The organism is Bacteroidales bacterium (assembly GCA_012517825.1).
Taxonomy (GTDB): Bacteria; Bacteroidota; Bacteroidia; order Bacteroidales; family JAAYUG01; genus JAAYUG01.
This window is the reverse complement of record JAAYUG010000137.1, coordinates 1-57,671: the sequence shown is the minus strand read 5'-3', so window position 1 is coordinate 57,671 and position 57,671 is coordinate 1. Positions and strand designations below refer to the sequence as shown.

Here is a 57,671-nt window from a genome sequence, read left to right as displayed (position 1 = left end):
GCTGTCGTAAAAAGTTTTTACAATAATGGCAATCAGAGCAAACGGTATTACATATACGCTCAGCTGTGAATAGCTGATTACCAGCCTGGTGAGAGCACTCATGAAAAGAATAATGAAAAGGATGAACAGGGTTTTCAGCTGATTGCCGAATACCTCTTTACGGAAACTCTGCAGAAACAAAAAAATCATCAGAACCGAAAGGATGCTTAAAATAAACTGTCCGAGAAGCAGCAATATCTTGTGTCCGGTAATTCCTACCCTTTGGTTGTATTCTATGCGCAAAGACTCAAGAATTTTGAATTTTTCATCGCTAACTATTTCTCCTTTTGATATAATCCGTTCTCCTTCGAGCACCATTCCTTCGGTTAGGGAGATGTTAGACACCAGGCTTTTTCTTTCCAGTTCCGTCTTTCTTGCATCATAAAACAGGTTGCCGGTAATATATTCATTAAGGTTCATGAAGTGCAGCAGTTGCTCGGTCTGGTCGGCACTATATGCTTTCAGCCCGGGTTGCTCCCTTACATTACCAATAAGGTATCGGTAGGCCGAAACTTCAGTATAAAGAGAATTGAAAGCTACCTGTGAAGAAACGTTGTTGCGGATTATCTGTATGGTTTTGCTTTGTTTGAATTGATTCTTATTCCATTCGACACTGGAAACAATTCCCTGATTATAAATTGATCTGAGCGAATGAAGCACTGCTGTCCGAAAATCGTTTTCCTGCATAAGAAGTTCTTGTTTCAGGTAGCTTGGAACCAGTTTCTCCTCAACCATTTTTGTAACTGCCTGAGAAAATATTTTTGTGAACGACGAATCCAGACGGGCAGATTGCTGGTATGCTATGCTTGTATCTAACTGAAAATAAGGAGAAAATAATTGCAAAATGCTGTCCCTCTCCTGTTCAATTTCCTGCTGTGTTTTATAAATGGGAAAATCGAAGGGTGCAATCAGTGTTTCATGCATCCATGGCCTTCCTTTCTGGTATTCATACTTGAATTTTCCTGCCGAAGGGAAAAGGAAAAACAAAATAACCGCAGCAGCCAGGTAAAGCAAAATGCGCTTCAGCGATTCTTTTTGTTTTTCATTCATCTTCTTCACTCGGCACAGGTATGGTAAGATCCCCGGGATTTTTGTATCATTGTTATTACAAAAATACAATAAAAGTTGACTGGTGAGAGAAAATATGGAGTCTGTGCGGTAAGCTGTCTTCCCTTGCGTGCTTTTCCCGATGAGAAGTCAGAGATGGTCAGTATGTTTCTTTTTGGAGAACTCTACCATGTGTTGGGCTCAGAGCAGGGATGGTATCAGGTTTCTGCTGAATATGACGATTACATAGGATGGATTTCCGGTTCAGCAGTGCATTTAATTACCGGGAAAGAATACCGGTATCTTGCGGAGGGGAGCAAAACGCTGACCAGACCTGCCTTCCTTGTTCCGGAAGAATATTCTGATCATCCGTTCATGATTTTGCCCGGAAGTTCCTTGCCGGCTTTTAGGGACAATTCCTTTGTGCTGGGGGGCAAGACCTTTCAATCAGCCGGACCATTGGTTACCAATGACGGAACGTTGAATCCGCTTGCTCAGGTTCCACTCACTGCCATGCTGTTTCTCAATGCACCCTATTTGTGGGGTGGAAGATCGCTTTTTGGAGTTGATTGCTCAGGTTTTGTCCAGGTTGTTTTCAAAACGGCAGGAATCAGGCTTCCGCGTGATGCCAGTCAGCAGGCTCAGATCGGAAAAACCATTTCGCTGAGGGAGGCCAGGACCGGCGACATTGCCTTTTTCGGACCCGCTCCGGGAAAGATTACCCACACCGGAATTTTTCTGGATAACGGCCGGTTTATCCATGCCTCAGGAAAGGTACGGATCGATACCATTGACGAAAGAGGGATTTTTTCTGCTGAAAGGAAGCAAATTACCCACGCGCTGCAGTTGGTTAAACGAGTGATCCTTTGAGTTTTTAGGAAGAATAAATTAAGTGATTGCATGAATAAATATGTTGTTTCATCCTTTCTGAGACGATTGGGGTTAATTCAAATTGCTGATTTTGTTCGTTTTTTGATCCACTATGCCGGAACATTCCGCTCGCGACGGGCATTTCGCAGGAAGTATCCAGGGGTTGTATTGCCTCCGGCCTATTACGTTTACGAAACGTTTAATCTGAATTACGAGAGCTTCTACTCGAAAAGCCGGGATACTGCGCAATGGCTTATATCAAACATTGCCGCATTTGAACCGTTTGACAACAAGAAGATACTGGAGTGGGGGTGCGGTCCCGGGCGTGTTATACGTCATTTACCAGCTCTTTTGCCCTCTTCCTGTCAGTTTTATGCTACCGACTATAACCCGAAATATATTGCATGGTGCAGGAAGAATCTGAATAACATTAACTTCCAGACAAATGATCTGGAACCTCCCTTACCCTTTCCTGAAGGATTCTTTGATATAATTTATTCCATTTCGGTATTTACCCATCTGTCGCTGCGAAGTCATTATGCATGGTTTGCTGAACTGGAGAGAGTGGCAAAGAATGGTGGCATTCTTTTTTTTACTGTTCACGGAGAAGTATTTAAAAAGAGAAGCTCACTGAGAGTGAGAAAAAGTTGTTTGACAGGGGAGAGCTTGTAATGAAAGCCGGAACGAAGGAAGGTCATCGCACCTTTGCAGCTTTCCAGCCCCCTTCATTTGTCAGGCAACTGGTCAAAGATCATCAGGTTCTTGCCCATTATCCCGGCATCAGGGAGAATGGTATTCCACGCCAGGATGTTTGGATTGTAAGGATTGTTAAGAAAAACGGATAAAATTTCCCCGGATCCTGTATTTTTGTCCGCCGGATTTTTTGTTCATGGAAGATTACCTGCCCGATATAACAGCAGAAGAAATTAAGAAGCTGCCTCTGGAGATGTTCAGGGGGGATGTATTTGTTGTGTCGGACTACGCTGATTTTCAGAGAGCAATCGCTATGGTCAGACGGGAATCTGTCCTGGGGTTTGATACCGAAACAAAACCCTCCTTCAAAAAGGGCCGACGCAATAAAGTATCTCTCCTGCAGCTTGCCACCGACAAGCAGGCATGGCTTTTTCGCCTTTCACGTATTGGCCTTCCCCGGGAACTGGTTGCTGTTCTGGAAAATCCTGAAATTGTAAAAATAGGCCTGGCATTGCGCGATGATCTTCATTCACTGCATGCCCTGCAACCTTTTGAGCCCCGCAACATGATTGACCTGCAGAAAATTGTTTCGCAATATGGTATTACGGCACAGGGACTCAGGAAGCTGGCGGCTATTGTTTTGGGTGTCAGGATTTCCAAGTCGCAGCAGGTAACCAACTGGGAAAATCCGGTTCTTACGGAATCGCAGGTTCTTTATGCAGCAACTGATGCGTGGGTTTGTTATGCCATCTGGAAAAAATTGAACAGCCACGGGACAAAATACTAATCACCATCTTCCATGACACCACATCCCAGAATCATTCTGAAATCAGGCAAGGACGCTTCTCTGCTCAGGTATCATCCCTGGGTATTTTCGGGGGCAATCAAGAAAGTAACCGGTACGGTGGCTGAGGGTCAGATTGTTGAGGTTTATGATAACAAGGATCATTTCCTGGGCATAGGGCATTATCAGACGGGAACAATTGCCGTCAGAATACTGTCATTCACCCCTGCCGAATTAGATAAAAGCTTCTTTGCTGATAAAATTGAACGTGCCTGGAAAATCCGGAAAGATCTTGGCCTGGCCGATAATGATCATACCACCATGTACCGGCTTGTGCACGGGGAAGGAGATGGCCTGCCCGGATTAATTGCTGATGTATATGGCCGTACGCTTGTATTGCAGATGCATTCTGCCGGAATGTACCTGATTCGCAGGTTGCTTGCAGATGCATTCACAGAAGTGCTTGGAAGCCGTATTTCGGCCATTTACGATAAAAGTGAATCGGCGCTTCCCTATCATTTCCCGCTGAAAGAGAAAGACGGATTCATGGAAGGTTCATCGGACGAATGCATTACCCTGGAATCAGATAATAAATTTCTGGTGGATATTCCGGGCGGTCAGAAAACAGGATTTTTTCTCGACCAGCGGGAAAACAGACAACTGGCAGGTAGCCTTTCCAGAGGGAAAAATGTTCTGAATTTGTTTGGCTATACCGGTGGTTTTTCTGTGTATGCCATGAGAGGCGGAGCGAAACTGGTTCATACAGTTGACAGCTCACGTCAGGCTATTGAACTGGCCAACAGAAATGTGGAGTTAAATTTCGGGAAAGATCCGCGGCATGCAGGGATCGTGGCTGATGCTTTTGAATACTTAGGGTCGGCCGGCAACAAATATGATATGATCATTCTTGACCCTCCGGCTTTTGCAAAACACAACGAAGTGCTTCACAATGCCCTTCAGGGGTATAAGCGCCTGAATGCCAAAGCATTTTCTGTTATTCAGCCGGGAGGTATTCTGTTTACCTTTTCCTGTTCTCAGGTTGTGAGCAGGGATGCTTTCCGGAAAACAGTGTTTACGGCAGCGGCCATAAGTAAGCGACAGGTGCGTATATTATACCAGTTAAGCCAGCCTCCCGATCACCCGGTTAATATCTATCACCCTGAAGGAGAATATCTTAAGGGGCTTGTACTTTCTGTGGAATAGACCCGGATTGCGTATATCAGGAGAGCAAGCGTGCTAATGCGCAGTGGGTTGGCCTTTAACGGAGGTATCCGGGTTAACCCCGCTGAAACGCAGTGAAAGAGGTTCCTGAGGTATATTGCGCAGTTTTTGATGCTCAATGTGGATTAATTGGATGCACGTGAACCAACTGAATTTTTGTTTGTTTAAGATTAAATTTACCGTATGATAATATCGGCAAAATAAGCCACCTTTGCACCGGATCATTTAGCGCATTTTTTTCAATGGACAATTCTTCCAAATTAGCATATCTCGACGGCAAGGGGCTGTACTATTCTTTCCTTGCTGGAGCGCGAAGCCTTCTGGACGGGCAGGGAGAACTCAATAAAATCAATGTTTTTCCCGTTCCGGATGCTGATACAGGCAGCAATATGGCCTCTACAATCAGAACCATTATTGAAAGTATTTCTCCTGCTTCGTCATACAAACAAACAGCCGACGCAATAGCAGCCGCTGCATTGATAGGGGCCAGAGGCAACTCCGGAGTTATCTTCGCTCAGTTTCTCTATGGGTTAAGCAACGAAACAAGGGATGTTGAGAAGATTTCGTTGCAGGCTTTTGCCGAATCAGTCAACCGCTCGGTGCAGTACATGTACGAGGCAGTTGCCAATCCGGTGGAAGGCACCATGCTGAGTGTGATAAGAGACTGGGCTGATTATATTTACAGCAACCATAGTTACTTTGATGATTTCAAAAAGCTGATCGCATCTTCCATGGATGCGGCGCATGAATCGCTGGTGGCTACCGCACAGCGGATGCGTCAGTTAACCCATGTGAATGTTGTGGATGCAGGAGCAAAGGGGTTCGTTCTGTTTCTGGAAGGAATTCTGGAATTTATCAAAACCGGAAATGTCAGAGCATTGCGTTCTTTGCTGGAAAGTGATCCGGTTGTCCTGCCGGTTGGTTCTGACGATCATGGTTCGCTGACCTATCGCTTTTGTACGGAGGCCCTCATCAAAGGAGAATCACTCGATAAAGACAAACTGAGAGAGATTGTCAGAGGCTTTGGCGACAGCATGGTGATTGCCGGTTCTTCAAAAACCCTCCGGTTGCATATCCATACCGACGATCCTCAGAAGCTTTTTGAGGAACTCCGTTCCTTTGGCACCTTAATATTTCAGAAAGCGGATGATATGCAGAAACAATATGAAATTGCCCATCACCGCAAATGGAAAATTGCCCTGGTTGCCGATTCCTCCTGTGACCTGCCGCAGGACCTGATCGATTTCTACCAGATCCATCTTGTTCCTATCAACCTCTTTTTTGGCGAAAACCATTATCTGGATAAAGTTACCATTCATCCGGAACAATTTTATCGTATGCTGGACCTGGAGGAACATTTCCCCAGGTCGGCTCAGCCCAATGACAAAGCTTTTGAGAACCTTTATTCCCATCTTGCCAGCCATTATGACAGCATTATTGCTGTTCATGTGGTCGGAAAACTGAGCGGAACATTGCACAGTTCACTAATGGCAGCTGAAAGAATAAGCCGGGAAACCGGGAAGAAAATTTCTGTGTTTGATTCAAGAAATGTTTCCGGTGGCCTTGGTCTGACTGTTCTGAAGATTGCCAGATCCATTGAAGAAGGAAAAGAACATGATGAAATTGCTGCTCATATACCGCAGTGGGTTGATAAAACACGTCTTCTGGTCAGCGTCAGAACCCTTAAATATCTGGTCAGAGGCGGAAGAGTGACCAAAATGAAAGGATTTCTGGCAAACCTTCTGCACATGCACCCTATTATATCTTTCGACAAGGAAGGGAAAATCTATATGCTGGAAAAAACCTTTACCATGAAAAGCAACATGCAGAGGGTAATTCAACTGGCAAAGGATGAGCTTTCACGGCAGGAACTTGACGAATACATGATTCTGCATGCACATTGTGAAACGGATGCACGGTGGATGGCTGACCAGATGGTTGAAGTAACCGGAAGGGATCCTCTGGCTGTTATGGATATTTCTCCTGTTATTGGTGTTCATGCAGGACCCGGTTCACTTGCGGTTGCCTTCATGGTAAAATAATACCCTCCTGTCAAAGGAATTATTTGCTCTGTCAATCAACATTACACCGGAATATCTTTTTTTATAACTTTATTCGGGATTCGAACCCCGGTTTATGCATAAAACCTTCCATTTTTTTCTGGTATTGGTCAATTTTGCTTCCGTTTTGCTGGTTTCCTCATGCCGGCACAGTTCGATGCAGCCACCGGTAGCGCAGAAAAAGCCTGTAGTCTTTCATGAACATGGCTATACCAGAACGGATGAATATTTCTGGCTAAAAGAAAGGGACAATCCCGAGGTGATAGCGTATCTTGAAGCTGAAAATGCCTATACCGGATTCTGGTTTAAACCCCTCGAGAAACTGAAGATGAAGCTATACGGAGAAATAGTTTCAAGGGTGCCCCGGAACGATACAAGTGTACCGTATCTGCTTCACGGGTATATGTATTATCAGCGCTTTATGGGTGATGATGAATATCCGGTCTATTGCCGGAAAAAAAACACAGAAGGAGCACGTGAGGAGATCATTCTGGATGTAAACGAACTTGCCCGCGGCCATAAATTTTATTCCGTAGCAGGACTGACAGTAAGCCCTGATGCGCGTTTGCTGGCTTACGCGGCTGATACACTGGGCGGGCGCAGTTACATTCTCTATGTTAAAGATTTGTTCAGCGGTAAAAACCTTTCTGAAGAAATACCAGGAACCAATGGTTTTGCTGCCTGGGCTTCGGACAATAAAACCCTTTTTTACGGAGCCGTTGATCCGGTTACGGTCCGCTCCAACCGGATTATGCGCCACACTCTGGGCACTCCGGCTTCCTCTGACAAACTGGTATTTGAAGAGAAGGATCCGACCTTTAACACCTTTGTATTTAATTCAAAATCAGAAGAATATTTAATTATTGGATCTGTTTCAAAAACTACCAGCGAATACCGGTTGCTTCCTTCGAATCGTCCGCAGGGAGATTTCCATTTATTTTCTCCGCGCATCCAGGGGCTGGAATACGACATAGAGCCGGTTGGGAATACCTGTTTTATCCGCACAAATTATAAGGCTGAGAATTTTTGCCTCATGCAATCAGCCCTGCCTGGTAACCCTCCTGAGAGATGGAAGGAACTGGTGCCGGGAAATGATTCTGTTTTGCTTGAAGGATTTGAAGTTTTCGACAATTACCTGGTGTTGCAGGAAAGAAACAAAGGTCTGGTCAGGTTTCGTTTTACTCCGTTGAATACCATGGAGTTTCGTGAAATTCCCCTTGATGATGAAGCTTATTCCGCTTCCCTTTCTTCGAACTTTCGGCTTGATACAAAGCGGGTGCGGTATACGTATTCTTCCCTGGCAACACCTGCAACGGTATATGAATTTGACATGGAAACCGGCCAGAGGTTCATGCTCAAGCAGGACAAAGTGTATGGAGCATTTGATCCTTCGCATTACACTGTGGAGCGTTTTTATGTTCCGGCGCCTGACAGCCGCATGATTCCTCTTTCTCTTGTTTACAGGACAGATAAAAAGAAAGAAAACATGCCCCTCCTGCTATACGGCTATGGTGCTTATGGTATTTCAACAGAGCCTGATTTTCAGTACCAGCGGCTGAGTTTGCTCGACAGAGGGTTTGTGTATGCCATTGCTCATGTGCGGGGTGGAGAAGAAATGGGGCGAAGCTGGTACGAGGAAGGGAAACTGCTCCAAAAACAAAACACTTTCCGTGATTTCATTCGTTGTGCCGAATTTCTGATTGAAAAAGGATATACAAGCTCTGACCGACTTTTTGCTCAGGGGCGAAGTGCCGGCGGATTGCTGATGGGAGTGGTGGTCAATACACGACCTGATTTGTTCAAGGGGGTTCTTGCAGGGGTTCCTTTTGTAGATGTTCTTACCGATATGCTTGATGAGTCATTGCCGCTTACCACTTCTGAATATGAAGAATGGGGCGATCCGCGCATAAAGGAATATTACGATTATATTCGTTCGTATTCTCCTTATGACAATGTCACAGCCGGAAAGTATCCCGCGATGTTTGTAACCGCCGGATTGTATGATACCCAGGTGCCTTACTGGGAACCGGCCAAATGGGTGGCACGTCTGCGATCCCTGAAAAAAGATTCCAATCCGATCCTGTTTTACTGCAATCTGGATGCAGGCCATTCCGGCAGTTCCGGACGATATGAAAAATACAAGCTGACGGCTATGGAATATACCTTCCTTCTGAAACTGGCAGGGATGGAAAAGTAATGATCGGGTACCCCTGTATTCTGCAGATTGCCTGGTTATTTCCGGGCGGAAACAAGGGCAGAAACAAGCAGCATAACAATTCCTGCACCAAAGATAATCCATGGGAACTGCGAGGGAATGTACTGCAAGCTCAAATCATACAGTGCCTTGCGGGAAGGTACTGACCACAATTCTTTCAGACTGTAATGTTCCAGAATGAACCTGGAATAGTCGGTTATGAAGGAGATGAACACGATCCCTGCACCGGTGAACATAAGTGTTTTTGCCTGCAAGGAGAACCGGTAGCTTTCCCTGTCACGCGATTTTTTCAATATTATCGCAGCATGAAGGATCATCAGAAGCGAAACAAGAACCGGAGCAATTACAGGTCCTGTCCATGTTACAGGAATCAGGAAAAGAATATCCCAGGTTAAAAACGAATCAGGCCAGTTCAGCAGGAATTTGAGGAATACATAATAGAAAATATCCCACAGGGCAAAACTGTACAGAAACCATGCAAACCGCTCAATAAGGTTTTTCCCGGCAAGAAATCCAATGCCGGCGAGCATAATAAGTGTGGCGGCCTCCCTGAAGAGTTCTGTTACCGCCAGTTTTTCAGGTATCGGAGCCAGCGGAAAAGCAAATCCGCCGGGGTACAGAATTTCGCGCATATAGACAACCACAGCGCTTTCGAGGTACCCCATGGCTATTGAAAAGATGCCGATAACGATGAATTTTTTGTTCAGCGACATATACCTGTATGTTGGTTAGGATATCTTTCCCGAATCAAAGGTAATATACCCTGGTCAATGTTTCTGTATGCTTTTCATTGCCATGTATTACCCGGATTAGCATCTGATGTATAACGAAACCTGTGTACATTGAACCTGGCTGTGGGTATTAACCCTGCCGGAATGAAGTTAATGCTTCTCCTGGAGTGCGCACCATGGTGGAAAATACCCTATGCAGAAGTTGTCTGCAGGCCTGATAAGTTTGAAATGCATTGTTATTGGGTTAACTTTGCCTTTGTTATGCTGTATCCGGAACACATAGAACAGAAACTTGGCTTTGATCAGATTCGCACAATGCTTGCAGAGCAATGTATAGCCAATCCCGGACGGGAGCTGGTTGATGCCATGGCATTTATGACAGAACTGCAAGGTGTGAACGAAGCCCTGCAGCAAACGGGCGAAATGATGGAGATTCTGCAATTTCATGATGCATTTCCTGATCCCGGTTACGATGATGTGCGCCCTGCATTGAAACGAACAGCAATCAGCGGAACATTTCTGGAGCCTTCTGAGATGGGAAAAATCAGGCGATTGCTGACAACAATGGCTTCGGTTCAGGATTTTTTCAAAACAAAGGGATCAGATAAATTCCCTGCTCTGAAGGCCCTTACCGGAGATGTGAAGAAGATGCCCGAGGTGGTCAGACGCGCCGATTCGATTCTGGATGAGAAGGGTGAAATCAGGGATACAGCATCGCCGGAGCTCAGCAGGATCAGAAAGACAATGCATCAGAAGCAGGCTCAGATAGCGAAAGTGATGCAGGGAATTCTTCGTAAAGCCCAGGAAGAAGGGTGGATTGATGAGGGCGAAGGCATAACGTTCCGTGATGGCAGAATGGTACTTCCGGTTCGTGCTACCCATAAGCGTAGCCTGCGCGGTATTGTGCTTGATGCCTCCTCTACCGGAAAAACAGTTTTCATTGAACCTGCCGAAATAGTTGACCGGAATAATGAACTCAGGGAACTGGAATACGAGGAGAAACGGGAAATCATAAGGATTCTCTCGGAATTTACCGATTTCATCCGGCCTCATGCACCGGAGCTGATTTTAATAAATGAACGCCTGGGGTATTTTGATTTTATCCGAAGCAAGGCTCAACTGGCCATCAGACTGAAAGCCGGGATTCCCGTGGTTCGTGATGAACCGATAATAGAATGGAAGGATGCTGTTCACCCCCTGTTATATCTTATCAATCTGCGGGAAAACAGGGAGACGGTTCCTCTTTCTATCAGGCTTGGCGACAAATACCGTATTCTTGTTGTATCAGGACCCAATGCAGGAGGCAAGTCAGTATGCCTTAAAACAACAGGATTACTTCAGTACATGCTGCAATGCGGAATGCCGGTTCCCGCTTCACCAAATTCAGTTTTTGGAATCTTCCGGGATATTTTTATTGATATAGGCGATGAACAAAGTATTGAAAATGATCTGAGTACCTACAGTTCTCATTTATTGCACATGAAATACTTTATTCGGCATGCCGGCACAAGAAGCCTTGTGCTGATCGATGAACTAGGTGCCGGTACCGAACCTTCGCTCGGAGGCGCCATTGCTGAAGCCATTCTGGAAAAACTGAGGCAGACGGGTTGTATTTGTATTGCTACCACGCATTACACCAGTCTGAAGCATTATGCTGCATCAGCTGAAGGCGTGATTAACGGAGCCATGCAGTTCGACAGCGGGCGTATGGTACCGCTGTACAAGCTCGAAATTGGTAAGCCGGGGAGTTCATATGCTTTTGAGATTGCCCGCAGGATAGGACTTCCTGAGGAGATTCTTTCCATGGCCCGCCAGCGGGTCGGAAGCAGTCAGGTCGATTATGATAAGCACCTCCGGGAGGTATTGCGCGATAAGCGCTACTGGGAACAAAAAAGGGAAAAAATCAGACAAACTGAGAAGAAAATCGAGGAAACACTGGAAAAATACACCAAGGAACTGGAGGAAACCAACCGGATGCGCAGGGAATTGCTGGCAAATGCGCGAAAGGAAGCGGCCGCACTGGTGGAAGGACTGAACAAACGGATTGAGAATGCTATCCGCGAAATCAGAGAGGCTCAGGCTGAGAAGGAAAAAACAAAGATGATTCGTCAGGAACTTCAATCGTATGTTTCTGAATCGCTACGAAGACTGGAGGGAGAAAATGCCGTAACCAATGAAACCCCTCGGAACAGGAGCCAGAAAGATAGTACCGGCAGGGAAGAAGATGGAAGGAGTGAACCGGCCTTTGAAAAGGGAGATATGGTTCGACTGACTGATCAGGACATTACCGGTGAAGTACTTGATGTTAACGGACCGAGTGTGCTGGTTGCCTTTGGAAATATGGTAACAACCGTCCCTTTTAATCGGCTGGAGAAAACGGAGGGCGGGCGAAGAAAATCTTTGGATCAGCCTGCCACCGGCAAAACAAGTTCTGCCTGGAATGAACGTTTTCTGAGTTTTGTCCCGCAGACAGACGTTCGGGGCATGCGCGGAGAGGAGGCTTTGCAGGAGGTAGCCCGCCTGCTTGATGAAGCCCTGGTGGTGGGGGTGAGCGAAGTACGCATCCTCCATGGAAAAGGGAATGGCATCCTTCGGTCACTGATACGGGATTATCTGCAGAAGCAACATTTTGTCAGGTCTTTCCGTGATGAACATGTGGAACGGGGTGGCAGCGGAATAACTGTGGTGACTATAGCATCCTGACGGACTTTTCATTCCTCATCCGAAAACCTCGCACCCTGCCGAATGTAAATATACTTTCTGATTAAAAAGTCAGCTTCGTCATTTGTCAGTGGGTTCAGAAAATATTCGGTTGTTCCCGAGGCAAAGACAGCCTTTTTGAAATCTTCGTCATGCCTGTCGGCAACTACTATTACGGGAAAATGCCTGAATTCTCTGCGAAGTCTGAAAAGGATAGCTGGTAATTTATGCAGGTCAGGAAAAGAATAAAGAAACAGTATGTCAGGTTCGGGATGTCTTTTCAATTCCATAAAAAGATCCTTTTCATTGCCGATATATTCGGTCATGACCATCTTGCTGGTACGGAAAGGTTCCGGTACGTTAATCTCTTTATTTTCCTCAAGATTGGCAATCAAAACGCGGGAAAGTTTCTTCTCAACCAATCTTGGCCAGGTATTTTTGACAATATATCCGGGAATGCGGAACATGAAACACGTCCCCTGATAGGGTTTTGAAGAAAGCCATATTTCTCCTTCCAGCATTTTTACCAGCTCCTTTGCAATACTCAATCCCAAACCTGTTCCTCTGTACAACTGGTCATCAACGGCTTTTCCCTTGCGAAAACGCTCAAAAATCGTATGTTGTTCTTTTGGATGAATTCCTATACCTGAATCCTGAACGAAGAAAAGGACCGAATTACTGTTTTCGGGATAGTAACCAAATTCAATGAATCCTGTTTCAGTGAACTTTACGGCATTGTTCAGAAGATTGGAAAGGATCTGCATAAGACGTGATTTCTCGCTGAACAGGACAATATTCGATACGGAAGGTTTCTAGTACCTGACTTCAACTTTTTTACCCGCCCGCACAAACTGAAGTTTATAATATTCAGAAAGTCTTTCCAGCATATCGTCAAGTTCAAATTCGCTTTTATGAAGATGAACTACTCCTCTCTGGATGTCAGACAAATGGAGAAGGTTGTCAATCATTGCAATCAGGTGATTTCCCGATTCCCTGATGTATTCGTAGTACTTTTCTTTCCTGCCGGATGGTATATCGGGGTCGCAGATCAATTCTGAAAACCCGAAAATGGCATTCATCGGGGTGCGAATTTCATGTGAAATATTTTCGATGAATTCAGTCTTGAGTTTTTCTGATTCTTCGGCTTTTCTCAAGGCTTCCTGCAGATTTCTGAAGTTCAGTTTTTGCTGGGTAATGTTGATCAGTGCCCCGGCAACAAACCTCGGTTTTCCTGAAATTTCAGGAACAGGAGAGGCACGCAGTTCAAACCAGTTGTCGTGCGACTGTATTTCTGTAAAAACTTTTTCTCCCGAAAATGCTTGTTCAAGGTAAGCTGTTATTATCTGGCGGGCAGCAATATCAAAGGAAAGTTCATGCAATGATTTTCCCAGTGCCCGTTCCGGAACAAGCCCCAGCTTCGTTGATTCATTACCCTGCAGAAGGATAAAATTCAGCTTTTCATCAACAAGAAAAACCGTAGTATTCGGAAGATGGGATGCCAGAGCATTGTACCATTGTTTATTTTCGTTTATAGTTTTAATAATCAGATCTTTTTTGCGAATTTCCAGCCATACCAGATAGAAGATGACCAATGAGCTTATCGTGACAAAAAACCATCCCTTAATTGTCTGAAGCAGGGTAATGGTATGCGGGTCGGCAACAAAATGTTCCAGCAGCTTGTCTGTTGACAAGATCCAGATAACACTGAGCAGGAAATAAATGACCGCTACCCTGACAGCTGGTCTGAATTTCCCGATTGGGGTCGCTAACAGATCGGTATGATTTGAAAGTTTCATTCAGGGTTCATTTCAAGAGCCTGTTTCAGGTCATGAATAATATCGGTTGCATCTTCAATTCCTGTGGAAAGACGGAGCACTTTGTCTGTAATACCTTCTTTATCAAGTTCTTCCCTGGTGAGGTTGCGATGAGATGTCAATACGGGGGAGCAAATGATTGAATCCACTCCGCCGAGGCTCATAGAAGGCCGGATCAGTTTCAGGCTTTTCTGAAATTTCACCGGGTCGGCCGATCGGAGCTCAAAACTGAGCATCCCGCTGAATCCTTTCATTTGTTTCCTGGCAATCAAATGGCCGGGATGGGAGGGAAGACCGGGATAGAAGACCCTGCTGATGCCCGGATGCTGGGCGAGGAATAGTGCCACCTCCATTGCGTTTTTATTTTGTTTTTCAACACGGATGGCAAGGGTTTTCATGGAACGTTCCAGCAGGTAGCATGTTTCGGGATTTAGGCTTCCTCCCAAATTGAGAGCCATTTTGTACAAGGGTTGTGCAATTTCCTTCGGGGCTATTATTGCTCCGGCACAGATATCGCTGTGTCCGCCAAGGTATTTTGTGGCGCTGTGAATAACAACGTCAATTCCCAGAAGCCGTGGATTCTGGTTGACCGGCGAGGCAAAGGTGTTATCGATTACTGAAATAAGTCCGTGCTTTTTTGCAATTCTGGCGATGCCTTCTATATCGGTTATGCCAAGGAGGGGATTGGACGGAGTTTCGATATAAACCATCCGTGTGGAAGGGCGAATAGCCTGTTCAAATGCTTCCGGTTCGCCGGAGGCGGGGTATGACCATTCAATACCGTACCTTTCCAGCCATCCGTTTATAAAGTGGGTAGTTCCTCCGTACAATCCCCTTTGAAAAATGGCATGGTCGCCTGATTTCAGCAATCCAAAAAGAGTGGTCGAGATAGCGGCCATACCCGAACTGAACAGGATGCCGTCCGTAGTGTCCGGATCGCATCCTTCGAGAAAGATCAGCTTTTCAATTACTGCTTTCTGGTTGGGTAGGTTAAAATAACGGGGATAGGGCCTTACGTCCGTATCAAGGTAAGGGTAGGAAGTGGAAGTATAAACAGGAGTATTGACTCCTCCGGTCATGGGATCAATACGGGTCCCGGCGTGCACGCAGAGTGTATGAAATGACAGATTCCCCATGGTGAACAGATTAATAAGTAAATATAGTAAAAAAAAAAAAGAGGGTGTCAGTGGAGACACCCTCTTTATCTGTTCAATGGGACAATCTTACATCATTCCTCCCATTCCTCCCATGTTGGGATTGCCTGCGCCGTGTTTATCTTCTTCTTCCTTTTCGGCGAGCACGCACTCGGTTGTGAGGAGCATTCCGGCAATGGATGCAGCATTTTCGAGTGCAACACGGGCTACTTTGGTAGGATCAATAACACCGGCCTGGATCAGGTTTTCAAATACTTCGGTACGGGCATTGAATCCGAAATCATCTTTGCCTTCACGCACTTTCTGCACCACAACGGATCCGTCATGACCTGCATTTTCGGCAATGATGCGGATGGGTTCTTCCAGAGCCCTCTTAATAATTGAAATACCGGTATTTTCGTCTTCGTTGTCACCCTTCAGTCCGTCGAGGTCTTTGATTGCTCTCAGGTAGGCAACACCGCCACCCGGAATAATGCCTTCTTCAACGGCAGCGCGGGTAGCATTCAGAGCGTCGTTCACACGGTCTTTCTTTTCCTTCATTTCCACTTCGGTAGCGGCGCCAACGTAGAGTACGGCAACTCCGCCTGACAGTTTGGCAAGACGTTCCTGCAGTTTTTCCTTGTCGTAATCCGAGGTGGTTGTTTCAATCTGGGCCTTGATCTGGGCAATGCGGGCATTGATGCTCTTCTTGTCACCAGCGCCGTTTACGATTGTTGTGTTTTCCTTGTCGATAACCACTTTCTCGGCACGGCCAAGGTCATTCAGTGTGGTGCTTTCGAGTTTCATACCTTTTTCTTCGCTGATCACAACTCCACCGGTAAGCACGGCAATGTCTTCGAGCATTTCTTTTCTTCTGTCACCAAATCCGGGAGCTTTCACAGCGGCTACGCGCAATGCACCACGAAGTTTATTGACAACCAGAGTAGCAAGAGCTTCTCCATCAACGTCTTCAGCAACAATCAGCAAGGGTTTGCCGTTCTGGGCAATGGCTTCCAGAACCGGAAGCAGATCTTTCATCGAGGATATCTTCTTGTCGTGCAGCAGAATGTAAGGATTTTCGAGCACGGCTTCCATCTTTTCCGGATCGGTAATGAAGTAGGCTGAAATGTAGCCGCGGTCAAACTGCATACCTTCAACTACTTCAACATGAGTTTCAGTAGTCTTGGATTCTTCCACGGTTATTACGCCTTCCTTCCTCACTTTCTTCATTGCTTCAGCAATGAGTTTACCGATTTCGATATCATTATTGGCTGAAATGCTGGCAACCTGTTCAATTTTGCTGAAATCGTCGCCAATAACTTTGCTCTGCTTTTTCAGGCTTTCAATTACGTGGGCAACAGCCTTGTCAATGCCTCTCTTCAGATCCATAGGATTGGCACCGGCTGTAACGTTTTTCAGACCCACGTTGATAATTGACTGAGCCAGGACTGTGGCGGTGGTTGTTCCGTCACCGGCATTATCATTGGTTTTGGAGGCAACTTCCTTCAGCATCTGGGCGCCGATGTTCTCAAAATGGTTCTTCAGTTCTACTTCCTTGGCAACGGTAACACCGTCTTTTGTAACCTGCGGGGAACCGAATTTCTTGTCAATAACCACATTGCGTCCTTTCGGACCCAGAGTTACCTTTACCGCATTGGCAAGAGCATCAACACCTTTTTTCAGCTGATCTCTTGCATCAATATCAAATTTGATTTCTTTTGCCATGTTTGTATTGTTTTAAAGGTTAATACTCAGATAATAGCCAGTATGTCACTCTGGCGCATGATCAAATAATCCTTGCCATTATAGCTGATTTCCGTACCGGCATATTTTCCGTAAAGAACAACATCACCGGCTTTTACTTCCATTTTTTCATCCTTTGTTCCCGGACCAACGGCTACTACAATGCCGCGTTGCGGCTTTTCCTTTGCGGTGTCGGGGATGATAATTCCGCTGGCAGTTTTTTGTTCAGCTTCCTGAGGTTCCACAAGAACCCTGTCGGCTAAAGGCTTGATTTTCACTTCTGACATATTGGTATCGTTTTAGGTTAAACAAAATTTTCTACCGCCTTTTAATGGCACATACTGTGCCAAAAAATTCCATAGCCATTATTGTGTTTTCATCAGTAATGGATAATTTTGGGGAGCAGTTGCGTCTATTTAATTAATAATCAATTTTTTGTGAATGAACATTTGGTAATGGTTTATGAAATGGCTGATGGCAGAAGAACAAAAAAAATGTCAGCATGTTCTGACATACTGACATTTTATCAGATTTTTATCAAATAACCCTGTCAGGGGTTTTTCTTTTCCTGTGCTGGTTGTTCCTGATTTTGCTGTTGTGTTGGCTGGGCAGGTGTGCCAAAATTGGGCATGGCATTGGGATCAATGGCATTTTCAATCTGGTCTTTCATAAGGGATTCACGGTTGGCTGTCTTGCGCGGCATGGTGGCTGCAGCAGCAAGAGAAAGTACCAGCAGGGCAACCGCCAATGTCCATGTTGCCTTTTCAAGAAAATCAGCAGTTTTCTTAACCCCCATTATCTGATTGGTTGCGGCAAAACTGGAAACAAGCCCTCCTCCTTTTGAGTTCTGAACGAGAACAACGAGAATAAGGAGCACACAAACGAGCAGGATAATTGCTGAAATTACGTAATACATGGCAGATTTTCTTTAAATTTTATTGAATCAGTTTTTTTATTTCTTCAATTTGCGCTGCAAAGTAAGCGTTTTTTTCCGGATATTTCAATGCCAGTTTTTCATATGCCTGAATGGCCTTTGTGTAAAGCCCCTGGCGAAGATAGATGCGTGCCAGGGTATCTGTTATGAAACTGTCATTTTCCTTGACGCTGTGTTCAGAAATATCGCCCTGGGGAATATTCTCAATACCGGAAGTGTCAATCCGCGGATTGCTTTTCAGAAAATTTTCAATCAGGATATCTTCCTTTCGTTTTGTGAGCGTTTCTCTGGCTTCAGGTTCTGCAGGAGGCAGCTGACTAACGGCCTCGAGCCATTCGGAGAAGGAGTATTCCTGTTCAAAGTATGGTGGTATGGATGCATCACTGGTATTTTCCCGGTCAGGTTCAACGGAAGGCTCTCTGGTATTATCTTCTTCGGGAGGTGACGGAAGCGGAAAATCGGCTGCGGTTGGTTCAGCAGTTACGTTGTTTGTGGCTTCTCTCCCGGCAAGGGTTTCTATAGTTGTAAGATCAGCCGGTATAGGTTCTTCGGGTGGAATATTTTCTGTGGGTGAACTATTTCCTCCTTCCAGGGTAAGAAGTTCAGCCGTAGAATCCTGACTTTTTTCAGCGGAGGGAAGATCTTCAAGCAAAACGTTTTCCGGAGTAATAATTCCAATCACCGGTTCAAATTCGAGTTCAAAATCTTCCGGTTCATCCGACAGGGCTTTTGCCTGACGTGACAGGACCTCCGAGATCTGGCTGCGAAGGGTGATTTCTTTATCAGGAGGTTCCCTGACGGGTTCCAAAGGTTCATGAGCAGTTTCGGAAACAGCAGATTTTTGAACACTTGCGGTTTCTTCTGTTACACTTTCAGGTTCTTTTTCGGGCAGGGTTTCGGGTGGTGCTTCGGTAGGAATTTCTTCCTGATGGTTGGTGTCGGTTGGTTTTTCTTCTGTTTTTTCGCACGGTGTCTGCAGGGCTTCTTCAGCCGGTTGTGTTATTTCTCCGGTACTTTCCTGGAAACAGGCAGTTTCAGTATGCAGAGCCATTTTAACGGGTGCCGTTACCAGCATGATGTCGTGGCCGGAAAGGAAAGAACGCCAGGCCTCAAATTCATGGGTAAAAGCCGGATTTTTAGTATGGCGCCAATGCCGGAGCAATACTATACGAGGGGTAGAAAACCATGGGAACCTGTCGATAAGTTCACGAAGTTCAATAACAATTTCCTCGTGCAGGGCATGATCATCTTTAAGGATGCTGTATAATTTTTCAGGCTCCATTTCTCACTACCAGTTAACGAAGGCTTTATTGAAAATATCTTCGGTAAGAAGTTCCAGAATGTCTTTGATAAGGTCCTGTTCCACGGCTGCCAGGCTCTGGTTGGCGTCATAGTCTTTGTAGCGGGAGAAGGTTGACTCGAAACTTTCTTTGGGATTCACCGAATTGGTATAGCGTACTCTTACGTCGATGGTCAGACGGTTCTGGGCAGGCCGGTCGTTGCCGGTAATGGCCGTTGCCCGGGTTTCATACCGCGTAATTTCACCCGAAAAATCAGCATCGCCCACACCGGTTACCAGACGGAGTTTTGTCTGGGAACGGATTTTTTCGCGAAGGGCTTCGGTCAATTGCTGGCTCAGAGTTGGCACAACAATGGGTGCCCGGTTGGCGAAATACTGCACGGAATAGGTCTTCATCTTCGGGTCGATGCTGGCTCCTGAGAAAGAATAGTTTACCGTGCATCCCTTCAGAATTAGTAATGACAGCAAAAGAAAAATTCCTGATCGGGACATACTTCTATGCAAGATTATATTCTTTAATTTTCCTGTAAAGGGTACGTTCCGAGATTCCAAGTTCCTGGGCAGCATTTCTTCGTTTTCCATTATGTTTTTCAAGTGCTTTCTTTATTAATTCCATTTCCTTTTGGGCAAGAGACAGGTTTTCTTCCACTATCTCCTCGGTATCCTGTATGATGGTGCCGGCTTCAGGAGCAACTTCAATGGTAGGCCGGAAATTTGCACCCAGAACACCTTCGCTGGTGTTATACAGCTTTTTGATAATGTGTGCATTGTTTTCCATTACCCCTTCGTCGGCTTTCCCTGATTTGATCATTTCAAGAACCAGCTTTTTCAGGTCGTTGACATCATTTTTCATGTCGAAGAGAACCTTGTAAAGAATTTCTCTTTCGGAAGCAAATGAGCGTGCATCATCGGAGCGGAAGAGGGCAGGGAGCTTTACATCAACATAATCAGGCAGGTACTTTTTCAGGGTATTTTTGTCGATTACACGGTTATGTTCAATTACCGATATCTGTTCGGTAACGTTTTTCAGCTGCCGTATATTCCCCGGCCATTCATAGTTCTGAAGCATTTCCATTGCTTCCGGCTCCATGGTAATGGGAGGCATACGGTACCGTTCGGCAAAGTCAGTGGCAAACTTGCGGAAAAGCAGTGGAATGTCTTCTGTCCTTTCCCGTAAAGGCGGAATATGAATGGGCACAGTATTGAGCCGGTAGTAAAGATCTTCCCTGAACTTACCCTCCTGAATGCTTTTCAGGATATCGATGTTGGTAGCAGCTATCACCCGTACATTGGTTTTCTGCACTTTGGAAGATCCTACCCTGATAAATTCTCCGGTTTCAAGTACACGAAGAAGCCGTACCTGAGTAGCCAGGGGCAGGTCGGCCACCTCGTCCAGGAAAATAGTGCCGCCGTTGGCAACTTCAAAATATCCTTTTCTGCTTTCATGAGCGCCCGTAAAGGAACCTTTCTCATGGCCGAAAAGTTCGGAATCGATTGTGCCTTCAGGAATAGCACCACAGTTTACCGCAATATAGGTTCCGTGCTTACGGATGCTGTACTGGTGGATTATTTGCGGGAAAACCTCCTTGCCGGTGCCACTTTCTCCCGTAATGAGAACCGAAAGATCTGTAGGGGCAACCTGTCGGGCAATATCAATGGCACGGTTCAGCCCCGGGCTGTTGCCTATAATCCCGAAGCGCTGTTTAATCTGTTGTATTTCTTTGTTTTGCGTGAATGTTTCCATAGAGGGTGTTTCCTGTTCCTGACAAAAGGTATTAAAACATGACAAAATTACAATATAATTACTATTTGGAACCAGATGCAAAATGATATTTTTACACATTCATTCTTTACATCTGTTTTATGTTGTTTCTGGGAATAATACCTGCCCGGTACGCTTCGACAAGATTCCCCGGGAAACCGTTAGCCATGATTCATGGAAGGCCAATGATTCAGCACGTATATGAAAGAGCTTCACGCGTAGTTCCGGAGGTGTGGGTGGCAACCGATGATGAGCGCATTGCGAAGGCCGTGGAGCAGTTTGGTGGGAAGGTTGTTATGACCGGCCGTCATCACAGAAGTGGCACCGAGCGGTGTGAAGAAGCCTTACGACTAATCAGTCTCCGCCTGAACCGGCATTTTGACGTTGTTATTAATATCCAGGGTGATGAACCTTTTATTCAGGAACGGCAGCTGCAGCAAATCATGGAATGTTTCGATGATGAAACCACAGCCATAGCCACTCTGGTAAAACGGATTGATAAAAAAGATGATTTGTTTAATCCCAACATCCCGAAAGTGATCGTTGGCAGGCAGGGACAGGCTCTGTACTTCAGCAGGAATGTCATTCCGTACCTCAGGGATGTTCCCGCGGATGAATGGATTACCCATAAGCTCTGGCTGAAGCATATTGGTTTATATGCTTACCGGAGTGAGATTCTGAAGACGATTACCCAACTTTCACCGGCTCCTCCCGAGCTTGCCGAATCACTTGAGCAACTCCGCTGGCTGTGGCACGGATATTCCATCCGGGTGGCGGAAACTGACATAGAAAATATGGCAGTTGATACACCAGAAGATCTGGAACGGATTAACCAGATGAAATTTCCTGATAATGAATGATGTGCTTATTCCGGCGATCCGCATTTTCTTTTCAGGGAAGGCGATAAAACACCCATGTATTGCAAACACAAACGCCTATGAACAAAAATCAGATCATGCGTGTTTCCCCGCTTTGGCGGGGCAGGCTATCCGACCTTTGAAAATCAATTTTGTTCGGATCTTCGGTTCAACGGGAAGGGGAAGGAAGAGATTTTGCGGCATCTCCATGGCAGGTCACTTTAATTGACCGGGCAATCTGAAGTGCCGTTGTCATAGTGGCCAGGTCGTTATACAGATTGCCATCTTTCCCACTGTAGTGGCTGCGTCCGATCACCTGCATCTCTGCTCCCCTGACGTCTCTGGTAAGATCGATGGTGGCACTGTAAACCAGGGCTGGCTGGCTGGAGGTCTTATATTCCTGATCATCGGGAAATTTATTGTTGGTCCAGTATTCATTCCAGTCCCACGACTGGTTGATTTCCAGCATGACCCTGAAAACCTGCAGAGCAGTGTCAGCAAGCCGTGACTGGATGATGAAGTTGTTCTGAGGTGTAGGGCCAGAGACTGCATCGGGCAAAGGGTTTTTCGAAGTGGGAAGGTACAGTCCGTCTTCGGCTTTTATTCCCCACTTGTGGCCCCAGTAAGGCAAAGCAGCCGGCCTTCTTATTTCTCCGGGCATCCATTGACCTCTGCTGTTGTCAGCATGCCGGAATACTCCCTTTGCTATTGATTCAGCCACATAGATGTTCTGAATGAATCGGCCTGAGGTATCTTCGATCCACACAGCCATTAACGGATGATTATGATACTTCCCTTTCTCAAACTCAATGGTAATAAGAGGTCCTTTTTCTTCCTGGTTTGTGATAATAGTTTCCTGGGCAGGCGCCGCATCGGTCGGGGAAGTCTTGCTCTGACACCGGGTAAGGAAAACTATCAGCAGAATTCCGGTCATTACGGAAACGGCAATAGGTAGATTTTTCATAGGTAAAGTGTTAAAACTGTATGATGATGCCTACAGTAGGTAAAACCGTTCCGGCAGCATTGTCTGCAATTTTTTTCAGTTCGTAACGGGGAGGATCTCCTGCAGGAGGCAAAGGGGTTCCTGATGCATCTTCGGCGCGGACAAGAATGTCTGGACGGTTGGCCTTAAAACCGTACACGTTCTGAACATCCATATAAGCTATGAGAGACCATTTATTGAAAAAGAACTCTTTGTCTATCCGCAGATCAAGCTGATGAAAAGCCCGAAGCCGCAACTGGTTAAAACGTGAATAATCGAGGTAGGCTCTTCCCGATGCATCCCAGGCTTCCTGCAGGGAAGATTTTTCGATGTCGAAAGGAGTATAGGGTGCTCCGCCTACATATCTCCATTTCAATCCTGCGTTCCAGCTTTTTCGGAATTTGCGGAGCGCGGTAATGTTCAACAGATGACGGTTATCCCATGCACTGGGATAATAAACAGGACGGAATCCTTGAAATTCACTGCGAACAAATGTGTAGGAAACAATGATGTTCATTCCAGCCAGGTCTTTGTTCCGGTAGAACAATTCCATGCCGTAGGCTCTTCCTCGGGCTTTTGATACAAGAGGTTCGTTACCGAAAACCTCGAAGTCTCCGCCTTTGCTGGCAATGGCAATACTGTCTCGAAGCGAAACGGGATAATTCCGGTACCACTTGTAAAAACCTTCCAGGGTAAGCCGTGAATTCTCGTTGATCAGAAATTCGGGGCCGGCTACCAGGTGATCGGATGCAATATACCGCAGGTTATTTTTCAGGTTCACCAGGTTTCCTTCATTGTCTCTTAAACCAAGGGCAGTGTATGGGGGCATCTGGTAATAGCGGCCAACATTCATGTTCATAAATACTTTGGGAAGCAATCCGTATGAAACGGATAGTCTTGGCGATAACTGATCAAAAAGGTTCGACATGCTTTTGCTGTAATTGTTGGCATCTGCCCTGATTCCCATCGAAACTGTCAACCTGCCTCCCATCAGTTCACGGCTTGCCTGACCAAATATTCCCCATTTCCAGACAGTTAGTTCTGAGGAATAGTCAATGATAAAAGGATTGATTTCAAAAACTTTCTGGTATGTTGTGTTTCGGTACCGTCCAAATTCAATATTTCCTCCCAGATTCGTTTTCCAGTCTCTGCGGATGCGTGCATTGTTTTCGTAACGGAATTTGATTTCGCCCTCGCCTGATGCATAATCTAATGTTTTGAGGGAATCAGTTTCTATGTTGTTTTTGAATTTAATCACTGCATTGTTGAGGTAGTTCCGGCTCAGAACCCAGGTGTCGTAACTGTTTTCGCGGTAATGCCTGTAGAGTAGTCCGAACGTGTAAGTGTACTGTTTGTTTTCGGGGAGGTATCCGAGAATGTATCTCTGAATTTCCGTTTCATTGGCTTTCAGATTGAGTTTTGAGTTATCCAGGGAGCCTAAACCCATAATAATGATTTCATTTTTTGTATCCGGACGCGAACGTATTTTAAACTGGAAATCATTGTAAGTAGGCAAAAATGGGAGACCTAGGGCGCTGAATAAAAACTGCAGATAGGAGCGACGGGCTGAGAGAAAGTAGGTTGTGTTGCTGTTCAATGGCCCATCAAGTGCAAGAGCCAGGTCAGATGCCCCGACCGAGCCCCTGAATTTTGTCTTATCCCTGTTTCCGTCAATCGTGCTGAATTCGAGCACAGAACTCAATGCGTTCCCCCTCGATGCAGGGAAAGCACCCGAATAAAAATTTACTTCCCTTATCAGATCAGCATTGATAATTCCAACCGGACCACCGCTGGCCCCCTGTGTGGCAAAATGATTGAGGTTAGGAATTTCCACCCCATCAAGAAAAAAACGATTTTCACTCGGTCCGCCACCTCTCACGATTACATCGTTGCGGTAGGCGGGGGTAGATGCAACTCCGGGAAAAGCCTGAATAACACGCGAAATATCCCTGTTTCCTCCCGGATTCTTTTCAATTTCCTCAATGCCAATCCTCCGCAATGAAACAGGACTCTCTTCGCTCTTTCTGAACGGGGAACTCTTTACAACAACGGCATCCAGTTCAACAAGGGTTTCTTCAAGAGGAATTTCAATATAGACCTTATTGGCATTGGTTACAAGTATTTGTTCAGAGACATAAGGCTTAAAACCAACAAACGTTACCCGCAGTTCAACATAACCGGGAGCGAGGCCTGTAAAAAGAAATCTTCCGTCAAGGTCGCTTGTACTTCCAATATTGGTTCCCCAGATGACAATGTTGGCAAAAGGAATGGGTTCATTGTTCCGTGCATTGTATATTCTTCCTTCGATCATTCCTTTTTCGCTCTGCTGGCCGGTTAACCAGAGCAGGGGAAAAAGAAACAAAAAGATGGTTATCAGGTATTTCTGCATTTTTCGTTTTTTATTAATAACAATCCGGCGGGCGTTTTGTTGAATTGCTATAGTAAATTGTTAAACAACATCTCTGCTTTTGGCTAATATACAACGATCAGATCTTTCCTGCAATCCTTAAGAATAGTTGCGGAAATGGTTTTTCCATTGACCTGGGCGTTGTTAAGCCAGGAGTGAAAATATCAGTCAAACAGAAATTATCGGTAGACCCCCATTTTATTAAGAGCCCTCTGGTATTGCCGTGCGTATTCCAGATGCTGCGCCAGGCTTTTCGAAAAATAATGTTCTCCTGACAGATCTTCTTTGGCACAGAAATAAAGGTAATCGTGTCGGGTATACTGAAGGACTGCTTCGATGGCCGAAATGGAGGGTACTGAAATGGGACCGGGCGGCAAACCGGTGTATTTGTAAGTATTATAGGGAGAATTGATTTCAAGATGCTTTTTAAGGATGCGCTTCACTCCGTAATCTCCAATAGCAAAGCGAATGGTCGGATCGGCCTGCAGAGGCATCCCTTTGGCCAGACGGTTCATGTAAACTCCGGCAACTGCAGGTTCTTCTGATTTTACAAGACACTCTTCATCAACAATAGAGGCGAGTATACTTACTTCAATAGGGGTCAGTCCGATGGATTCGGCCTGCTGCCTGCGTTTGTCGGTCCAGAACTTCTTGTATTCCCTGTTCATCCGCAGGAAAAATTCACGCGCACTAATATTCCAGTAAAACTCATAGGTATTGGGAATGAACATGCAGAGAATTGTTTCACGGGTAAATCCGAGGTTTTTCAGAAAGGAATCGTTTCTGAAAAAAGACAGCAATTCGAGCGAATCCGGCTCTATCTGTCGGGCCACAACTCCCGAAAGCTGGGCTGATGTCCGTATGTTATGAAACATCACCTTCACCGGGGTTTGCCGTCCGGCCTTCAGCATATTGATGAGGTTCCGGTTGCTCATTCCGTTTCTGGCCACATAGTGTCCGGGATGAATTTTTTTACTGTATCCGCTTTTTTGAGCCAGCCAGATAAAGGATTTCCTGTCGGTGATGATCTTCTGTTTCATCAGTATGTCAGCAACATCGTCCAGTGTCGATCCCGTTGGAATATAAATATGGGCCATTTCCGGCTGGCTGATATGGATTCCGGAACCGTAAATTTTTCTGTATCCAATATAAAATATCCCGATCAATGCCGCCGCAAAGAAGAAACCGGCTATCACCAAAATGCGGGAGATGGTCTTCTTCCCTTTTTTTCGTTTCGTTCGTTTAGGTGTTTTGGCAGTTGCCATAGGTTTTTGTTAAAGCTCCCTGATGGTATCCCAATGGAGGCGACGAAATTAACCAAGTTTCATGAAATATAAAATTCAGCTCTGTGGAAAGAAGGCTTTCAGATACAGAGGGCTATATTTTAGGTTTATTTCCTTTGAATTCAGTATGTAAGCTGGCAGGTGCGGATTCCAATGCCTTTCGACAAACGAGGACCTGGTACCTGAGGATGGCAGAAATCTGTTTTTTTGATGGAGAATAGGCCTGAAATGCAAAAAATTCCTAAATTAGCGCTGATTCGTTTTCTGGCATTGCAGCTCTGCACCCGGATGAAGGCATGGATCAGGCAGGATATCAGAATCCGTGCAGAGATTTGCCTGGAAATAAGGATAATGTGAACGAGAGGCCTTTAACAAACGATATACCTCTGCATGGAACTCGGGCAGATTTTTCAGCTTTACCAGCTTCTGAAGGAAGATACACTGAGTTTCTTCTACCAGGGGTCATTCAGTGACGAGATTACCGACAAAATTATCGGACTGAGTGAATACAGCATATCCGTTCGGCAGGATCAGGCCCGCATGAGCAGCAAGGTTTCCTTTCTGATGGCCGAATGTTTTCAAAATGTGGTACGGCATGGTACGGAAGCGGATGCTTCCATTGTAAAACACCGGTATACGGGTATGTTCAGCACACGGCACATAGGTGCCTCCTATTATATAGCTTCCTGTAACCTGGTTAAAAAAGAAAATATTGATTTTTTAACCTCGCGCATCAATGAGATCAACCGGCTTGACAAAGATGATCTGAAGAAAATGTATCTTGAAAGCCTTGAACACGAAGGGCTTTCGTCAAAAGGAGGTGCAGGGCTCGGACTTATTGAGATGGCAAGAAAATCTGGGCAGAAACTTGAGTATTTATTCGAGCCATTTGATCAGGAATATTCCTTTTTCTATCTGCAGATTAAAATGAAATCTCCTGATGTGCAGAACCAAAACGGAGAAAGCATTCCTATTCATCAGACCGTGGAATTTCATAATCTGATGATGCAGAACAATTTCCTTCTGATGCACAAGGGCGATTACAGCAGAGAGTCGGTTATTCCCATTCTCCGTATGCTGGAAAATAATCTTCGCAGTCAGACTGATATCTTCAAGTATAAAAAGAAGGTGTTTCACATTCTGGTAGAAATTCTTCAGAATATCAGCATACATTCATTTGCCGAAAATGGCATACATCATGGAATTTTTGTTCTCGGAATGCAGGACGATTCGTATAATGTTCTGGCCGGAAACTATGTTGCCGCCGAGGAAACCGATGAACTGAGAACCCGGCTGGATCATCTGAATTCTATGAACAAGGAAGAAATGAATAGTTTGTACAAAGCTACGCTCCGGCAGGGCAAGTCAACCAAGCGAGGAGGTGCTGGTTTGGGTCTGATTGATATTGCCCGCGAAAGCCTCCGGAAAATCGACTACAAGTTTTACCCGGCTGATGATAAAAAGTCCTTTTTTCTGATGTCTGTGGCCATCCGTTGAAATTTATGCTTTCGGGTTTATTTGTTGGCCATATTGAATATTCACAGTATTTTCATGTACTTTTAATTTTCGGATTGATTTACATCAGACAGTTTATCGTTATTTTTACCCCGTAATGCTGAGAATATGGAAAGAATCAAAAGAATTGCTCTGGTTGCACACGATCACCGGAAGAAAGATCTTGTGGAATGGGTCGAATGGAACTGGCAGGAACTCATAAAACACAAACTCATTTGTACCGGCACCACCGGAAGAATGGTTGAAAATGCCTTGCGGCGAAAGGCAGGGCAGGATGTGTCCATCAGTCTTAAGAAGCTCAAGTCAGGGCCGCTGGGTGGTGATCAACAACTGGGTGCACTGGTAGCTGAAGGGAAAATCGACATTCTGGTTTTTTTCTGGGATCCCATGCAGCCCCAGCCTCACGATGTGGATGTCAAAGCTCTTTTACGCATTACCGTGCTCTACAATGTTCCAACTGCCTGTAACCGTTCAACGGCCGATTTTCTTATTTCATCGCCGCTGTTCAATGAGCCGTATCAGCAGCGTCTTAAGGATTATTCAGATTACATCAACCGTTCGGTTACCATTTAATTTCAGAAAGCCCCAAGTTCTTTTTCAAAATCCCTGGCCCACTGCCGGATAAGAAAAGGTGTGCCGGGATGCTGGATAATTTTTTGGGCAAAAGTGATGGGAGTATGCTTCTGCTCCAGTATAAGTGCAGCAATTTTTTCCGTCAGGAATGCAAAATCAGTTAACCCGGCAGGGGTGCTCATGCAATCAGAGAAAAACTGGCGGGTGTATGAAAATCTTTTGAAATGGGTCTGAAGAAGATCGGAATCTGCCGGGAACATTTCCCGCATCCGGTTAAAACGGCTTTCCAGATTGGGAAGGATATTTCCGGGAATGTTCCGGGAGGGTATTCCCCGTATCAGATAAATTTCGGTATAGCGGTAAATGCCGGTTGCACCGAACGCATCAAGATCGTCTGCCACATGAAGCAAAGCAAGCAACCGGCTTTTCATGTCTTTTTCTCCGGCTGCTTCCATGGTGTCTTTCTGATCGTGCTCCGCAACAATGGATAGAAGAATATCTGCTTCAGGAATAACCGTTCCGGTTCGTTGAAGGAAATCGGAACAAAGATTTCTGCTGAACTGACCATGACGGGGACCCGGGTCGATGCTCATACCCGTGTCGTGAAAGAAACAGGCCAGCAGGAGAATCTCTGTTTCTTCAGCAGACAACAGGTACCTGTTGCCGGCAGAAAGTATGATTTGCCTGGCATAATTCCATACCCGGGCATGATGGGAACAATCATGCGACGGCAGGAAATTATTGGAAAAGCAACGCAAACATTCTTTCTTCAGGATGTCCAGCCACTTATTCTCAAGCAGGTTGAGGGTTTGCAGAAAAGAACCCTGATCAGACATAACTCAGTTTGATCATGTTGGTTTGTCCACGGGCGTTAATTGGAATACTGCCAACGTGAATAATTACCTGATCGTCGGATAGGAATTTATTCTCTTTCAGAAACTGGGTTGATTGCTGAATGGATTCATCGGTATGATCTGATTTGTCGTAATAAAAGGCGCGCACACCCCAGACCAGGGAAAGACGGCAGAGAAGGGCTTCGTTCCGGGTAAACGTATAGATGGAGGCTTTGGGCCGGTGGGAGGCAATGCGCATCGGTGTGTAACCGCTGAAAGTAAAGGTGACTATGGCTTCTGCCTTGGTTTGTTTTGCCATATGGCAGGCGTTGGCACAGATGGAGTCGGGCAGAAAGGTACGGGAAAGTTCGTACGGGGCATGTTCGCGATAGTACTGATAAGCATGTTGTTCCGTATAGCTTATGATCTGCTGCATAGCCCTGATTACTCCGGCAGGGTATTTCCCTACGGAGGTTTCTCCGCTCAGCATAAGAGCGTCGGCACCGTCGAGTACAGCATTGGCCACATCGTTGGCTTCGGCCCGTGTAGGCCGGAAACTGGTGATCATGCTTTCCATCATCTGGGTGGCAATGATCACAGGCTTTGCTTTTTCAATGCACTTCTTTACAATCATTTTCTGAATCAGTGGCACTCTGTCGAACGGAATCTCCACCCCCAGATCACCCCGTGCCACCATGATCCCATTGGCCATGTCAATGATTTCGTCAATTTCATTCAGTGCTTCCGGCTTTTCAATTTTGGCAATGATCCATGCATGTTTCTTTTCCTGCCGCATGAGCTCTTTCAGGTCAAGAAGATCGGCAGGTTTCCTTACAAACGAAAGAGCCAGCCAGTCAACTCCTTCCTGTAAAGCAAAGTGGGCATCTTCCTTGTCTTTTTCTGTAAGGCTGGGGAGGGAAACCTTCGTGTCGGGCAAATTGACCCCTTTGTGGGAAGAAAGAATACCTCCGTTTAAAACTATCGCCTTTACCGAATCAATACCATTGGTGTCGGTAACCTTCAGCCGGATTTTCCCGTCATCAATGAGCACAATGTCGCCTGCCTTAACATCCGCAGGGAATTCTTTATAGCTCATATATACGCGTTCGCTGTTTCCAACAAACTCATGACTGGTTATAAAGGTAAGCTCTTTTCCTTCTTCCAGCATGGCACCGTTGTTTTCGATCTCTCCCACGCGCAGTTTAGGCCCCTGTAAATCGCCCAGAATGGCCACATGGGTGCCCAGTTCCTGATTCAGACTGCGGATGATCTCTATTACCTTTCTGTGTTCTTCATGTGTTCCATGCGAGAAATTCAGCCGGCACACATCCACTCCTTCAAGAAACATCTCCCTGAGCACTTCACGTGATGAGCAGGCCGGGCCAATTGTTGCTACAATCTTTGTGCACGAAAATGATTTTTCCATCTTGGTTCGAATTTCACGGGCAAATATACGTATTCCGGCTGTGAATGTGTTTTTTGTGTTGCATAAAAATAACGAAACCACCGAAATGATTGCATTCCTAAAACATATTACATTTGCAGGGTGGAAAATAGCGAGATACTTGATTTTCTGAGGCAATTCATTTCGGAACGGAGGTTCAACCGGTTTTGTGAAGTGGTGATGCACCGCACCCGCTATCTGACGGTTGTGCTGGAAGATATTTATCAGCCGCACAATGCCAGTGCCGTTCTGCGAACATGTGACTGCCTTGGTGTTCAGGATGTGCATATTATTGAGAACCGGAACACCTTTTCTCCCAATCCTGATGTGGCACTGGGAGCCAGCAAATGGCTGACGCTGATTCATTACCGCGAAAAAACCGAAGACAATACACGGATTGCTCTTCATAGGCTGAAAGAAAAAGGATACAGGCTGGTTGCCACAAGCCCTCACCGCAAAAGCCATACGCCTGAGGATTTTGATCTGAACAGGGGGAAAGCTGCCCTGCTTTTCGGCACTGAATTGACAGGCCTGAGCGAAACCGCTTTGTCAATGGCCGATGAATACTTACAAATTCCCATGGTAGGGTTCACGGAAAGCTTTAATATTTCCGTAACAGTTGCTATCACTCTTTATACCCTGACCCATCGCCTCCGCGCATCCGAAGTACCCTGGCAGTTGTCTTCCGGTGAGCAGTTGGAACTTTTACTGGAATGGACAAGAAACTCCGTAAGAAATCCGGAGGCAATTGAAAAATGGCTTCATGAGAAGAAAACAGATGCTGAAAAATCTTCCTGATTCACGGTGCATGTTCCCGATAGTGAAAAGCCGGATGAGGTATGATTTCAGGTATTTTTGGCTGAAGAACAGTGAAAAAACGCAAAAATTTGCTTATTTTTGAGCTCCTGCAACACCGGCAAATTAACTTCACCCTAAAACTAACATAGCCTATGAATTGTATTATAGTTGATGATGATAAGCTCTCCATCAGGGTTTTGGAAGAATTTGTCCGGAAAACCTCCGATCTTCACCTGATGGGGTCGTTTACCAGCGCAATTGATGCCATTAATTTCATCAACACCCATCCTGAAGAGGTGAACATTATTTTTCTTGATATAGAAATGCCCGAGATGTCAGGAATTGATCTACTTGAGGTGGTGAGCAATCCTCCGCAGGTTATCATTGTCTCTTCCAAAGAAAAATATGCATTGAATGCCTTCGATTATGACGTGACCGACTACCTGCTGAAGCCGGTGCACTACAGCCGTTTTTTCAAAGCCATTGAGCGGGCAAGAAAAAAGTCAGCCCAGATTGCCGTTGATCAGATCAGCAAGGATGAAATTTTCATCAAAAAGAACTCTTCCCTGGTTCGTTTAAAATATGATGAAATACTCTGGATTGAGGCGCTGGAGAACTATGTCATCTTTAATACCTTCAACGACCGGTTTACCATTCATTTCACCATGAAGGCGATTGAACAGAGGCTTCCGGCAAAGAAGTTCACGCGGGTTCATCGTTCTTTCATTGTAAATACCAGCAGCATCAACCTCATTGAAGATAATGCCATTATTATCAAAACCCAGGACGGGCCCAAATCAATTCCTATAGGGAAGTCGTACCGTGACAAACTGATGAACGACATCAACCTGATGGCAAAATAGGTTGCCCCGGGAATCATGCTCCGGGTTTTTTGCGCCCATTCATCTGGAGAGGATTTCTAATGACAGAATTTATTGCTTATCGGGATCAGATTATGGAATCAGCACGAAGCATATTTTTCCGTCACATTGCGCAGACTTCAGATTCTCCGCTGGCTCTTGAGATTGACCATGCCGGCGGGATGTACCTTTACGGGACGGATGGGAAACGCTATATGGATCTTATCTCCGGTATTTCTGTCAGTAACCTGGGTCATTCGCATCCTGCCATTGTAAGGGCTATACAGGAACAGGCCGGACGTCATCTGCATCTGCTGGTGTATGGTGAGCTGATACAGGCTCCTCAGGTTGATCTGGCAGGCCTGCTTGCCGCGAACCTTCCTGTACAACTGGATACCATCTACTTTGTAAATTCAGGTGCTGAAGCTGTTGAAGGTGCCCTCAAGCTTGCCAGGCGCTATACAGGCCGCCATGAAGTTGTTGCCATGAAAAATGCCTACCACGGCAGTACGCACGGAGCCCTAAGCGCCACCGGCAATGAGGAACTGAAAAGAGCATACCGCCCGCTGGTTCCCGGCTTCAGGCATATTGAACTGAACGATGTACAAGGACTTCAGGCCATTTCTTCAAAAACGGCGGCAGTAATCATTGAGCCGGTTATGGGGGAAGCCGGAGTGCGGCCGGCAGATCCGGAATGGGTAAAAGCATTACGCCAGCGATGCAATGAAACAGGTTCCCTGTTGATTTTTGATGAAATACAGACAGGTTTCGGGCGAACCGGCACTTTGTTTGCCTTTGAGAAACTCCGGATCATTCCCGATATCCTCCTGCTTGCCAAGGCACTCGGAGGAGGAATGCCCCTGGGCGCTTTCATAACTTCATCCGAAATCATGTGTGTTATTTCTCATTCTCCCGCTCTGGGCCACATTACTACCTTCGGAGGACATCCGGTATCCTGTGCAGCAGCTTATGCTCACCTCAATGAACTGCTTGCTTCAAAAATTATAGCCACAGTTTTAGAAAAGGAACAGCTCTTCAGGATACTGCTTATCCACCCCCTGATCAAAGAAGTACGGAGTGCCGGGCTGCTGATGGCTGTTGAACTCGGTTCTGCGTCCCTTGTTCATAAAGTTATTGCCCGCGCGCTTGAGAGAGGACTTCTTCTCGATTGGTTCTTGTTCTGCGATACGGCACTGCGCCTGGCTCCGCCACTGATAATCACCGAAGAAGAAATCGAAAATGCCTGCCAGATTATTCTGGAAGTGCTGAATGAATTTTCCTGATGCCTCTAGATGTCTCTGTTGGTCTGTTTTTTTGCTCAGGTGTTGGCTGGACTGCGTGTGCCGATCCGTTAAGGAAATACAGGGATGCAGAAAACGAAATTCTTGCTTACCCTTTACTCTTTTTTCTTTTTATAAAACAAAATTCCTCCAAACAGCATCCCGTAAAGAGTCATAAGATACGGGTTGGATTTTAAAGGACAGGTACCCGTACGGCAACCGATAAAATGATAGTACAGATACCCTGCTACGGCACCCAGTCCAATACCTGCAATGAATCGGAGAGTAAACGTGCGTTTAAGCCATGCTTTGATTCCAGTCATTTTTTTGGTGCTATTTTTGCTGTAAAGATAAGGAATAAATTCGACACAAATGGATGTATATAGATATATTCATATGAATAAGATTCTTTTTGTCTTCTTTCTGCTGGGTCTGGTATCATTTATGCCTTCTGTCTCCCTTGAGGGTCAGAGCTATACCATGTCAGCGGAAGAAAAGGAACTGAACCTTCTTTTCGGGCGCATGCAGAAAGCACCTGACGACCAAACCAAACGGCAGATCAATGATACGATTGTAATGAAGTTTGGAGAGATACTCAGTCGGCCCGAATCGTTTGGAATAAAGTTCGATTCTCTCCGTTACTGCGGAAAGGTTGTTTCTTCTGATGGTGTGGTGCGTATATTTACATGGAACATGGTTTTATCAGACCTCCGGCATCAGTACTTTGGCTTTTTACAGGTAAACAAACCGGGGAGGGAGGGAAGGAAGACCTATTTTCTCAAGGACTCGGAGGATCTGGAGAAGGACGCCGAAAGAAAGGTGTATACGCCGGAACACTGGTACGGTTGTTTGATTTATAAGATCCTTTACAATCGTTACCGGGGAGAAGAAATCTATACCCTGCTGGCATTGGATTACAATAACCTGCTGTCGAATAAGAAGATAATTGATGTCCTCTGGTTTGATGAAGACAACAAACCGGTATTTGGAAAGCCGGTCTTTCAGGATGAAAAAGGAAAACTGACCAACAGAGTGATTTTTGAATACAATGCACAGGCCGTAATGGGGCTGAAATGGAACGAACGCCTTCAGATGATTGTTTATGATCATTTATCGCCTGTGAAGCCTGAATTTGAAGGAAACTACAAATTTTACGGACCTGATTTTTCCTTTGATGCATATCGCTTCGACAAAGGGATCTGGGTGTATGTTCCTGATGTGAATGTTCTTAATGACTGAGGCTCTGTGTGACGCTTTGACAGAGTAGGCTTCATGGCATAATGTTTGTAAAATGAACAGCCGGTAAATAAAATAATTTTGATTATGCAGAAAGGTACTATTGGTGTATCAACCGAGAACATTTTTCCCATTATCAAGAAGTTTCTCTATTCCGATCATGAAATTTTTCTCCGCGAGCTGATTTCCAATGCAGTGGATGCTACCCAGAAGCTGAAAACCCTTGCTTCGGTAGGTGAATTCAAGGGCGAAACAGGAGATACCACCATCCGGGTGAAACTGGATAAAAAGAAGAAGACTCTCACTGTTTCCGATTCCGGCGTTGGTATGACAGCTGAAGAGCTCGACCGGTATATCAATCAGATCGCTTTGTCGAGCGCCGAAGAATTTCTTGAAAAATACAAGGCCCAGGCCAACCCCATCATCGGCCATTTCGGACTGGGTTTCTATTCTGCCTTCATGGTGTCGGAGAAAGTGGAAATCATAACAAAATCTTATAAGGAAGATGCCAAAGCGGTTCACTGGACCTGTGACGGAAGTCCGGAATATACCATGGAGGAAACAGAGCGTGAAGGCAGAGGCACCGATGTGATTCTTCACATTGACTCCGATTCAAAGGAGTTTCTGGAAGAAGACAGGATCATGGGCATACTGAAAAAATATTGTCGTTTTCTGCCGGTTGAAATCGCGTTCGGAAAGGAAAAGGAATGGAAAGACGGGAAGGAAGTTGAAACCGACAAAGACAGGATTATCAACAATACAAAACCTGCCTGGACACGCAAACCTTCTGAACTGAAAGAGGAAGATTATAAGGAATTTTACCGCGATCTCTATCCTCTGGCAGAAGAACCTTTGTTCTGGATTCACCTGAATGTGGATTATCCGTTCAATCTTACCGGCATTCTTTATTTTCCAAAGATCAAGAGCAATATTGACATCCAGAAAAACAAGATCCAGTTATACTGCCGGCAGGTATTTGTAACCGATTCAGTTGAAGGAATTGTGCCTGACTTTTTGACATTGCTTCATGGAGTTCTTGATTCTCCTGATATTCCGCTGAATGTTTCGCGCAGTTATCTGCAGAGCGACAGCAATGTTAAGAAAATCTCCGCCCATATTACAAAAAAGGTAGCCGACCGTTTGCAGGAAATTTTCCAGAACGACAGGGCTACCTTCGAAAAGAAATGGGATGACCTGAAGCTCTTCATTTACTATGGCATGATTACCGAAGAGAAATTCAGTGAACGGGCCGAAAAATTCGCCTTGCTCAAGAATACTGACAACAAATATTTTACCCTCGAGGAATACAAGACCCTGATAAAGGACCAGCAGACCGACAAATACGGCAATCTTGTTTATTTGTATGCCACGAATGTGGATGAGCAGTATAGTTTTATTGATTCGGCCAGGTCAAGAGGGTATGATGTGCTGGTAATGGATGGTCAGCTGGATGTGCACTTCGTAAATCATCTGGAGCAGAAGCTTGAGAAATCGCGTTTTGTGCGTGTGGACGCCGATGTGATTGATAAGCTCATTCAGAAGGAAGAAGCCAGGGAGGCTAAACTGAGCAAGGCAGAACAGGATGATCTGGTTCCTGTTTTCAAAAGCAACCTGCCCGAAAAAGACAATTACCTGGTTGTTTTTGAAAGCCTTTCGGAAAACGATCAGCCGGTTCTTATTACCCAGAATGAGTTTATGCGGCGCATGAAAGATATGGCCGCACTGGGCGGAGGAATGTCGTTCTACGGAAATATGCCCGACAGTTACAGCCTGGTTGTCAATGCCAATCATCCTTTGGTGCTTCGGGTTGCTCAGGAAAAGTCATCCCGGCTGGCTGAAGTTCTTTCAGCAATTGATAAGGAACTGAAACCGCTGGAACAGGAACTGGAAAACCTCCGGAAGTCGATGGCCGGCAAAAAAGATGAGGAGATTCCCGTAGCCGATAAAGACAGAAAGGAAGAACTGGAGAAAAAAACAGAGGAACTAAAGAACCGGCGCAACGAAAAGCTCCGGGAATTCGGCAAAGAATATCCTCTTGTAAAACAGCTTATCGACCTTGCACTTCTGGCCAATGGCATGCTGAAAGGAGAAGATCTCAGCCGGTTTATCAAACGGTCGGTTGAGTTGATTCAGTAATTCTTTAAAATCAGCTGCTCAGGTTGGTTTTCAGAACCGGATGGATCAGAACAGTTTTTCTGTTTCTCTTTTAATGTAGTCAATGGCAATGGTGGTGGGCTGTTTATCCATGCTCATGACAGCCTCCAGGATGGCTTTGCTCAGGTTGAAGGAGGGTCCGTCCGGCTCAATGTTGTCGGCCGCCGAATTAATGAGTTTAATCAGGTTGCTTCGTGCCGATTTTACCAGTTCCCAGGCTTCGGGGCTGATATAAATCTGCTGGGAAAGGTTGTGTTCAAATTCTGCCCGTATGTTGGCGATCAGTTCGCTCTGCAATTGCCGGGCTGTCATACCGGGTCGGTTAACCCTCATTATCAGCGATTCGGGAGAAATGCGCTCCAGGAGAAGAACAATGCGCTCGTAAGCCTGCAGTCGGAGAGGAGTAATGAATTTGTAATTTTTCAGCGAAACTTCTGCCTTTCTTCTTTTTTCCTCATTCCGGAAGAAGAGCAGAATAACGGTGAGCGCCATGGCAAAAACCACCAGGGAGGGAAGAATGTATTTAAGAATTTCCAGAATATCATTTGCCATAGTGGGTAAGGTTTGATTGTACAAACTTACATTTTTTGAAACGATATTTGATAGAGGAAATTGATTTCAGAAGCAGGACTTTTTTCTTATTTTTAGCGGTTGAATCTTAAAACAGGCACCATGGAACTTCTTTCGGAACGTCTTCGCAGGCTTAAGCCGTCGGCCACCGTGGCCATGAATCAGAAAACAAAGGATCTGCAGGCTCAGGGAATTGATATCATCAATCTGAGTGTGGGGGAACCCGATTTCAATACACCGGATCATGTGAAGGAAGCTGCCAAAAAGGCTATTGATGAAAACTATTCCTTCTATACCCCTGTTGCCGGTTACCTGGAACTGAGGCAGGCCATTGTGCGCAAATTGAAACGCGAGAACAACCTGGAGTACAAGCCTGATGAAATTGTGGTTTCAAACGGGGCCAAGCATGCTATTGCCAATACCATAATGAGCCTTGTCGACAGGGGCGACGAGGTCATCATTCCTGCTCCCTATTGGGTTTCCTATGCCGATCTGGTAACTCTTGCCGAGGGAACCAATGTCATTGTGAAAACGCGTCTGGAAGACAACTTCAAGATGAGTGCTGAAATGCTCGAAAATGCTATCACCCCGCGTACAAAGGCATTGATTCTTTGTTCCCCGTCCAATCCTACGGGTAGTGTTTATAGCTATCAGGAAATGTCAACTCTTGCTGATGTTTTGCGCAGGCATCCCCGGGTGTTTGTTATTGCTGATGAGATCTATGAACACATCAATTTTGTTGGCCGGCATGTCAGCATGGCGCAGTTTGAAGGCCTCAAAGAAAGGGTCATTACGGTCAACGGTGTTTCAAAAGCCTATGCCATGACAGGCTGGCGCATTGGTTACATGGCGGCAGCCCCCTGGATCGTTAAAGCATGCATAAATCTGCAGGGACAATTTACTACCGGCGCCTCATCCATTGCACAGCGTGCTTCCATTGCTGCCCTCGACGGTGATCCGCAGGTGGTGGAAAATATGCGCCAGGCATTTGAAAGGCGAAAGAAGCTGATTGTTGCACTGGCAAACCAAATTCCGGGCATCCGGCTTGCTGTCCCGGATGGTGCGTTTTATATTTTCCCTGATGTAAGTGCCTTCTACGGAAAACAATACAACGGATTTGTAATTAAAAATTCAGACGATATGTCTCTTTTTCTCCTTGATCAGGGACATATTGCCACGGTGCCTGGGAGTGCATTCGGAGAAGATACCTGCATACGGATTTCCTACGCAACATCCGATGAGAAGATTTCGGAGGCAATGCGCCGGATGAAGGAAGCTCTTGCCCTGCTGCAGTGATTCTTACTTGTCTTACTTATGCTTAAAAAATTATACCATGAAAACCTCTGTTGGCAGAATGGTAAGGAAGGCTCTGGTGATGCCTTTTGCTCTGGTTTTACTGTTTTCCTGTTCAAAGGATGATAAAAGCATCAATCTGTTTACTGTTGATCAGGATATTGAACTGGGACAGCAGATGAAACAGGAAATTGCCTCGAAGCCTGATGAATATCCCTTGCTCGACAGGACACAGTATTCTGCGGCCTATCAGCATATTGAGCGTATTCGGGACAACATTCTTGCTTCAGGAAAGCTGAAATACAAAGACCGGTTTGCCTGGGAAGTGTACATTATTAAAAACGATTCGGTGCTGAATGCTTTTGCCTGTCCGGGCGGGTATATGTATTTTTATACAGGGATCATTAAATTTCTTGACAACGAAGCCCAGTTAGCCGGTGTAATGGCGCATGAGATGGCACATGCCGACCGGCGGCATTCCACCGATCAGCTGACCAAGGTGTATGGTATTCAGATTCTGCTGGGTATTCTTCTGGGCAACAACCCAACCCAGCTGGAACAACTGGTAGCAGGTCTGGCCAGTGGTTTGTCTACTCTTGCCTTCAGCCGGCAGCATGAATACGAGGCGGATGAATATGCAGTAAAGTATTTATACGCTACCGATTATCATGCACCGGCCCTTGGGGATTTCTTCATAAAAATGGGTAATGCCCCTCGTCCGCCGGCATTTTTGAGTACCCATCCTGATCCGGGCAACAGGGTGGACGCTATTAATAAAGTGTGGCAAAGCCTGGGAGGCAAAAGCGGAGAATTATTCCAGTCGCGCTATCAGGATTTCAAAAATACTCTGCCCTAAGAATAAGGGATTGGGATTAATCAACAAATGTTTCTTTAATAATCTCTTTTATCCTGATAATCTCTTTACCTGAAAGTTTCTCAAATGATTTTACGACACGAACCTTGTCAATGGTCCTGATTTGATCAATTGCTATCCATCCTTCTTTCTTGTTGTGTTTGATCTTGATGCGAGTGGGGTAATTCTTTGACTTGGTAGTCATCGGTGCAATTACAATAGTGTTCAGGTTGTTATTGATTTCATCCGGTGAAATGACTACGCATGGCCGGGTTTTCTTAATCTCACTTCCGATGGTTGGATCCAGATTGACCAATACTATCTGATATTGCTTTATTTCCATTCTTCGTGATCTTCGTCATGAAAAACATCCGGCACAATTAATTTATCATCGCCATTGTCATGCATTTTTTTAAAGGCTTTATCCCATCCTTTCCTTGGTTTTGCCTTAGGTTTAAGAACAATATGATCTTTTTCGAGGATAACTTCTAAAACATCCTTGATATCATATTTTTCCAGGATTGTCTTACTCAATCTTATCCCTTTCGAATTACCAATTTTTATGACAGCGACGTCCATATAAAGTACATTTGTGCTTACAAAGTTATTACATTTTTATGATTTTATTTTTTAAAACGATATGTTGTTAAATGATCCTGAAGTTCAGCATCAGTTTGTCTTCCAGAAAGGCCTGCAGACGGTCTTCTTTCTGAACAGGACCGACTCCGGGAGGGGTGCCGGTAAAAAGGAGATCGCCGGTCTTAAGGGTAAAAAACCTGGATACGTAGGCAATCAGTTCATCAAAACCGAACAACATGTCAGAGGTATTGCCCTGCTGAACGGTTTTTCCATTGATTTCGAGACGGAACGAAATTCTTTTTGGATCAGGGATATTGGCAAGAGGAATAAAGGAACTCACCGGGGCTGATCCTTCGAAGGCCTTTGCCATTTCCCACGGAAGGCCTTTTTCTTTGGCTTTCTGCTGGAGATCGCGGGCAGTAAAATCAATTCCGATACCTATTTCCTTATAATATCGATGTGCGAACCGGGGCGCTATAAACCTGCCGACGCGGCAAATGCGCAATACTATTTCTGTTTCGTAGTGGATTTCATTTGAAAAGGGAGGGTAGAAAAAAGGCTTGTTGTTGACGAGCAGTGAAGTATCAGGTTTGAGAAAAAACACAGGTTCTGAAGGGACGGGATTGTTCAGTTCCTTTGCATGTTCCGCATAGTTGCGGCCTATACAGATGATTTTCATTACGGTATTACTTTTTCATTTTCCTCAGTTTGATGGCAGTAAGAATTTTCTTTGTATAGGAAGGAAAATCTCCGTTCATCATCCATCCGTAATAAGCAGGATCTTTTTCCAGCACTTCCTCCACACTCATTCCCTTGTATTTTCCGAAGTTGAATCGTTCCACTCCCTTTTCATCGTAAATGATGCGTCCTGCGTAATCGGCATTGGTTGTGTGGGAAGAAAAACGGGCGAGTTGTTCGGTATCGTTGACAACCGGAATGCTTGTTTCTCCGTAAGGATCCTGATAAACAGCCCCCTGGTAGCGGTCGAGCTGGGCCATAAGAACTTCATAGGTAGCCCGTACATCGGCCTCGGCCGAATGGGCGTTTTCCAGCTCCTTGTTGCAGTAAAACCTGTAAGCTGCCGAGAGCGTTCGTTGTTCCATCTTCTGAAAAATAACATGCACGTCAATGATTCTTCTTTTTCTGGGGTCAAATTCCACATCGGCACGCAGGAATTCTTCCACCAGCAGGGGAATATCAAATTTGTTCAGATTGAAACCGGCAAGATCACAGCCTTCGAGAATATTGGCAAGAGTTTTTGCAATTTCTTTGAACGTTGGAGCATCTTTAACATCTTCGTTGGTGATACCGTGCACGGCCGTCGCTTTAGGGTCAATGGGCATCTGGGGATTCACCCTCCATGTTTTGCTTTCTTCCCTGCCATCGGGATAAACTTTGAGGATCGATACTTCCACTATCCGGTCGCGGGAAATGTTTACGCCGGTGGTTTCAAGGTCAATGAAAACAAGAGGGTTTTTAAGATTTAGCTTCATAACAGGTTTTTTTCATCCGTTTGTAAAGGTAGTAAAATCGGGAGGGGCGAAAAAGATTTCAGGACAAATCGGGATAATTTTCAGACATAAAAGGTTTGATCAATGAATCCGGCTGTTTTCAAAGTACTTTTCAATTCGTTGGATACATCAGCTCCTGACAAAATTGATCAGCCGGCTGGCAGATGGTACCAACCGGCTGATATGCAGAATTTTAGCACAAGTCCTAAGAATGAGATTCCGGGCCATACCGGCAGGAATTGGCTCACCTGATTTAACCAAGCATCATCGGCATGATCAGCATAAGGATATCCTCATTTTCCGAATCGTGTGTGGCCGGCAGTACAAGGCAGGCGCGCGAAGGATCGCCCAGTTCAAATACTACATCCTGCGAGGTGAGGTTTGAAAGGATTTCAATCAGGAAGGATGCCTTGAAACCGATTTCCATATCGTCTCCTTCAAAACTGCAGGGAAGTGTTTCATAAGCCGAAACAGAGAAATCGAGATCCTGAGCAGACACGGTCAACTGATTGCCGGTGAGCTGAAGTTTGATGAGATTGCTTGCCTGGTTTGAAAACACAGAAACCCGGCGAAGGCTGTTATAAAGTTCCAGTCGGTCAATAAACAGTTTGTTCGGATTATTGGGGGGAATAACAGCATGGTAATTCGGGTAGGTGCCTTCGATAAGCCTCGAAATAAGCTGGTAATCAGACAATGTAACAAAGGCATTCTTTTCATCGAATTCCAGTACAGTGGGTTGATCAGTTTTTGGGAGTATGTTTTTCAAAAGACCGGCCGGCTTTTTGGGCAAAACGAACGAACCGGTTATTCCCGGCCTGATGTCGGTTCTTCTGTAGCGGACCAGTTTGTGCGAATCACTGGATACGAAAGTAACGGCTTCGGGTTCAATTTCAACAAAAATACCGTTCATAATGGGCCTCAGTTCATCATCGCCCACGGCAAAAAGTGTTTTGGAAATACCCGAAAACAGGGCTTCGGCAGGAAGGGTAATGGCCTGCTTCTGTTCAGGCTTCAGGGATGGCAAAACGGGAAAATCGGCGCTATCCTGACCGGCAATGGAAAATTTACCGTTGGCTGAACGGATTTCCACTGTCAGGGTAGAAGGATTGATGTCAAAGTTCAGTGGCTGTTCGGGAAATTCTTTCAGTGTATCGAGCAAAATCTTGGCGGGAATGGCTATGCTTCCGCTTTCGGCAGCATTTTCAAGCTGCAACCCTGTTATGGCTGTTGATTCAAGATCGGAAGCGGTAATTTGTAAATGATTGTCTTTCAGGGTAAAAAGGAAATCATCCAGTATGGCCAACGTGTTCTTTGACGCAATAACCCGGCTGATAGCCTGAAGATGGTTATGCAACTGGTTACTTGAAACAATAAATTTCATAAGCGTTTATGTTAATCTGTTCAAAATCAAATTACAATTCTGTCAGTATCCCCCCTGAGACGGGGAGTCAATATTACAAAAAAATAGGGAACGGCAAATCAATAAGAAAAAAAATTCGAAACATCTGCCAGGTTTTGTTGGTATTGTCAAAGGTTATGGACGTAACCTTATTATTCCAGAAAATCAGAAGGTTCCATTAGGAGGTTGTCGAGATCAGTGTATTTAACCAGTAATATGTAACGGTCGCGGCTGCTTCTGGCGATGCAGAGGTAGGGATCCGGCCTGACCGAACCGGGGGTTCCGCTCAGGTACCTGTAAAATGCCACTGTTACGGAATCCGGAGTACAAACCGTTGTGAGGACAGCAAAAGGTTCCTGATTCAGTGACAATTCAATTGCTTTTGTCATGGATGAATCGTTTGGTATGGTTCCGGCGATCCTTCGGAGAGAAATCAGAAAATCCTTTAAAGTTAGCGATTTATCCGGTATCTTTCTGACCATACCCTGAAAATCAGTGAGAGACCAGGCAGAAGGGCCTGTTTTATTTAAGGAAAACGAAAGGTTTGGTTTGTCAGCATATTGCAGCCTTACTTCCTTTAAATCTCCCGCAGATAACGGATGCAGGGCTACGTCTTCCCAGAAATCAGTTTGTGCAGTAAAAATTCCGGCAGGGTTTCCCGGGAAACCAGGGATTACAAATGATACAGGTTTGCCATGTCCTTTCTGAAGGATGTAGGAACCTTCGGTATCGGAAACCACAAAGTAATGCCTGACAGGGCTTTTCCCTGCCAGGAAGATGGCCTGTGTCCCTTCGCTTTCCATCCTCTTTTTTACTGCACGGGCCTTTGTGCCTGGCAGGGGAGCCTTAATGGAAATGGATGCTGCTGCCTGAAGAAAGGATACGACAAGTCCTGGTTTTGCAGGTATTGAATCGTTTACAAACCATTCATTATCTCTTTTCACCAGGTGCAATGCAACAGAGTTTTCAGGCCTGGAGAGAGGGCCCTGCAGAATGATTTCCGAGATTCTCGCCGGATCAGGCAGAGCAAGATTCTGCATTTCCGGCCCGAGTGTACTGTACCTGTTGCGCAAAAGGTTATAAACAGTCAGGGCGAGGAACAGTAAAAAAATGAGGAGTATGATAAGTCTGCTGTTTCGCATGGTTTATCTGATATCTTTTGTTTTGCGGTAGATGCAGGTGACAAGTTCACACAAATCGCAGTTATAATCGTTGTAAACAACGTTTTTGCCAATACCGATTACTCCGCTGACCGTCTTGATCGGATTCATCAGGGCAGAGTCATTCAGTGTGACGTGGCAGAATCCGGACGGGAAGAGGCGGAAAAGGTCGAACTGCCCGGCAGTTTCCCACCCGCAATAACCTGGGCTGTAGCGGTTGGTGATTTCGTAGCCCATTGCTTTCATTTCTTTACGGAACGATTCCTGAATCATATCCATTGCCTTTTCAACTGCCGCGGAACCAATTGTGTCATAAATATATCCTTCCAGCAGATTTCCGTTCTGCATGTGCTCCTTTGATATTTCACCGATTTTATTCCCTGCCGTACACAGGAAGACAGCTATTTTTTCCGACCCTTTCAGTTCGCGGAATATCTTAGCTTTGACCCGGAGCTGGTTGCCATTGATCAGCAACGACTTTGTGGTTTCGTCCATAATAACATCGTACAGAAGAAGGCCGCCTTCGATTTGTATAAGCGACCCGGCTTGTTTTAGAGCTTCCTGAAGGAGAGTATCAATTGGCGGAACCAGGTCCTTTGGTTCATATCCCATTACCCTGGCCGTTTCTTCAATGGTCATTTGAAGATCTCCGAAAGGAATACGGAATTGCCTTTTTTGAGGGTAAGTGTTTTCCTGCTTATTCATTTCGTATGGTTCAGACCTATCTGGAGGCAAAATTACCGGAAATATCCTGTAAAAAAGCAAAATGGCAGAATTTTGTTTTTCCTGAAAAAAGAAAACGCCTCAGCGGGCAATTGAGGCGTTTTCAGGATAGCCGGAATTTTTTGCTTACAGGCTGATATCAACACCTGCGGAGAAAATCACAGTTTTCTTGAAGTATTCATCTTTGGCAGGCACGTTGTTGGCCCCTATGGGAACGGTGTAATCTTTGGAACCTTTATCATACATGGTGTAAGCATATCCGAGGTTGATTCCGATCTTTTCATTGAGCTTAAAAAGAAGGCCGCCGCCAATTGTATTGGACGTCAGGCTGAAGCTCTGATCGCTCTGGTAATTTTCTTTTACGCCTGTCTGAGCATGCAGGAATCCGGCACTTACAAGGAATTTTTCTGTAATACTGTATTCAGCTCCGAAGGCAATTTCGTAAAAGTTTTTGTCGATAACTTTATCGTTGGTAACAGGCTGGCCTTCGAGTGATTTTCCGTAGTCGGCATTCTTGTCGAAGTAGTAATTGTATGACACAGAAAGCTTTAATGAGGGCAGAACATTGTAATCAAGACCTGCCGCAAGCATAGCCGGCATATCGCTGTTAATGGTTGAGTCTTTTTTGAACAAACCGCCTCCATCTTTATTGTCGTTGATGGAAGTTTTTACTTTCATAGCAGTTTTGAATTCATATTTAAGGGCAATGTTCAGTTTTTCCATGGGTGAGAAGTGCAGGCCCAGAAGAGGAGTGAAGCCGGTTCCTGTTTGTTCGGCATCAACTTCCTTGTCGCCGGTCTGAACATCAAGTACGGCTGCGGTTCCCTGCAGAGTTGCCTTGGTTGTTGCATCAAGGCCGGGAGTACTGGCAACGGTTCTGAGGTAGGTTCCCGGAGTCTGCCATCCGCCGTAGTTGGCAGGAGCCTCGATCTTGTAATCTTTCAGGAACCCTTTGTATGTATTTTTTGCTGTTACATAACGGGCACCTACAGCCACACCAAGCATATCAGTTACCTGGTAGGTGGCGTTAAACTGGTATCCGAAGTATACTGAGGTTCCTTCAAAATTGGTGGAGAACTGGTATCCGGTTACATTTCTGAAATGGGGGTCAGTTCCGGTAGCTGCAGCAATAGCCTGATCAAGAGGTGCCAGACTGCCCTGGAGAATAGGAACCACGGTTGAGAGCGGTACTTCAAAGGAAGGAAGGCCATTGTCGTATTTGGCACCGCCACCTCCGCCTACCGGGTTAAAGCCGAAGGAGAAAGCCAGTTTGTCCATTTTGTACACGGCATAAACGCCGGGGAACACAGGAGCCGAAACCTTTCCTTCGTATTTGAAGGGATTGGTGCTCAAATAGTTGAATGTGGTCGTCACATCCTTGTTTTGCAAAATGGTCTGGTTATTCAGGGAAAAATGCAGTCCGTTGTTCAGCTTTCCGAGTCCGGCAGGGTTAAAATATACTGCATCGATTCCCGTGGATGCATTCCGTGAAAGGGTACGCACCCAGGATGCACTCTGGTTGGTGTTGGTAACGATGCCACCTCCCAGTACATAACCGGCTGTGAAAGCCACGGCCAGTGTGGTTAACAGGATTTTTTTCATAGGAGTTAGGTTTAATATTCCGGGCCTAATTTAAATCTATTATACGAAATAGCAAATTGGAGCATTTTTTTTACCGTGAGCGGAACGGGAGTTTTATCTGACCGGTGCAGGCTAAAAACAGGAAAAGCGGTTTTTGCAGGGAGGACCAGACGGGGATAAAACCTATCCGTTCTGCAGGGTGCTTATTCCACTTCGATAAACTGAAACGGTATTCCAAGAATGGAGGCATAATATTGCCCGCGCTCAAGAACATCGTCGTCACCCTGTTCGTAATACCAGTTGACGATGAGGCTTTTGTTCTGGTTCTTGAGCTGGGTGAGTTCCTTCAACAGGTGAAGTATGGCAACTGCCGAGTCGCTGTTGGAATATTCAAGTTTAATGTTTATGACCGTTTGATCAGCGGGATTTTTGCAGTATTCGAATACCCACATAAACAGAGCGTCGTAAAAGCGCGGAGCATCTTCCATTACGGAACGGCCTTCAATGGTAATTTCTCCCGTGGCTTTCATTCTGATTTCCGGGGTACGTTTGGTTCCCTCAATGTGAAGGTCTTCCATTCGGGCAGGATTAACTCACTAAAAATACAAAAATATTTTAATTGACAAAAACCGAAGATGAAACAACGATAATTTTGACGCGTTCCGTATGTTTTTTTGTCGCCTGCACCTCACCGGGAAGTTCATTCAGACCTTGTCAGGGGAACGATATCGTGGCCGGAAAACATTTTTTCCCTGAATTTGTAATAGCCCGTAATGGCAATCATAGCCGCATTGTCGGTGGTAAAACGGGCCGGAGGAATAAACAGTTCCCATCCATATTGTGAAGCAAGGGCCTGCATTCTTTTCTGAAGTCCGCTGTTAGCGGCCACTCCTCCCGCCAGTGCAATCTGGTGAATGCCCGACTGCCGGCCGGCGGCTACCACCTTTTCAGCCAGGATATCTACAATGGTGTACTGAAGACTTGCACATAAGTCGGGAAGATGCTTCTCAATGAAGGAAGGATCTTCTTTCACCTTTTCCTGAAGGAAATAGAGAAACGAAGTTTTCAATCCGCTGAAACTGAAATCAAGGCCAGGTATTCTTGGTTTACTGAAGGAAAATGACGTCGGGTTTCCTTCCTTTGCCAGCCGGTCAATAACGGGTCCGCCCGGATAGGGCAGGCGCATGAGCTTGGCGCATTTGTCAAAAGCTTCACCGGCAGCATCATCCAGGGTGCGTCCCAGCACTTCCATCGAAAGGTGGCTGTTGACCTTCACCAGCTGGGTATGCCCCCCTGATACAAGAAGGCACAGAAAAGGAAAATCGGGCTGATGAAGGGTTTTGTTGTGTTCCTTAATGAAGTGAACCAGTATGTGAGCCTGCAGGTGGTTTACTTCAATCAGCGGTTTCCCGAGGGCAAGAGACAACCCCTTGGCAAAGGAGGTTCCGACGAGAAGTGCTCCCATCAGACCCGGGCCGCGGGTAAATGCCAGCCCGTCAATATCTTCCGGCTTCAACCCTGCATCTTTAAGAGCTTTGTCTACAACAGGAACTATATTCTGCTGATGCGCACGGGAAGCCAGTTCGGGTACTACTCCGCCATAACTGCGATGCACTTCCTGCGTGGCAATAACCGATGAAAGAAGGTAGCCATCCTGAACCACGGCAGCTGCGGTTTCATCGCAGGAGGATTCTATGCCTAAAATGCTTACATTCACGATGGTTAAAATAAACTATTTTTTATTTCTTTGCGTTTACCTTACAAACGGCCAAATTATCAAAAAGTTTTTCAAAATATTTCTTTGGTTTTTTCTGGGAATTATTTCCATTCCCCTGGCCGCCTTTTTGCTTTTACAGTCTGAAAATATTCAGACCTTCGTGGTCAAAAACATCTCCCACAGGCTGTCCGGGTCACTCGGAGCTCCGATTACCCTCGACCGTGTTTCCATAGCGTTTCCCAACAAAATTATAATCTACAATCTTTGCATTCAGGATCAGGGTCACGATACACTGCTGTATGCTCCTGCCTTTACGGCAAAACTGGGAGGAATTAACCTCTGGAATAAACGTATCAGTTTCACCAGATTACAGGCTGACAACCCATATATCCGTCTGGCCTCTGATTCCACAAAGACGTTGAATCTTCAGTTTATTATTGATGCATTGAAGAGTAGAGGAGATACTTCAGGTAAAAAACTCCAGCTTTCGTTTCACACCATCCGGTTTTCGGATGCAAAATTCAGATTATCCATCTGGAATGAGGAGAATGTTGAAAAAAAAGGCATCGATTTTTCTGATTTGGAAATGGATTCATTGAATCTCCTCATTGTTGGATTGCAAAACAAGGGCGACAGTGTCAGTTTTCTTTTACGGGAATTTTCGGGCATTGAGAAAAGCGGGTTCTGTCTTGAACGGATGGAAAGTCTTTTAAGTATCAGCAAACATTTCTTGCATTTCAAGGATGTACTTCTCAATACTCCTCTCTCGCAAATCGAAGCTCCCTATATATTTTTCGATTTTGATTCACTTTCCCAGTTCAGAAAAGGTGTTTTTGGTCAGAAGGTTTTTATGCGCATCAAAATTGACAAGGGAAATCTTCACATGCAGGACCTGGGATATTTTGCGCCTTCGTTAAGCAATATTCCCCATGCCGTGCGGTGTTCAGGGACTATATCGGGCCTGTTGAGTGATGTGCGGATAAGAAACCTGTTCATAGGTTACAACCGGGAGACTGTTTTTGCCGGAAATGTTGATATGACAGGCCTTCCGGACATCAGGCACACCTATATTAATGTGAAGGTAAATCGTTTTACTACTTCTCCGGGAGATGCAGAGAGTCTCCAGTTGCCCTGGATCCGCAAGAAAATCAGTCTGCCCGAAACGCTCCACCGACTGGGTAAAATACAGTATCAGGGCAAATTCACCGGGTTTTTTGATGATTTTGTTACCTACGGAACACTTTCTACCCGGCTTGGAACCCTTCGCAATGATCTTATCATTACCCATCAGGGCAAAAATCATTTAACTTTCAGGGGGAATATTGAAACCGGAAATTTTCTGCTCGGAGAACTTCAGGATCCGGGGAAAAGGAATCTGGGAATGATTTCATTCCGGGCCGAGGTGGACGGAGAGGAGAAGGATAATCATTTGCAGGCGCGGTTAAATGGTACCGTACCTTTGCTGGAGTTTAAAAATTATTCGTACACCAATATTCGTCTCGAAGGAACTTTTACGCGCAATACTTACGATGGTAGCATCTATATCAACGACCCGAATCTGTCAATGGATTTTCTGGGCCGGCTTGATTTTTCGAAAGAAACTCCGGAGTTTGATTTTACCGCCAACATTGCACGGGCGAATCTTTTTCCCCTGCACCTTGTGAATAAAGATACGGCTCTTACGGTTTCGTGCATTCTTACGGCGAATTTTGTGGGCAATAACGTCAGCAGCCTTAACGGGGACATAAAGCTGCTGAATGCGCGATTTGCGCGGCCCGGGCAGTCGCTCATGCTCTATAATATGATCCTCAGTGCTACCCGGCAGGGCGACAAGGGAAACCTTACCCTGCATTCCGATGTTCTTGATGCCAGCCTTGAAGGGGTATATGATTTTGGTGCTCTTGGCTCATCCCTGACCCATATAGCCGGGGCATTTCTGCCTTCCGTCAGTTCTCAGGGGATGAACAAGGCAAACGGCAGGAATAATTTTTCCTTCCGTATTAATATAAGTAATCCCGGAGAAGTGCTGTCCTTCTTCGCCCCTTCTTTGCAAATGGCGGAAAACACCTCGGTGGAAGGCAAAGTGAACAGCCTGGAAAACCTTGTTTATCTTCAGGGGTCTTCATCGCAAATAGCCTGGAAGGATTTTGACTTCTCCAAATTTTCCCTCCTCGTGCAGCCTGTCAATAATACCTTTACCATACTTTTCCGCACCGATCAGTTTACTTTTCATAAGAAGATGGCCTTTGCCGATGTCCGGGGAAAGCTGGAGATGCGGAACGACAGCATTTATGTCAATTTACAGAATCCACTAACAGCAGGGCTGAACAAGGGACAATTATCCGGTACAGCCAGTTTCACACGAAAACCTGGCGGCAGGGTTCTGGTGCGAACGGATATTTCTCCCTCTTCTTTCGAAGTGGATGATGAAAAGTGGGTTATCGAACCGTTTACCATGGTTTTCGATTCGGCTTATTTTGAAGTTGATGGTCTGCGGATGCATAACGGTAAGGAAGAGATTGCTGCCTCAGGTGCTGTTAGCAGCAGTGACAGCAATCAGTTGGTAATGAATATGAAGGACCTTCAGGCGCGAAGGCTTAATCTGTTCACTGCAGATAAAGGATTTTCGTTTTCCGGCCTCATCAATGGGAACGCTTCCCTGCAGAAACTCTTCGATAACGGACGGTTTCTCGGTGATTTCACAATTGACAGCCTGGGTATTAATGGTGAAATCCTTGGAAATACCAGGGTGCAGAGTCTGTGGAATCAGCAGTCAAAGAAGATTGACCTGCTCATACGTTCTTACCGTGGTAATCTTCTGTCTCTGGAAGGAAAGGGAGATTTTGTTCCCGAATCCGGGAAAATTGATGTGGATTTATCTCTCAGCAAGATGCGGGTCAACATTCTTAAACCGTATCTTTCAAAGGTCTTTTCTGATCTTAACGGATTGGCTACCGGCAGATTGCACCTGGGAGGAACTGCAAAGGCGCTGGAACTGGATGGCGACCTCGACGTTCAAAAAGCTTCCTTTATGGTCGATTACCTGCAAACGCGGTATTCGTTTACCGATAAGATTGCCATTGAAAAAAACAGGATACTTTTAAATAACGTCACGGCCTTTGATGAAAACGGGAACAAAGCTTCAATAAATGGCTACATCTTTGGAAACAGGCTCAAAGAATGGAGCATGAACATTTCAATTGCGGCCCGGAATTTACTTTGCCTCAATACGACATCGAAGGACAACTCCCTGTTTTACGGAAGAGCTGTGGCCACAGGCAATATCACCATTTCAGGGATAGTTCCCAACCTGAAGATGAACATTACTGCAAGAACAGAAAAAGGTACCCAGTTCAATATTCCTCTTAATACAACTCAGGAAATTACTGAAATTCCTTTCATTGTTTTTAAGGGAAAAAGTTTACGCACAACCGAAAAAACGAATGTTCAGCCACCATTGACTCCCGGTTTGCAGGGTATGGAACTGAATTTTGAACTTACCATTACACCCGATGCCGAAGCCCAGATTATTTTTGATCCCAAAATTGGTGACGTAATCAAAGGACGGGGCAATGGAAATATAAAAATGGAAATAAGTACCAACGGCAAATTCAGAATGTATGGCGACTATGTTATTGAAGAGGGGGATTACCTTTTCACGCTTCAGAATGTGATCAACAAACGATTCAGGGTAGAAAGAGGGGGAACGGTTTCGTGGAACGGGGATCCCAAGGATGCCAACCTCAATATTAAAGCTATATATCCCGTCAAAACCTCACTGTATGAATTGCTGGTTGACGCTACCGAGCAATATAAACGAAGAATTCCGATTGAGTGCCAGATATTTCTCACTGACAAGCTGATGAACCCGACAATACGGTATGATATTTACCTTCCGACCGCCGAGGATGAACTGAGGAACAAGGTGAAAAATGCTATCAATACACAGGAAGAGCTTAGCAAGCAATTCCTTTCGCTTTTGATTCTGAACAGTTTCATGCCCAGTGCAGAACGCTCAGCAAGTGGTACGGGAATCAGTACTCCTACCGGACTTGGCTCGGCCAGTGTAGGTGTTACCGGAAGTGAACTGTTATCAAACCAGCTTAGCAACTGGCTTTCGCAGCTCAGCAGGGATGTGGACATTGGCATCAACTACCGCCCGGGTGATGAGATAACCACCCAGCAGGTCGAAGTGGCATTGTCAACCCAATTGCTGAACGACCGGATTACAATAAACGGGAACCTCGATGTTGGCGGAAACGAAATGGTCGCCAATAATGCCACCAATACTTCGAACATTGCGGGCGATTTCGTGGTCGATATCAAACTGAATGAATCGGGAACACTGAAGCTGAAAGCATTCAACCGGGCCAACAACAGAATATTGTACGATTATGCACCCTATACTCAAGGTATTGGTGTTTCATACAGTGAACAGTTCAATTCTTTTGGCGAATTGTTGAAAAGGTACCTGAGAAAATTGAGCGGAAAAAAGGAAGAAGAAGTATCTTTGCCCGACAACGTGCAATAAGTTAAATAGAAAACCGTTACAGTTGATTAAAGCCAACAGAACATGATGCCTGAAATGATGATTATGAACCTGCTTATGCAGATCAGCACCCGTGCTGCTGCTGATTCAGCTTATGCCCACGGAGCCAAGGAGATAAGCCTTTCATACTGGGACCTTATGCTGAAAGGTGGGCCGGTAATGATTCCTATCGCTATCCTTTCGGTGATTGGCATATACATTTTTGTGGAAAGATATTTTGCCATAAGGGCTGCGGCAAAAGTGGACCAGAATTTTATGAACCGGATCAAAGACTATATCCATGACGGGAAAATTGAAGCCGCGGTTGCTTTATGCCAGTCAATGCCCAATCCCGTTGCCCGGATGATAGAAAAAGGCCTGCTCCGTATTGGCCGTCCGCTGAGTGACGTTAATACGGCTATTGAAAACGTTGGCCAGCTCGAAGTCTATAATCTGGAAAAAGGTCTGCCCACCCTGGCAATTGTGGCCGGTGGCTCTCCGATGCTCGGGTTTCTGGGAACCGTCAGCGGAATGATCAGAGCATTCTACGATATGTCAATGGCCGGGAACAATATTGATATTACCTTGCTTTCAAGTGGTATCTACGAGGCCATGGTAACAACCCTCGCCGGTCTTGCTGTGGGAATTATTGCTTACTTTGGCTATAATATACTGGTAGCTAATGTCGAAAAGGTGGTAAACAATCTGGAAGCTACTTCCGTTGAATTTATGGATCTGTTGAATGAACCTGTGAAATAACCCGTCTATGGCCATTAAATCGCGCAATAAACGAAGCATAGAATTCAGCATGGCATCCATGTCGGATATGGTGTTTCTGTTGCTTATCTTTTTTCTCATCTCCTCTACCATGATCTCTCCCAATGCCCTCAAATTGCTTCTTCCCCAGAGCAACAGCCAGGTTCAGGCCAAACCGGTAACCACGGTCAGTATTACCCGTGACCTTCAGTTTTATTATGAAACTACCCGGGTAGATTTTGAACAATTGGAACCTTTACTCAAGGCCAAGCTGTCAGGAACTCAGGATCCAACAGTTTCGTTGCATGTTGACCGCAGTGTACCCATGGAACAGGTTGTCCGCGTAATGAATATTGCCCAGCGCAACCGCTTCCGGCTAATACTTGCCACAGCGCCCGAAGAACGATGACCGACATATTTGAACATAAGAAAGGTTTGATCGGTACCGTGATTGCCCACGCAATTGCTGTCGTACTTCTTATGTTTTTCGGGCTTCGTACGCCTCTTCCCTTACCTGAAGAACAGGGAATCCTGGTTAATTTTGGTACCGATTTGCAGGGAACCGGCACCGTGGAGCCTCTCCAGAATGTTTCGCCGCCCCGGGAGGAAAAGACACAGCCGGCTGAAAAAAAAGAAGGGGTTCTTACCCAGGATTTTGAAGAAGCTCCGGTCATTGAAAAGAAACAGGAAACCAAAAAGCCGGTGCAGAAAAAAACAGAAACCAGGCCGCAGGTAAAACAGGAAGTGAAAGAACCTGTGAAGGAAGAGCCTAAACTGAATCCACGGGCTTTATATACAGGGAGGAAAACTTCAGGGGAACCATCCGCAAGTGAAGGAGAAGGTTTGTATAAAGGGAATCAGGGGGTTCCTGAGGGAAGCCCTGATGCCACAACCCACGGGCAGGGCAGTGGTACGGGAACAGGAGGAATCCAGTTTTCGCTCAGCGGGCGCAGTTATCTTTCCCTTCCCACTCCCGAGTATAAATATCAGGTGGAAGGAACAGTGGTTGTTGAGATTCTTGTTGACCGCGAAGGGAATGTCATTTCAGCCACACCGGGTGTAAAGGGATCCACCACCCTGAATGAGAATCTGCTTCAGGCTGCCAGAAATGCTGCACTGAAGGCAAAATTCAACCGGAAACCTGACGCTCCTGCCACCCAGAAAGGAACCATTACCTATCATTTTCTCCTCCAGTAGCGCATTGGCCGATTATATAATGCGCACTTCCGGTTCAAGGTTAATTCCGAATTGTTGATATACTGATGCCTGAACTGCATTGGCCAGTTCGAGTATTTCCCTGCCGGCAGCTGCACCGTAATTTACAAGAACCAGCGGCTGATGAGGGTGAACCCCGGCATCTCCTTTTCTGTATCCTTTCCAACCACATTTTTCTATCAGCCAGGCGGCAGGTAATTTGACAAACCCTTTTCCTGCCGGAAAGAAAGGAATATCAGGATTTTCTTTTACCAGGGCGGAAAAATCTTCTTCGGGAACGACAGGATTTTTGAAGAAACTGCCTGCATTTCCCACCTGAGCCGGATCGGGGAGCTTCCGGCGGCGTATGGCAATAACTGCCTGGCGGACAGCACGTATTCCTGGCCCTGCATACTGCCGCATTTCTTCCTTCAGGCCTTTGTACTCTGTGTTCAAAACAGGATGGAGGCTGAGGCGGAATCTCACCGACAGAATGATGGAGTTTCCGGCCATCTGATTTTTAAATATGCTCGTACGGTATCCAAAACCGCAGGCCTGCGATGGAAGGGTTTTTATGGTTTTCTCGTCGATGGAGTAGTAAGTAACTGATTCGATGCTGTTTCCGGCTTCAGTTCCGTATGCTCCGATGTTCTGTACGGGACTGGCACCAACAGTTCCCGGAATCAGGGAAAGGTTTTCCAGTCCGCCAAAGTTCCTTTCAACTGTCCAGTCAACAAATTCATCCCAGTTTTCACCCGCCGCCGCTTCAACAATCACATATTCCTTATTCTTATGTACCATCTGTATTCCGGTAAATCCTATCCGGAGAACCAGGCCTTCAAAGTTCTTGGTAAACAGAAGGTTGCTTCCGCCTCCCATAATCAGCAGGGATTCCTTCTGAGGCCATTCTGCAAGCACCTCAGGTATCTGCTCCGGATCGGTGCAGAAATAATAGTATCTTGCCTGCGCCTCAATACGGAAGGTATTCAGATTTCGGAGAGAGACATTCTCGGAAAATTTGATCATGCTTATGATTTCCTGCAAAGATAGTTTCTTAACCAACTACTTTTTCATTCTGCTGATGTTGAATTACTGATGACAGACCAGGAATGCACATCAGGCCGGCTGACGAACCAATGCGCAGTGGGTTGGCCCTGGGTGCAGGTATCAGGGCCAACCCCGCAGAAACGCTGTGAAAGCAGCCTGCCCGGGTACATTGCACATTTGTTGATGCGCAATGTGGAATAAATATAGTATTTTGGCTTACGTTATATAGAGCGGGTAGGAAGCTTATGAAAAGATCCATTGCCCTTGCGGTGACAAATGACCTGGCCACTGACCAGAGGTTGCACCGGATTGCGCATACCCTTTCGGAAAATGGGCTCCGGATTACACTGATTGGCCGCTGGCATAAAAATATCCCGGAGGCAGAACTTCCGTTTCGTGTTGTGCATCTGAATCCGATTTTCCAGGAAGGATTTCTTTTCTATGCATTTTTTAATATCCGACTGTTTTTTTATTTGCTTTTTCACCGCTTCGATGCAGTAACAGCCAATGATCTTGATACGCTTACAGCTTGTTATCTGGCCTGCCGGATCAAGCGTATCCCGTTGCTTTACGACAGCCATGAATATTTTACCGGACTGCCGGAACTGGTTGACAGGCCTTTTGTACGAAATGTCTGGAAGCTGATCGAGCGAATGTTCCTCCCCCGGATCCGTTTTTCCTCCACTGTTTGCAGACCTGTTGCTGAATTGTATTTTCAGCAGTACGGCGTCCACATGGAAGTAATCCGCAATGTTCCATGGTACAGACCATCCGTTACAGCTGAGAGAGAAAGCAAGGTACGCACCATAATCTATCAGGGGAGCATTAATGTCGGACGTGGCATTGAAAATGTGATAAGGGCGCTTCCTTTTCTTCCGGAGGTTCGCTTTGTCATAGCCGGAGATGGTTACCAGCGCCGTGAAATTGAAGGTCTTGTTCAGGCTGAAGGCCTTACGCGGCAGGTGCAGTTTGCGGGAAGGCTATTGCCGGATGAGTTATACCGGCAAACCCTGCAGGCTGATGTGGGAGTGTCACTTGAAGAGCGCATAGGCGACAATTATTATTTCGCCCTGCCAAATAAACTCTTCGACTACATTCAGGCACGCATACCGGTATTGGTATCTGCATTTCCGGCAATGAAAGAAATTGTTGATACTTATGGAATTGGTCTAACCACAGAATCACAGGCCCCGGAACATCTGGCTTCGCTTTTTCAGCAAATGTTGTACAATGAAGCATTGCGCCGCGAATGGAAAGTCAATCTGGAAAAGGCCGCTCATGACCTATGCTGGGAGAAGGAAAGGGAAAAACTTCTGAAGCTATACAGGCAGGCAAAGTTGATTTAATCGTTAAGTGGCCACCTAACGGGCTGCCCCAAAAAAGAACAGCAGAACAGTTATTCGTCTTCCCTGAAATTCTTAAGAATTCCGGATAAAGCTAACCGCATTTTTCTGCCGGCGGCAAGATACAGATGCTGGAACCGTGCAAAACG

Annotated in this window: 52 protein-coding genes (1 of these 52 running past the window's edge); 23 read left to right on the top strand and 29 right to left on the bottom strand. The window is 45.6% G+C overall.

The window, feature by feature from the left end; genetic code table 11:
* On the bottom strand, window positions 1–1,098 hold the 5' portion of the coding sequence (locus GX419_09620; protein NLI24951.1) for an HDIG domain-containing protein. It extends 1,038 nt beyond the left edge of the window; 1,098 of the gene's 2,136 nt are visible here — the first part of the coding sequence; the start codon lies at window positions 1,096–1,098; its stop codon lies beyond the left edge, outside the window.
* A 66-nt stretch (window positions 1,099–1,164) separates the two neighbouring features.
* Here GX419_09620 and GX419_09615 point away from each other — a divergent pair, with 66 nt between their 5' ends.
* The 7 genes from GX419_09615 (at window position 1,165) to GX419_09585 (ending at window position 8,911) form a co-directional block, all read left to right on the top strand.
* Complete coding sequence (locus tag GX419_09615) at window positions 1,165–1,956, top strand: C40 family peptidase (protein NLI24950.1); 792 nt, start codon at window positions 1,165–1,167, stop codon at window positions 1,954–1,956.
* Between the two features lie 30 nt (window positions 1,957–1,986).
* A complete protein-coding gene (locus GX419_09610) occupies window positions 1,987–2,628 on the top strand; it encodes a class I SAM-dependent methyltransferase (GenBank protein ID NLI24949.1) in 642 nt (213 codons plus the stop codon).
* Window positions 2,628–2,801: a hypothetical protein gene (locus GX419_09605; GenBank protein ID NLI24948.1), complete on the top strand. Its 174-nt coding sequence runs from the start codon at window positions 2,628–2,630 to the stop codon at window positions 2,799–2,801. Before GX419_09610 ends, GX419_09605 begins: the two co-directional genes overlap by 1 nt.
* A gap of 44 nt (window positions 2,802–2,845) precedes the next feature.
* A complete protein-coding gene (locus GX419_09600; GenBank protein ID NLI24947.1) occupies window positions 2,846–3,436 on the top strand; it encodes a 3'-5' exonuclease domain-containing protein 2 in 591 nt (196 codons plus the stop codon).
* Between the two features lie 12 nt (window positions 3,437–3,448).
* Window positions 3,449–4,636 carry a class I SAM-dependent rRNA methyltransferase gene (locus tag GX419_09595; GenBank protein ID NLI24946.1) on the top strand — a complete coding sequence of 396 codons (1,188 nt, stop codon included), beginning with the start codon at window positions 3,449–3,451 and terminating at the stop codon, window positions 4,634–4,636.
* A 260-nt stretch (window positions 4,637–4,896) separates the two neighbouring features.
* Entirely contained in the window at window positions 4,897–6,696 is a 1,800-nt protein-coding gene (locus tag GX419_09590; protein NLI24945.1) for a DegV family EDD domain-containing protein, read from the top strand.
* Between the two features lie 94 nt (window positions 6,697–6,790).
* Window positions 6,791–8,911 (top strand): S9 family peptidase, encoded by a 2,121-nt coding sequence (locus tag GX419_09585; protein ID NLI24944.1) that lies wholly within the window; start codon window positions 6,791–6,793, stop codon window positions 8,909–8,911.
* Between the two features lie 35 nt (window positions 8,912–8,946).
* Here GX419_09585 and GX419_09580 read toward each other — a convergent pair whose 3' ends face one another.
* Window positions 8,947–9,594, bottom strand: coding sequence for a hypothetical protein (locus GX419_09580; GenBank protein ID NLI24943.1), 648 nt, complete (start codon window positions 9,592–9,594; stop codon window positions 8,947–8,949).
* A gap of 210 nt (window positions 9,595–9,804) precedes the next feature.
* Here GX419_09580 and GX419_09575 point away from each other — a divergent pair, with 210 nt between their 5' ends.
* Window positions 9,805–12,363, top strand: a complete 2,559-nt coding sequence (locus GX419_09575; protein ID NLI24942.1) for an endonuclease MutS2 — start codon at window positions 9,805–9,807, stop codon at window positions 12,361–12,363.
* An 8-nt stretch (window positions 12,364–12,371) separates the two neighbouring features.
* Here GX419_09575 and GX419_09570 read toward each other — a convergent pair whose 3' ends face one another.
* The 9 genes from GX419_09570 to GX419_09530 form a co-directional block, all read right to left on the bottom strand.
* On the bottom strand, window positions 12,372–13,124 hold the full coding sequence (locus GX419_09570) for a hypothetical protein (GenBank protein ID NLI24941.1): 753 nt from the start codon (window positions 13,122–13,124) through the stop codon (window positions 12,372–12,374).
* 48 nt (window positions 13,125–13,172) lie between these two features.
* Window positions 13,173–14,156 carry a PAS domain-containing protein gene (locus GX419_09565; protein ID NLI24940.1) on the bottom strand — a complete coding sequence of 328 codons (984 nt, stop codon included), beginning with the start codon at window positions 14,154–14,156 and terminating at the stop codon, window positions 13,173–13,175.
* Entirely contained in the window at window positions 14,153–15,310 is a 1,158-nt protein-coding gene (locus GX419_09560) for a PLP-dependent transferase (GenBank protein ID NLI24939.1), read from the bottom strand. Before GX419_09560 ends, GX419_09565 begins: the two co-directional genes overlap by 4 nt.
* An 87-nt stretch (window positions 15,311–15,397) precedes the next feature.
* Window positions 15,398–17,032 (bottom strand): chaperonin GroEL, encoded by a 1,635-nt coding sequence (gene groL, locus GX419_09555; GenBank protein ID NLI24938.1) that lies wholly within the window; start codon window positions 17,030–17,032, stop codon window positions 15,398–15,400.
* Between the two features lie 26 nt (window positions 17,033–17,058).
* Complete coding sequence (locus GX419_09550) at window positions 17,059–17,337, bottom strand: co-chaperone GroES (GenBank protein NLI24937.1); 279 nt, start codon at window positions 17,335–17,337, stop codon at window positions 17,059–17,061.
* Between the two features lie 263 nt (window positions 17,338–17,600).
* On the bottom strand, window positions 17,601–17,966 hold the full coding sequence (gene secG, locus GX419_09545; GenBank protein NLI24936.1) for a preprotein translocase subunit SecG: 366 nt from the start codon (window positions 17,964–17,966) through the stop codon (window positions 17,601–17,603).
* Window positions 17,967–17,985: 19 nt separating this feature from the next.
* Window positions 17,986–19,266 carry a hypothetical protein gene (locus GX419_09540; protein NLI24935.1) on the bottom strand — a complete coding sequence of 427 codons (1,281 nt, stop codon included), beginning with the start codon at window positions 19,264–19,266 and terminating at the stop codon, window positions 17,986–17,988.
* Window positions 19,267–19,272: 6 nt separating this feature from the next.
* Complete coding sequence (locus tag GX419_09535) at window positions 19,273–19,776, bottom strand: LptE family protein (protein NLI24934.1); 504 nt, start codon at window positions 19,774–19,776, stop codon at window positions 19,273–19,275.
* A 4-nt stretch (window positions 19,777–19,780) separates the two neighbouring features.
* Window positions 19,781–21,028 carry a sigma-54-dependent Fis family transcriptional regulator gene (locus GX419_09530; protein NLI24933.1) on the bottom strand — a complete coding sequence of 416 codons (1,248 nt, stop codon included), beginning with the start codon at window positions 21,026–21,028 and terminating at the stop codon, window positions 19,781–19,783.
* 119 nt (window positions 21,029–21,147) lie between these two features.
* On the opposite strand from GX419_09530, the gene kdsB reads away from it, so the two are divergent.
* Entirely contained in the window at window positions 21,148–21,906 is a 759-nt protein-coding gene (gene kdsB / locus GX419_09525; protein ID NLI24932.1) for a 3-deoxy-manno-octulosonate cytidylyltransferase, read from the top strand.
* 166 nt (window positions 21,907–22,072) lie between these two features.
* Here kdsB and GX419_09520 read toward each other — a convergent pair whose 3' ends face one another.
* The 3 genes from GX419_09520 to mltG all read right to left on the bottom strand — a co-directional run bounded on the left by GX419_09520 (window position 22,073) and on the right by mltG (window position 26,557).
* Window positions 22,073–22,867, bottom strand: coding sequence for a hypothetical protein (locus GX419_09520; GenBank protein ID NLI24931.1), 795 nt, complete (start codon window positions 22,865–22,867; stop codon window positions 22,073–22,075).
* A gap of 10 nt (window positions 22,868–22,877) precedes the next feature.
* Window positions 22,878–25,274, bottom strand: coding sequence for a TonB-dependent receptor (locus GX419_09515; GenBank protein ID NLI24930.1), 2,397 nt, complete (start codon window positions 25,272–25,274; stop codon window positions 22,878–22,880).
* 197 nt (window positions 25,275–25,471) lie between these two features.
* A complete protein-coding gene (gene mltG, locus GX419_09510; protein ID NLI24929.1) occupies window positions 25,472–26,557 on the bottom strand; it encodes an endolytic transglycosylase MltG in 1,086 nt (361 codons plus the stop codon).
* Window positions 26,558–26,965: 408 nt separating this feature from the next.
* Here mltG and GX419_09505 point away from each other — a divergent pair, with 408 nt between their 5' ends.
* Together GX419_09505 and GX419_09500 are read left to right on the top strand one after the other, a co-directional pair.
* Window positions 26,966–28,072, top strand: a complete 1,107-nt coding sequence (locus GX419_09505) for a hypothetical protein (GenBank protein NLI24928.1) — start codon at window positions 26,966–26,968, stop codon at window positions 28,070–28,072.
* A gap of 126 nt (window positions 28,073–28,198) precedes the next feature.
* Window positions 28,199–28,663 (top strand): methylglyoxal synthase, encoded by a 465-nt coding sequence (locus GX419_09500; GenBank protein NLI24927.1) that lies wholly within the window; start codon window positions 28,199–28,201, stop codon window positions 28,661–28,663.
* 2 nt (window positions 28,664–28,665) lie between these two features.
* Here the strand turns inward: GX419_09500 and GX419_09495 are convergent, their stop codons facing one another.
* Window positions 28,666–29,499, bottom strand: a complete 834-nt coding sequence (locus GX419_09495) for an HD domain-containing protein (GenBank protein ID NLI24926.1) — start codon at window positions 29,497–29,499, stop codon at window positions 28,666–28,668.
* A complete protein-coding gene (pyk, locus tag GX419_09490) occupies window positions 29,492–30,922 on the bottom strand; it encodes a pyruvate kinase (protein NLI24925.1) in 1,431 nt (476 codons plus the stop codon). The genes GX419_09495 and pyk overlap by 8 nt, the downstream gene beginning before the upstream one ends.
* 198 nt (window positions 30,923–31,120) lie before the next feature.
* On the opposite strand from pyk, the gene GX419_09485 reads away from it, so the two are divergent.
* The 3 genes from GX419_09485 (at window position 31,121) to GX419_09475 (ending at window position 33,881) form a co-directional block, all read left to right on the top strand.
* Entirely contained in the window at window positions 31,121–31,738 is a 618-nt protein-coding gene (locus GX419_09485; protein ID NLI24924.1) for an RNA methyltransferase, read from the top strand.
* Between the two features lie 152 nt (window positions 31,739–31,890).
* Window positions 31,891–32,601, top strand: a complete 711-nt coding sequence (locus tag GX419_09480; GenBank protein ID NLI24923.1) for a response regulator transcription factor — start codon at window positions 31,891–31,893, stop codon at window positions 32,599–32,601.
* A 92-nt stretch (window positions 32,602–32,693) separates the two neighbouring features.
* Window positions 32,694–33,881, top strand: a complete 1,188-nt coding sequence (locus GX419_09475) for an aspartate aminotransferase family protein (protein ID NLI24922.1) — start codon at window positions 32,694–32,696, stop codon at window positions 33,879–33,881.
* Between the two features lie 113 nt (window positions 33,882–33,994).
* On the opposite strand, the gene GX419_09470 is transcribed toward GX419_09475, so the two are convergent.
* Window positions 33,995–34,201 (bottom strand): hypothetical protein, encoded by a 207-nt coding sequence (locus GX419_09470; protein ID NLI24921.1) that lies wholly within the window; start codon window positions 34,199–34,201, stop codon window positions 33,995–33,997.
* A gap of 73 nt (window positions 34,202–34,274) precedes the next feature.
* Here GX419_09470 and GX419_09465 point away from each other — a divergent pair, with 73 nt between their 5' ends.
* Together GX419_09465 and htpG are read left to right on the top strand one after the other, a co-directional pair.
* A complete protein-coding gene (locus tag GX419_09465) occupies window positions 34,275–35,117 on the top strand; it encodes a hypothetical protein (GenBank protein ID NLI24920.1) in 843 nt (280 codons plus the stop codon).
* Window positions 35,118–35,201: 84 nt separating this feature from the next.
* On the top strand, window positions 35,202–37,250 hold the full coding sequence (gene htpG / locus GX419_09460) for a molecular chaperone HtpG (GenBank protein ID NLI24919.1): 2,049 nt from the start codon (window positions 35,202–35,204) through the stop codon (window positions 37,248–37,250).
* A gap of 45 nt (window positions 37,251–37,295) precedes the next feature.
* On the opposite strand, the gene GX419_09455 is transcribed toward htpG, so the two are convergent.
* Window positions 37,296–37,820: a hypothetical protein gene (locus tag GX419_09455; protein NLI24918.1), complete on the bottom strand. Its 525-nt coding sequence runs from the start codon at window positions 37,818–37,820 to the stop codon at window positions 37,296–37,298.
* Between the two features lie 120 nt (window positions 37,821–37,940).
* Here GX419_09455 and GX419_09450 point away from each other — a divergent pair, with 120 nt between their 5' ends.
* Window positions 37,941–39,134, top strand: a complete 1,194-nt coding sequence (locus GX419_09450) for a pyridoxal phosphate-dependent aminotransferase (GenBank protein ID NLI24917.1) — start codon at window positions 37,941–37,943, stop codon at window positions 39,132–39,134.
* Window positions 39,135–39,171: 37 nt separating this feature from the next.
* A complete protein-coding gene (locus tag GX419_09445) occupies window positions 39,172–39,987 on the top strand; it encodes a M48 family metalloprotease (GenBank protein ID NLI24916.1) in 816 nt (271 codons plus the stop codon).
* Window positions 39,988–40,003: 16 nt separating this feature from the next.
* Here the strand turns inward: GX419_09445 and GX419_09440 are convergent, their stop codons facing one another.
* The 10 genes from GX419_09440 to tsaD form a co-directional block, all read right to left on the bottom strand.
* The gene (locus GX419_09440) at window positions 40,004–40,327 is read right to left on the bottom strand and encodes a type II toxin-antitoxin system PemK/MazF family toxin (protein NLI24915.1); all 324 of its coding nucleotides are present in this window, start codon (window positions 40,325–40,327) and stop codon (window positions 40,004–40,006) included.
* On the bottom strand, window positions 40,318–40,563 hold the full coding sequence (locus GX419_09435; protein NLI24914.1) for an AbrB/MazE/SpoVT family DNA-binding domain-containing protein: 246 nt from the start codon (window positions 40,561–40,563) through the stop codon (window positions 40,318–40,320). The genes GX419_09440 and GX419_09435 overlap by 10 nt, the downstream gene beginning before the upstream one ends.
* A gap of 67 nt (window positions 40,564–40,630) precedes the next feature.
* On the bottom strand, window positions 40,631–41,242 hold the full coding sequence (locus GX419_09430; GenBank protein ID NLI24913.1) for a fumarylacetoacetate hydrolase family protein: 612 nt from the start codon (window positions 41,240–41,242) through the stop codon (window positions 40,631–40,633).
* A 7-nt stretch (window positions 41,243–41,249) separates the two neighbouring features.
* Window positions 41,250–42,056 carry a 3'-5' exonuclease gene (locus GX419_09425; GenBank protein ID NLI24912.1) on the bottom strand — a complete coding sequence of 269 codons (807 nt, stop codon included), beginning with the start codon at window positions 42,054–42,056 and terminating at the stop codon, window positions 41,250–41,252.
* A 271-nt stretch (window positions 42,057–42,327) separates the two neighbouring features.
* Window positions 42,328–43,455, bottom strand: coding sequence for a DNA polymerase III subunit beta (gene dnaN / locus GX419_09420; protein ID NLI24911.1), 1,128 nt, complete (start codon window positions 43,453–43,455; stop codon window positions 42,328–42,330).
* 170 nt (window positions 43,456–43,625) lie between these two features.
* Window positions 43,626–44,615, bottom strand: a complete 990-nt coding sequence (locus tag GX419_09415) for a hypothetical protein (GenBank protein ID NLI24910.1) — start codon at window positions 44,613–44,615, stop codon at window positions 43,626–43,628.
* Between the two features lie 3 nt (window positions 44,616–44,618).
* Window positions 44,619–45,338: a hypothetical protein gene (locus GX419_09410; protein ID NLI24909.1), complete on the bottom strand. Its 720-nt coding sequence runs from the start codon at window positions 45,336–45,338 to the stop codon at window positions 44,619–44,621.
* Window positions 45,339–45,482: 144 nt separating this feature from the next.
* On the bottom strand, window positions 45,483–46,958 hold the full coding sequence (locus GX419_09405) for an outer membrane beta-barrel protein (GenBank protein NLI24908.1): 1,476 nt from the start codon (window positions 46,956–46,958) through the stop codon (window positions 45,483–45,485).
* Between the two features lie 182 nt (window positions 46,959–47,140).
* A complete protein-coding gene (locus GX419_09400; protein NLI24907.1) occupies window positions 47,141–47,515 on the bottom strand; it encodes a DUF1987 domain-containing protein in 375 nt (124 codons plus the stop codon).
* A 122-nt stretch (window positions 47,516–47,637) separates the two neighbouring features.
* On the bottom strand, window positions 47,638–48,654 hold the full coding sequence (gene tsaD, locus GX419_09395; protein ID NLI24906.1) for a tRNA (adenosine(37)-N6)-threonylcarbamoyltransferase complex transferase subunit TsaD: 1,017 nt from the start codon (window positions 48,652–48,654) through the stop codon (window positions 47,638–47,640).
* Between the two features lie 160 nt (window positions 48,655–48,814).
* Between tsaD and GX419_09390 the strand changes: the two genes are divergently transcribed.
* From GX419_09390 to GX419_09375, 4 genes are read left to right on the top strand one after another with little or no spacing between them, the layout of a single operon-like run.
* Window positions 48,815–53,185 (top strand): translocation/assembly module TamB, encoded by a 4,371-nt coding sequence (locus GX419_09390; GenBank protein ID NLI24905.1) that lies wholly within the window; start codon window positions 48,815–48,817, stop codon window positions 53,183–53,185.
* Window positions 53,186–53,239: 54 nt separating this feature from the next.
* Window positions 53,240–53,941 carry a MotA/TolQ/ExbB proton channel family protein gene (locus GX419_09385; GenBank protein ID NLI24904.1) on the top strand — a complete coding sequence of 234 codons (702 nt, stop codon included), beginning with the start codon at window positions 53,240–53,242 and terminating at the stop codon, window positions 53,939–53,941.
* A 7-nt stretch (window positions 53,942–53,948) separates the two neighbouring features.
* Complete coding sequence (locus GX419_09380) at window positions 53,949–54,347, top strand: biopolymer transporter ExbD (protein ID NLI24903.1); 399 nt, start codon at window positions 53,949–53,951, stop codon at window positions 54,345–54,347.
* Window positions 54,344–55,135, top strand: a complete 792-nt coding sequence (locus GX419_09375; protein ID NLI24902.1) for a TonB family protein — start codon at window positions 54,344–54,346, stop codon at window positions 55,133–55,135. Before GX419_09380 ends, GX419_09375 begins: the two co-directional genes overlap by 4 nt.
* A 12-nt stretch (window positions 55,136–55,147) precedes the next feature.
* Here GX419_09375 and murB read toward each other — a convergent pair whose 3' ends face one another.
* Entirely contained in the window at window positions 55,148–56,158 is a 1,011-nt protein-coding gene (gene murB, locus GX419_09370; GenBank protein NLI24901.1) for a UDP-N-acetylmuramate dehydrogenase, read from the bottom strand.
* A 266-nt stretch (window positions 56,159–56,424) separates the two neighbouring features.
* On the opposite strand from murB, the gene GX419_09365 reads away from it, so the two are divergent.
* Window positions 56,425–57,525, top strand: coding sequence for a glycosyltransferase family 4 protein (locus tag GX419_09365; protein ID NLI24900.1), 1,101 nt, complete (start codon window positions 56,425–56,427; stop codon window positions 57,523–57,525).
* Window positions 57,526–57,671 lie beyond the last annotated feature (146 nt).

What these genes read in the sequence shown, in the direction of transcription:
- GX419_09575 (NLI24942.1), top strand. Translation starts at nt 9,805, where the DNA reads ATGAAGTTAATGCTTCTCCTGGAGTGCGCACCATGGTGGAAAATACCC.
- GX419_09385 (NLI24904.1), top strand. Translation starts at nt 53,240, where the DNA reads ATGATGATTATGAACCTGCTTATGCAGATCAGCACCCGTGCTGCTGCT.
- GX419_09535 (NLI24934.1), bottom strand. Translation starts at nt 19,776, where the DNA reads ATGTCCCGATCAGGAATTTTTCTTTTGCTGTCATTACTAATTCTGAAG.
- GX419_09605 (NLI24948.1), top strand. Translation starts at nt 2,628, where the DNA reads ATGAAAGCCGGAACGAAGGAAGGTCATCGCACCTTTGCAGCTTTCCAG.
- GX419_09435 (NLI24914.1), bottom strand. Translation starts at nt 40,563, where the DNA reads ATGGACGTCGCTGTCATAAAAATTGGTAATTCGAAAGGGATAAGATTG.
- GX419_09465 (NLI24920.1), top strand. Translation starts at nt 34,275, where the DNA reads ATGAATAAGATTCTTTTTGTCTTCTTTCTGCTGGGTCTGGTATCATTT.
- GX419_09440 (NLI24915.1), bottom strand. Translation starts at nt 40,327, where the DNA reads ATGGAAATAAAGCAATATCAGATAGTATTGGTCAATCTGGATCCAACC.
- GX419_09580 (NLI24943.1), bottom strand. Translation starts at nt 9,594, where the DNA reads ATGGGGTACCTCGAAAGCGCTGTGGTTGTCTATATGCGCGAAATTCTG.
- GX419_09450 (NLI24917.1), top strand. Translation starts at nt 37,941, where the DNA reads ATGGAACTTCTTTCGGAACGTCTTCGCAGGCTTAAGCCGTCGGCCACC.
- GX419_09590 (NLI24945.1), top strand. Translation starts at nt 4,897, where the DNA reads ATGGACAATTCTTCCAAATTAGCATATCTCGACGGCAAGGGGCTGTAC.
- GX419_09445 (NLI24916.1), top strand. Translation starts at nt 39,172, where the DNA reads ATGAAAACCTCTGTTGGCAGAATGGTAAGGAAGGCTCTGGTGATGCCT.
- GX419_09610 (NLI24949.1), top strand. Translation starts at nt 1,987, where the DNA reads ATGAATAAATATGTTGTTTCATCCTTTCTGAGACGATTGGGGTTAATT.
- GX419_09425 (NLI24912.1), bottom strand. Translation starts at nt 42,056, where the DNA reads ATGAAGCTAAATCTTAAAAACCCTCTTGTTTTCATTGACCTTGAAACC.
- GX419_09380 (NLI24903.1), top strand. Translation starts at nt 53,949, where the DNA reads ATGGCCATTAAATCGCGCAATAAACGAAGCATAGAATTCAGCATGGCA.
- GX419_09600 (NLI24947.1), top strand. Translation starts at nt 2,846, where the DNA reads ATGGAAGATTACCTGCCCGATATAACAGCAGAAGAAATTAAGAAGCTG.
- GX419_09495 (NLI24926.1), bottom strand. Translation starts at nt 29,499, where the DNA reads ATGTCTGATCAGGGTTCTTTTCTGCAAACCCTCAACCTGCTTGAGAAT.
- GX419_09415 (NLI24910.1), bottom strand. Translation starts at nt 44,615, where the DNA reads ATGCGAAACAGCAGACTTATCATACTCCTCATTTTTTTACTGTTCCTC.
- mltG (NLI24929.1), bottom strand. Translation starts at nt 26,557, where the DNA reads ATGGCAACTGCCAAAACACCTAAACGAACGAAACGAAAAAAAGGGAAG.
- htpG (NLI24919.1), top strand. Translation starts at nt 35,202, where the DNA reads ATGCAGAAAGGTACTATTGGTGTATCAACCGAGAACATTTTTCCCATT.
- GX419_09570 (NLI24941.1), bottom strand. Translation starts at nt 13,124, where the DNA reads ATGCAGATCCTTTCCAATCTTCTGAACAATGCCGTAAAGTTCACTGAA.
- groL (NLI24938.1), bottom strand. Translation starts at nt 17,032, where the DNA reads ATGGCAAAAGAAATCAAATTTGATATTGATGCAAGAGATCAGCTGAAA.
- GX419_09515 (NLI24930.1), bottom strand. Translation starts at nt 25,274, where the DNA reads ATGCAGAAATACCTGATAACCATCTTTTTGTTTCTTTTTCCCCTGCTC.
- GX419_09475 (NLI24922.1), top strand. Translation starts at nt 32,694, where the DNA reads ATGGAATCAGCACGAAGCATATTTTTCCGTCACATTGCGCAGACTTCA.
- murB (NLI24901.1), bottom strand. Translation starts at nt 56,158, where the DNA reads ATGATCAAATTTTCCGAGAATGTCTCTCTCCGAAATCTGAATACCTTC.
- GX419_09400 (NLI24907.1), bottom strand. Translation starts at nt 47,515, where the DNA reads ATGGAAGACCTTCACATTGAGGGAACCAAACGTACCCCGGAAATCAGA.
- GX419_09585 (NLI24944.1), top strand. Translation starts at nt 6,791, where the DNA reads ATGCATAAAACCTTCCATTTTTTTCTGGTATTGGTCAATTTTGCTTCC.
- GX419_09595 (NLI24946.1), top strand. Translation starts at nt 3,449, where the DNA reads ATGACACCACATCCCAGAATCATTCTGAAATCAGGCAAGGACGCTTCT.
- GX419_09540 (NLI24935.1), bottom strand. Translation starts at nt 19,266, where the DNA reads ATGGAGCCTGAAAAATTATACAGCATCCTTAAAGATGATCATGCCCTG.
- pyk (NLI24925.1), bottom strand. Translation starts at nt 30,922, where the DNA reads ATGGAAAAATCATTTTCGTGCACAAAGATTGTAGCAACAATTGGCCCG.
- GX419_09500 (NLI24927.1), top strand. Translation starts at nt 28,199, where the DNA reads ATGGAAAGAATCAAAAGAATTGCTCTGGTTGCACACGATCACCGGAAG.
- GX419_09485 (NLI24924.1), top strand. Translation starts at nt 31,121, where the DNA reads ATGCACCGCACCCGCTATCTGACGGTTGTGCTGGAAGATATTTATCAG.
- GX419_09505 (NLI24928.1), top strand. Translation starts at nt 26,966, where the DNA reads ATGGAACTCGGGCAGATTTTTCAGCTTTACCAGCTTCTGAAGGAAGAT.
- GX419_09410 (NLI24909.1), bottom strand. Translation starts at nt 45,338, where the DNA reads ATGAATAAGCAGGAAAACACTTACCCTCAAAAAAGGCAATTCCGTATT.
- GX419_09565 (NLI24940.1), bottom strand. Translation starts at nt 14,156, where the DNA reads ATGAAACTTTCAAATCATACCGATCTGTTAGCGACCCCAATCGGGAAA.
- GX419_09365 (NLI24900.1), top strand. Translation starts at nt 56,425, where the DNA reads ATGAAAAGATCCATTGCCCTTGCGGTGACAAATGACCTGGCCACTGAC.
- GX419_09550 (NLI24937.1), bottom strand. Translation starts at nt 17,337, where the DNA reads ATGTCAGAAGTGAAAATCAAGCCTTTAGCCGACAGGGTTCTTGTGGAA.
- GX419_09455 (NLI24918.1), bottom strand. Translation starts at nt 37,820, where the DNA reads ATGGCAAATGATATTCTGGAAATTCTTAAATACATTCTTCCCTCCCTG.
- GX419_09430 (NLI24913.1), bottom strand. Translation starts at nt 41,242, where the DNA reads ATGAAAATCATCTGTATAGGCCGCAACTATGCGGAACATGCAAAGGAA.
- GX419_09375 (NLI24902.1), top strand. Translation starts at nt 54,344, where the DNA reads ATGACCGACATATTTGAACATAAGAAAGGTTTGATCGGTACCGTGATT.
- secG (NLI24936.1), bottom strand. Translation starts at nt 17,966, where the DNA reads ATGTATTACGTAATTTCAGCAATTATCCTGCTCGTTTGTGTGCTCCTT.
- GX419_09405 (NLI24908.1), bottom strand. Translation starts at nt 46,958, where the DNA reads ATGAAAAAAATCCTGTTAACCACACTGGCCGTGGCTTTCACAGCCGGT.
- GX419_09520 (NLI24931.1), bottom strand. Translation starts at nt 22,867, where the DNA reads ATGAAAAATCTACCTATTGCCGTTTCCGTAATGACCGGAATTCTGCTG.
- GX419_09530 (NLI24933.1), bottom strand. Translation starts at nt 21,028, where the DNA reads ATGGAAACATTCACGCAAAACAAAGAAATACAACAGATTAAACAGCGC.
- GX419_09470 (NLI24921.1), bottom strand. Translation starts at nt 34,201, where the DNA reads ATGACTGGAATCAAAGCATGGCTTAAACGCACGTTTACTCTCCGATTC.
- kdsB (NLI24932.1), top strand. Translation starts at nt 21,148, where the DNA reads ATGTTGTTTCTGGGAATAATACCTGCCCGGTACGCTTCGACAAGATTC.
- GX419_09560 (NLI24939.1), bottom strand. Translation starts at nt 15,310, where the DNA reads ATGGGGAATCTGTCATTTCATACACTCTGCGTGCACGCCGGGACCCGT.
- GX419_09480 (NLI24923.1), top strand. Translation starts at nt 31,891, where the DNA reads ATGAATTGTATTATAGTTGATGATGATAAGCTCTCCATCAGGGTTTTG.
- dnaN (NLI24911.1), bottom strand. Translation starts at nt 43,455, where the DNA reads ATGAAATTTATTGTTTCAAGTAACCAGTTGCATAACCATCTTCAGGCT.